The 56,912-nt window shown below is 50.7% G+C and carries 57 protein-coding genes (2 of these 57 cut by a window edge); 31 read left to right on the top strand and 26 right to left on the bottom strand.

Annotated elements, in window-relative coordinates; all coding sequences use genetic code 11:
* Positions 1-886, bottom strand: partial view of a TRC40/GET3/ArsA family transport-energizing ATPase gene (locus tag QFX39_RS02950; protein WP_300477364.1) — the 5' portion only. It extends 89 nt beyond the left edge of the window; the window shows 886 of its 975 coding nt (coding positions 1-886); it begins with the start codon at positions 884-886; its stop codon lies beyond the left edge, outside the window.
* Positions 887-1,015: 129 nt separating this feature from the next.
* Here QFX39_RS02950 and QFX39_RS02945 point away from each other — a divergent pair, with 129 nt between their 5' ends.
* Genes QFX39_RS02945 through leuS form a run of 3 tightly spaced genes read left to right on the top strand, consistent with a single transcriptional unit; the run spans position 1,016 to position 4,948 of the window.
* Complete coding sequence (locus QFX39_RS02945) at positions 1,016-1,801, top strand: NAD+ synthase (protein WP_300477362.1); 786 nt, start codon at positions 1,016-1,018, stop codon at positions 1,799-1,801.
* Positions 1,801-2,118 (top strand): divalent-cation tolerance protein CutA, encoded by a 318-nt coding sequence (gene cutA, locus QFX39_RS02940; RefSeq protein WP_300477360.1) that lies wholly within the window; start codon positions 1,801-1,803, stop codon positions 2,116-2,118. Before QFX39_RS02945 ends, cutA begins: the two co-directional genes overlap by 1 nt.
* Entirely contained in the window at positions 2,099-4,948 is a 2,850-nt protein-coding gene (gene leuS, locus QFX39_RS02935; RefSeq protein ID WP_300477358.1) for a leucine--tRNA ligase, read from the top strand. Before cutA ends, leuS begins: the two co-directional genes overlap by 20 nt.
* 110 nt (positions 4,949-5,058) lie before the next feature.
* Here the strand turns inward: leuS and QFX39_RS02930 are convergent, their stop codons facing one another.
* Positions 5,059-5,832: a fumarylacetoacetate hydrolase family protein gene (locus QFX39_RS02930; RefSeq protein ID WP_300477357.1), complete on the bottom strand. Its 774-nt coding sequence runs from the start codon at positions 5,830-5,832 to the stop codon at positions 5,059-5,061.
* Between the two features lie 9 nt (positions 5,833-5,841).
* Complete coding sequence (gene hisG, locus QFX39_RS02925) at positions 5,842-6,705, bottom strand: ATP phosphoribosyltransferase (RefSeq protein ID WP_300477356.1); 864 nt, start codon at positions 6,703-6,705, stop codon at positions 5,842-5,844.
* Positions 6,706-6,863: 158 nt separating this feature from the next.
* Between hisG and QFX39_RS02920 the strand changes: the two genes are divergently transcribed.
* Together QFX39_RS02920 and QFX39_RS02915 are read left to right on the top strand one after the other, a co-directional pair.
* A complete protein-coding gene (locus QFX39_RS02920; RefSeq protein WP_300477354.1) occupies positions 6,864-8,153 on the top strand; it encodes an amidohydrolase family protein in 1,290 nt (429 codons plus the stop codon).
* Positions 8,154-8,162: 9 nt separating this feature from the next.
* A complete protein-coding gene (locus tag QFX39_RS02915) occupies positions 8,163-8,834 on the top strand; it encodes an HAD family hydrolase (RefSeq protein ID WP_300477352.1) in 672 nt (223 codons plus the stop codon).
* 8 nt (positions 8,835-8,842) lie between these two features.
* Here QFX39_RS02915 and tfrA read toward each other — a convergent pair whose 3' ends face one another.
* Entirely contained in the window at positions 8,843-10,486 is a 1,644-nt protein-coding gene (tfrA, locus tag QFX39_RS02910) for a fumarate reductase (CoM/CoB) subunit TfrA (RefSeq protein WP_300477351.1), read from the bottom strand.
* Positions 10,487-10,712: 226 nt separating this feature from the next.
* On the opposite strand from tfrA, the gene sepS reads away from it, so the two are divergent.
* From sepS to QFX39_RS02890, 4 genes are read left to right on the top strand one after another with little or no spacing between them, the layout of a single operon-like run.
* Positions 10,713-12,308, top strand: a complete 1,596-nt coding sequence (gene sepS, locus QFX39_RS02905) for an O-phosphoserine--tRNA ligase (RefSeq protein WP_300477350.1) — start codon at positions 10,713-10,715, stop codon at positions 12,306-12,308.
* A 2-nt stretch (positions 12,309-12,310) separates the two neighbouring features.
* On the top strand, positions 12,311-12,700 hold the full coding sequence (locus QFX39_RS02900; protein ID WP_300477348.1) for a CTP-dependent riboflavin kinase: 390 nt from the start codon (positions 12,311-12,313) through the stop codon (positions 12,698-12,700).
* A gap of 28 nt (positions 12,701-12,728) precedes the next feature.
* Positions 12,729-13,403: a 3,4-dihydroxy-2-butanone-4-phosphate synthase gene (gene ribB / locus QFX39_RS02895; RefSeq protein ID WP_300477347.1), complete on the top strand. Its 675-nt coding sequence runs from the start codon at positions 12,729-12,731 to the stop codon at positions 13,401-13,403.
* An 11-nt stretch (positions 13,404-13,414) separates the two neighbouring features.
* Positions 13,415-14,143, top strand: a complete 729-nt coding sequence (locus QFX39_RS02890; RefSeq protein ID WP_013294922.1) for an ATPase domain-containing protein — start codon at positions 13,415-13,417, stop codon at positions 14,141-14,143.
* Positions 14,144-14,176: 33 nt separating this feature from the next.
* Here QFX39_RS02890 and QFX39_RS02885 read toward each other — a convergent pair whose 3' ends face one another.
* Together QFX39_RS02885 and gatA are read right to left on the bottom strand one after the other, a co-directional pair.
* Positions 14,177-15,646 carry an AAA family ATPase gene (locus tag QFX39_RS02885; RefSeq protein ID WP_300477345.1) on the bottom strand — a complete coding sequence of 490 codons (1,470 nt, stop codon included), beginning with the start codon at positions 15,644-15,646 and terminating at the stop codon, positions 14,177-14,179.
* A gap of 11 nt (positions 15,647-15,657) precedes the next feature.
* Positions 15,658-17,013, bottom strand: coding sequence for an Asp-tRNA(Asn)/Glu-tRNA(Gln) amidotransferase subunit GatA (gene gatA / locus QFX39_RS02880; RefSeq protein WP_300477343.1), 1,356 nt, complete (start codon positions 17,011-17,013; stop codon positions 15,658-15,660).
* A gap of 205 nt (positions 17,014-17,218) precedes the next feature.
* Between gatA and ala the strand changes: the two genes are divergently transcribed.
* From ala to QFX39_RS02850, 6 genes are all read left to right on the top strand, one after another.
* Positions 17,219-18,211, top strand: coding sequence for an alanine dehydrogenase (gene ala, locus QFX39_RS02875; protein WP_300477341.1), 993 nt, complete (start codon positions 17,219-17,221; stop codon positions 18,209-18,211).
* Between the two features lie 74 nt (positions 18,212-18,285).
* The gene (locus tag QFX39_RS02870; RefSeq protein WP_147671281.1) at positions 18,286-18,486 is read left to right on the top strand and encodes a hypothetical protein; all 201 of its coding nucleotides are present in this window, start codon (positions 18,286-18,288) and stop codon (positions 18,484-18,486) included.
* 13 nt (positions 18,487-18,499) lie between these two features.
* A complete protein-coding gene (locus tag QFX39_RS02865; protein WP_300477338.1) occupies positions 18,500-19,117 on the top strand; it encodes a LysE family transporter in 618 nt (205 codons plus the stop codon).
* Positions 19,118-19,167: 50 nt separating this feature from the next.
* Positions 19,168-19,959 carry an HAD family hydrolase gene (locus tag QFX39_RS02860; protein ID WP_300477336.1) on the top strand — a complete coding sequence of 264 codons (792 nt, stop codon included), beginning with the start codon at positions 19,168-19,170 and terminating at the stop codon, positions 19,957-19,959.
* A 17-nt stretch (positions 19,960-19,976) separates the two neighbouring features.
* Complete coding sequence (locus tag QFX39_RS02855) at positions 19,977-21,401, top strand: bifunctional metallophosphatase/5'-nucleotidase (RefSeq protein ID WP_300477334.1); 1,425 nt, start codon at positions 19,977-19,979, stop codon at positions 21,399-21,401.
* A 31-nt stretch (positions 21,402-21,432) separates the two neighbouring features.
* Positions 21,433-21,783, top strand: a complete 351-nt coding sequence (locus tag QFX39_RS02850; protein WP_300477333.1) for a DsrE family protein — start codon at positions 21,433-21,435, stop codon at positions 21,781-21,783.
* On the opposite strand, the gene QFX39_RS02845 is transcribed toward QFX39_RS02850, so the two are convergent.
* Genes QFX39_RS02845 through QFX39_RS02835 form a run of 3 tightly spaced genes read right to left on the bottom strand, consistent with a single transcriptional unit; the run spans position 21,743 to position 23,165 of the window.
* Positions 21,743-22,147, bottom strand: coding sequence for a hypothetical protein (locus tag QFX39_RS02845; RefSeq protein WP_300477332.1), 405 nt, complete (start codon positions 22,145-22,147; stop codon positions 21,743-21,745). The two genes, QFX39_RS02850 and QFX39_RS02845, sit on opposite strands and share 41 nt — an antisense overlap.
* A gap of 33 nt (positions 22,148-22,180) precedes the next feature.
* Complete coding sequence (locus QFX39_RS02840; RefSeq protein ID WP_300477330.1) at positions 22,181-22,381, bottom strand: TMEM175 family protein; 201 nt, start codon at positions 22,379-22,381, stop codon at positions 22,181-22,183.
* Between the two features lie 37 nt (positions 22,382-22,418).
* Entirely contained in the window at positions 22,419-23,165 is a 747-nt protein-coding gene (locus QFX39_RS02835) for a sugar phosphate isomerase/epimerase (RefSeq protein WP_300477328.1), read from the bottom strand.
* Positions 23,166-23,456: 291 nt separating this feature from the next.
* On the opposite strand from QFX39_RS02835, the gene QFX39_RS02830 reads away from it, so the two are divergent.
* From QFX39_RS02830 to QFX39_RS02810, 5 genes are read left to right on the top strand one after another with little or no spacing between them, the layout of a single operon-like run.
* The gene (locus QFX39_RS02830) at positions 23,457-23,879 is read left to right on the top strand and encodes a PadR family transcriptional regulator (protein ID WP_300477327.1); all 423 of its coding nucleotides are present in this window, start codon (positions 23,457-23,459) and stop codon (positions 23,877-23,879) included.
* Positions 23,876-24,925, top strand: coding sequence for an ATP-binding cassette domain-containing protein (locus tag QFX39_RS02825; RefSeq protein WP_300477326.1), 1,050 nt, complete (start codon positions 23,876-23,878; stop codon positions 24,923-24,925). The genes QFX39_RS02830 and QFX39_RS02825 overlap by 4 nt, the downstream gene beginning before the upstream one ends.
* Before the next feature lie 5 nt (positions 24,926-24,930).
* On the top strand, positions 24,931-26,088 hold the full coding sequence (locus QFX39_RS02820) for an ABC transporter permease (RefSeq protein WP_300477324.1): 1,158 nt from the start codon (positions 24,931-24,933) through the stop codon (positions 26,086-26,088).
* 28 nt (positions 26,089-26,116) lie between these two features.
* A complete protein-coding gene (locus QFX39_RS02815) occupies positions 26,117-27,325 on the top strand; it encodes a PQQ-binding-like beta-propeller repeat protein (RefSeq protein ID WP_300477322.1) in 1,209 nt (402 codons plus the stop codon).
* Between the two features lie 34 nt (positions 27,326-27,359).
* On the top strand, positions 27,360-28,304 hold the full coding sequence (locus QFX39_RS02810) for a pyridoxamine 5'-phosphate oxidase family protein (protein ID WP_300477320.1): 945 nt from the start codon (positions 27,360-27,362) through the stop codon (positions 28,302-28,304).
* A gap of 57 nt (positions 28,305-28,361) precedes the next feature.
* Here the strand turns inward: QFX39_RS02810 and QFX39_RS02805 are convergent, their stop codons facing one another.
* The 7 genes from QFX39_RS02805 to QFX39_RS02775 all read right to left on the bottom strand — a co-directional run bounded on the left by QFX39_RS02805 (position 28,362) and on the right by QFX39_RS02775 (position 36,332).
* A complete protein-coding gene (locus tag QFX39_RS02805; protein WP_300477318.1) occupies positions 28,362-30,248 on the bottom strand; it encodes a hypothetical protein in 1,887 nt (628 codons plus the stop codon).
* A 364-nt stretch (positions 30,249-30,612) separates the two neighbouring features.
* Entirely contained in the window at positions 30,613-30,888 is a 276-nt protein-coding gene (albA, locus tag QFX39_RS02800) for a DNA-binding protein Alba (RefSeq protein ID WP_013294904.1), read from the bottom strand.
* Between the two features lie 79 nt (positions 30,889-30,967).
* Positions 30,968-32,155: a nitrogenase component 1 gene (locus tag QFX39_RS02795; RefSeq protein ID WP_300477314.1), complete on the bottom strand. Its 1,188-nt coding sequence runs from the start codon at positions 32,153-32,155 to the stop codon at positions 30,968-30,970.
* Between the two features lie 8 nt (positions 32,156-32,163).
* Complete coding sequence (locus tag QFX39_RS02790) at positions 32,164-33,681, bottom strand: 2-isopropylmalate synthase (RefSeq protein WP_300477312.1); 1,518 nt, start codon at positions 33,679-33,681, stop codon at positions 32,164-32,166.
* Positions 33,682-33,829: 148 nt separating this feature from the next.
* Positions 33,830-34,621, bottom strand: a complete 792-nt coding sequence (locus QFX39_RS02785) for a DUF63 family protein (RefSeq protein WP_300477310.1) — start codon at positions 34,619-34,621, stop codon at positions 33,830-33,832.
* On the bottom strand, positions 34,611-35,273 hold the full coding sequence (locus QFX39_RS02780; RefSeq protein ID WP_300477309.1) for a PHP domain-containing protein: 663 nt from the start codon (positions 35,271-35,273) through the stop codon (positions 34,611-34,613). The genes QFX39_RS02785 and QFX39_RS02780 overlap by 11 nt, the downstream gene beginning before the upstream one ends.
* 39 nt (positions 35,274-35,312) lie before the next feature.
* Positions 35,313-36,332 (bottom strand): DUF1786 domain-containing protein, encoded by a 1,020-nt coding sequence (locus tag QFX39_RS02775; RefSeq protein ID WP_300477302.1) that lies wholly within the window; start codon positions 36,330-36,332, stop codon positions 35,313-35,315.
* A gap of 147 nt (positions 36,333-36,479) precedes the next feature.
* Between QFX39_RS02775 and QFX39_RS02770 the strand changes: the two genes are divergently transcribed.
* The 9 genes from QFX39_RS02770 (at position 36,480) to QFX39_RS02730 (ending at position 44,212) form a co-directional block, all read left to right on the top strand.
* A complete protein-coding gene (locus QFX39_RS02770; RefSeq protein WP_300477301.1) occupies positions 36,480-37,766 on the top strand; it encodes a TrpB-like pyridoxal phosphate-dependent enzyme in 1,287 nt (428 codons plus the stop codon).
* Between the two features lie 163 nt (positions 37,767-37,929).
* Positions 37,930-38,226, top strand: a complete 297-nt coding sequence (locus tag QFX39_RS02765) for a hypothetical protein (protein WP_300477300.1) — start codon at positions 37,930-37,932, stop codon at positions 38,224-38,226.
* A 12-nt stretch (positions 38,227-38,238) separates the two neighbouring features.
* Positions 38,239-39,459 carry a bifunctional 5,6,7,8-tetrahydromethanopterin hydro-lyase/3-hexulose-6-phosphate synthase gene (locus QFX39_RS02760; protein ID WP_300477299.1) on the top strand — a complete coding sequence of 407 codons (1,221 nt, stop codon included), beginning with the start codon at positions 38,239-38,241 and terminating at the stop codon, positions 39,457-39,459.
* 18 nt (positions 39,460-39,477) lie between these two features.
* Positions 39,478-40,062, top strand: a complete 585-nt coding sequence (locus QFX39_RS02755; RefSeq protein WP_300477298.1) for a flavodoxin family protein — start codon at positions 39,478-39,480, stop codon at positions 40,060-40,062.
* Between the two features lie 76 nt (positions 40,063-40,138).
* The gene (locus QFX39_RS02750) at positions 40,139-41,695 is read left to right on the top strand and encodes an oligosaccharide flippase family protein (protein ID WP_300477297.1); all 1,557 of its coding nucleotides are present in this window, start codon (positions 40,139-40,141) and stop codon (positions 41,693-41,695) included.
* A 40-nt stretch (positions 41,696-41,735) separates the two neighbouring features.
* Positions 41,736-42,407 (top strand): TOBE domain-containing protein, encoded by a 672-nt coding sequence (locus QFX39_RS02745; RefSeq protein WP_300477296.1) that lies wholly within the window; start codon positions 41,736-41,738, stop codon positions 42,405-42,407.
* An 18-nt stretch (positions 42,408-42,425) separates the two neighbouring features.
* Positions 42,426-42,656, top strand: coding sequence for a ferredoxin family protein (locus QFX39_RS02740; RefSeq protein ID WP_300477295.1), 231 nt, complete (start codon positions 42,426-42,428; stop codon positions 42,654-42,656).
* On the top strand, positions 42,622-43,197 hold the full coding sequence (gene hisB, locus QFX39_RS02735; RefSeq protein WP_300477293.1) for an imidazoleglycerol-phosphate dehydratase HisB: 576 nt from the start codon (positions 42,622-42,624) through the stop codon (positions 43,195-43,197). The genes QFX39_RS02740 and hisB overlap by 35 nt, the downstream gene beginning before the upstream one ends.
* Before the next feature lie 232 nt (positions 43,198-43,429).
* On the top strand, positions 43,430-44,212 hold the full coding sequence (locus QFX39_RS02730) for a class II glutamine amidotransferase (RefSeq protein WP_300477291.1): 783 nt from the start codon (positions 43,430-43,432) through the stop codon (positions 44,210-44,212).
* 169 nt (positions 44,213-44,381) lie between these two features.
* On the opposite strand, the gene QFX39_RS02725 is transcribed toward QFX39_RS02730, so the two are convergent.
* The 6 genes from QFX39_RS02725 to QFX39_RS02700 all read right to left on the bottom strand — a co-directional run bounded on the left by QFX39_RS02725 (position 44,382) and on the right by QFX39_RS02700 (position 49,932).
* Complete coding sequence (locus QFX39_RS02725; RefSeq protein WP_300477290.1) at positions 44,382-45,212, bottom strand: F420-dependent methylenetetrahydromethanopterin dehydrogenase; 831 nt, start codon at positions 45,210-45,212, stop codon at positions 44,382-44,384.
* 168 nt (positions 45,213-45,380) lie between these two features.
* The gene (locus QFX39_RS02720; protein ID WP_300477289.1) at positions 45,381-45,794 is read right to left on the bottom strand and encodes a cysteine peptidase family C39 domain-containing protein; all 414 of its coding nucleotides are present in this window, start codon (positions 45,792-45,794) and stop codon (positions 45,381-45,383) included.
* Between the two features lie 219 nt (positions 45,795-46,013).
* Positions 46,014-46,949 (bottom strand): hypothetical protein, encoded by a 936-nt coding sequence (locus tag QFX39_RS02715; protein ID WP_300477288.1) that lies wholly within the window; start codon positions 46,947-46,949, stop codon positions 46,014-46,016.
* Between the two features lie 82 nt (positions 46,950-47,031).
* Positions 47,032-48,114 (bottom strand): oligosaccharide repeat unit polymerase family protein, encoded by a 1,083-nt coding sequence (locus QFX39_RS02710; RefSeq protein WP_300477287.1) that lies wholly within the window; start codon positions 48,112-48,114, stop codon positions 47,032-47,034.
* On the bottom strand, positions 48,104-49,459 hold the full coding sequence (gene cfbB, locus QFX39_RS02705; RefSeq protein WP_300477285.1) for a Ni-sirohydrochlorin a,c-diamide synthase: 1,356 nt from the start codon (positions 49,457-49,459) through the stop codon (positions 48,104-48,106). The genes QFX39_RS02710 and cfbB overlap by 11 nt, the downstream gene beginning before the upstream one ends.
* A 92-nt stretch (positions 49,460-49,551) precedes the next feature.
* Positions 49,552-49,932 (bottom strand): hypothetical protein, encoded by a 381-nt coding sequence (locus QFX39_RS02700; protein ID WP_300477284.1) that lies wholly within the window; start codon positions 49,930-49,932, stop codon positions 49,552-49,554.
* A 645-nt stretch (positions 49,933-50,577) separates the two neighbouring features.
* On the opposite strand from QFX39_RS02700, the gene QFX39_RS02695 reads away from it, so the two are divergent.
* Positions 50,578-51,684: a radical SAM protein gene (locus tag QFX39_RS02695; protein ID WP_300477282.1), complete on the top strand. Its 1,107-nt coding sequence runs from the start codon at positions 50,578-50,580 to the stop codon at positions 51,682-51,684.
* A gap of 1 nt (position 51,685) precedes the next feature.
* On the opposite strand, the gene QFX39_RS02690 is transcribed toward QFX39_RS02695, so the two are convergent.
* The 4 genes from QFX39_RS02690 to QFX39_RS02675 all read right to left on the bottom strand — a co-directional run bounded on the left by QFX39_RS02690 (position 51,686) and on the right by QFX39_RS02675 (position 55,584).
* Positions 51,686-51,985 carry a hypothetical protein gene (locus tag QFX39_RS02690; RefSeq protein WP_300477281.1) on the bottom strand — a complete coding sequence of 100 codons (300 nt, stop codon included), beginning with the start codon at positions 51,983-51,985 and terminating at the stop codon, positions 51,686-51,688.
* Positions 51,986-51,989: 4 nt separating this feature from the next.
* The gene (locus QFX39_RS02685) at positions 51,990-52,757 is read right to left on the bottom strand and encodes a ParA family protein (RefSeq protein ID WP_300477279.1); all 768 of its coding nucleotides are present in this window, start codon (positions 52,755-52,757) and stop codon (positions 51,990-51,992) included.
* A gap of 106 nt (positions 52,758-52,863) precedes the next feature.
* Positions 52,864-54,681, bottom strand: coding sequence for a threonine--tRNA ligase (locus QFX39_RS02680; protein WP_300477277.1), 1,818 nt, complete (start codon positions 54,679-54,681; stop codon positions 52,864-52,866).
* 156 nt (positions 54,682-54,837) lie between these two features.
* Complete coding sequence (locus tag QFX39_RS02675; RefSeq protein ID WP_300477276.1) at positions 54,838-55,584, bottom strand: TrmB family transcriptional regulator; 747 nt, start codon at positions 55,582-55,584, stop codon at positions 54,838-54,840.
* 87 nt (positions 55,585-55,671) lie between these two features.
* On the opposite strand from QFX39_RS02675, the gene hcp reads away from it, so the two are divergent.
* On the top strand, positions 55,672-56,912 hold the 5' portion of the coding sequence (gene hcp, locus QFX39_RS02670) for a hydroxylamine reductase (RefSeq protein ID WP_300477275.1). 235 nt of this gene lie beyond the right edge of the window; the window shows 1,241 of its 1,476 coding nt (coding positions 1-1,241); it begins with the start codon at positions 55,672-55,674; the stop codon falls past the right edge of the window.

The following is a 56,912-nucleotide window of genomic DNA, read 5'->3' as shown; positions in this document are numbered from 1 at the left end:
CTGCAACCACCTGGTCACTGAACTTCTCACGTATCTGCTTCAGCCTCTCCTGCTGCAGTTTCCTCCTGGCATTGCAGAACTCGCAGTCACTGTCCTCTGGCAGCACCTGGTTGACGATGACACCATCTGCATGTATGCTGTACTTCTCAAGGGCCTTCATTGCCCTCTCGGATTCGTATATGGACATCTCCTCAGGGATCACAACCATCTTGAATGAGGTCCTCTCAGGGTCTGACATGACCTCCCTTGCAGCGTTTATCTGCTTCTTGGTGGCCTCCATGTCCTGGAGGGCCCTGTCCTCCTCTTCCTCGTCACCCATGAATGGGAGTATGTTCTTGAAGGCCTTTGCCATGCTGCCGATCTGCCTCCTTATCTTGATCATCTTCCCAACCCATGAGTCCATGAGTTCAGGGAATGAGAGCAGACGGAGCGTGTGGCCTGTGGGTGCAGTGTCAAATATCACAATATCGTACTCATCGGTTGTCATGTACCTGAGGAACTGGTCGAAGGCCGCGGCCTCATCGATACCCGGGGACATTGACGCCATGTCCATCTGGTCCTGGAGCATGTCAAGTCCCATTCCAGGGTTCATTGACGCCTGTTCCCGCAGCTTTGCCTGATACTCCTCCATTGCAACCTCAGGGTCTATCTCAACAGCGTAGAGGTTGTCTGTTATCATGGTTGGTGTGTGGCCTATCTCCCTTTCAAGGGAATCTGAAAGTGAGTGTGCAGGGTCGGTTGAGATAACCAGTGTCTTCTTACCTGATTTTGCCATCCAGAGTGCTGTTGCAGCTGATATGGTTGTTTTACCAACCCCTCCCTTTCCTCCTATGAACACGAATGTTGTTTTGCCCTTATTGAACTTGAAAAGATCCTTAAATGCCATTGTACTCCTCCTGTAAGAATCCGTGATGCTGGTGAACATCTTCACATGTTACCTTACATTGATTTATATGGTTATATAAGATATACCCTACTTACTTTTAACCATTGCTACTTTGGAGAGGATGGTTCCATGAGACATGTTCCAGGACTTGGTCCCCACGTGAGGGAGAGGATAGAGGAGTTCATAAAGACCATGGTGGCTGATAGCAGGACAGAGGGCGTTGTAATGGGTCTCAGTGGGGGTGTGGACTCTTCAACGGTGGCCCACCTTGCAGCGGACGCCCTTGGCCCGGATAGGGTCCTTGGCATAATCATGCCATCTGCCACAACACCCCCCGAGGACCTCAAACATGCAGAGCTGGTTGCAGAGGAAACCGGGATAGAATATGAGACCGTGGACATTGAACCCATTCTGGAGTCCTTCAGTGGTATATGCGGTCACCAGCCCAGCAGACTCGCTCTGGCGAACCTCAAGCCAAGGGCAAGGATGATGGTCCTCTACTACCATGCAAACTCCATGAACCGGCTTGTGGCAGGTACCGGTAACCGTACGGAGCTCCTTGTGGGTTACTTCACCAAATACGGTGATGGGGGAGTCGACATACTTCCAATTGGGGGCCTCTACAAGAAACAGGTTCGGATGCTTGCAGAGGAGCTTGGTGTTCCATCCGAGATAATATCCAAGGCCCCATCAGCCGGCCTCTGGCCAGGTCAGACCGATGAGGAGGAACTGGGGATAAGTTACGATGTCCTGGATGAGATCCTCTTTCTGCTGGTTGATAAAAAAATGGGGGTTTCTGATGTCGCATCTGAACTTGGAGTGCCTGCTGAAGAGGTTAAGAGGATAGAGGGGATGGTCCGTGCAGCAGGGCACAAACTCAGACCCCCTGAAATACCTGATCTTGAGGTGATCTGATGTTCACTCTGATATACATAACAACCTCAGGCCAGGAGGAATCAGCAAGGATCGGGCGTAGACTTGTTGAGGATAGACTCGCAGCATGTGTGAACATCATACCCTCCATAAAATCATTCTACCACTGGGAGGGCTCCCTTGAGGAGGATGAGGAGTCGGTCCTTATTGTTAAAACAACCAGTGAACTAACCCAGCAAATAATTAAAAGAGTTAGGGAACTACATAGTTATGATAATCCATGCATAATTTCAATTCCCATAACAGGGGGATCCCGTGATTACCTTGAATGGTTAAATGATGAAGTCAAAAAGCCATGATGGCGGTGATTCAGTGGATATTGAGAGTAAATGGCGCGATAGGTGGAGAGATGCAGGAATATTTCATGCTGACCCCGATGACAGAGAGAAGATCTTCCTGACAGTTGCCTATCCCTACCCCAGCGGTGCCATGCACATAGGACACGGCAGGACCTACACTGTCCCGGATGTCTATGCACGTTTCAAGAGGATGCAGGGATACAACGTCCTCTTTCCAATGGCCTGGCATGTCACAGGGGCCCCGGTAATAGGTATAGCCAGGAGGATACAGAGAAAGGACCCCTGGACCCTCAAGATCTACAGGGAGGTCCACAAGGTACCCGAAGATGAACTTGAACGCTTCAGTGACCCTGAATACATAGTTGAATACTTCAGCAGGGAGTACCGTTCTGTGATGGAGGATATGGGCTACTCCATAGACTGGAGGCGTGAATTCAAGACCACGGACCCCACCTACAGCAGTTTCATACAGTGGCAGATAGGGAAGCTCCGTGAGATGGGCCTTGTAAGGAAGGGTGCCCATCCAGTGAAGTACTGCCCTGACTGTGAAAACCCTGTGGGTGACCATGACCTCCTTGAGGGGGAGGGTGTGGCCATAAACCAGCTCACACTCCTCAAGTTCAGAATGGATGATTCATACCTTGTTGCGGCCACCTTCAGGCCTGAAACAATCTACGGTGCAACCAACCTCTGGTTGAACCCGGAGGAGGAGTACGTGAGGGTGCGGACAGGCGGTGAAGAGTGGATAGTAAGCCGCGCCTCCCTTGATAACCTCTCCCATCAGAAGCTTGACCTTGAGGTTGAGGGCGAGGTGGACCCTGAGGAACTCATTGGAAGGGAAGTTGAAAACCCTGTAACCAGAGAAAGGCACCCCATACTTCCAGCCTCATTCGTTGACCCTGAATATGCCACCGGAGTGGTATTCTCTGTGCCTGCACATGCCCCTGCAGACTTCATAGCCCTTGAGGACCTCAGGAAGAACTCTGAACTGCTTGAAAGGTATGGCCTCGGTGATGTGATTAAGGGCCTCGAACCCATCAATGTTATCACAGTTGAGGGTTACGGAATGTTCCCTGCCGCGGAGGCAATCCAGAAATTCGGGGTTGAGAGTCAGGAGGATGAACGCCTTGAGGACGCCACCGGGGAACTCTACAAGGTTGAACATGCCAAGGGTGTGATGAGCAGCCACATCCCTGTATATGCTGGAATGAAGGTTTCAGAGGCCCGTGAAGTCATAGCAGATGAACTGAAATCTGAGGGGCTGGCCGATGAGATGTACGAGTTTGCAGAGCGCCCTGTGATATGCCGTTGCGGTGGAAGGTGCGTTGTGAGGCTCATGGAGGACCAGTGGTTTATGAAGTACTCCGATGAGGACTGGAAGGAAATGGCCCACCGGTGCCTCTCCAAGATGAAGATAATACCAGAGGAGGTTAGGGCCAACTTCCAGTACTACATTGACTGGCTGAATGACTGGGCATGCTCCAGGAGGATTGGTCTCGGTACAAGGCTCCCCTGGGATGAGAGGTGGATAATAGAGCCCCTCACCGATTCAACCATCTACATGGCCTACTACACCATCGCCCATAAACTGAGGGAGATGGACCCTGAGAAACTGAATGATGAGTTCTTTGACAGTGTCTTCCTTGATGAATCTGAAGTGGGGGATGAACTCAGGGAGGAATTCAGCTACTGGTACCCCCTTGACTGGAGGTTATCTGCCAAGGACCTCATAGGCAACCACCTCACATTCCATATATTCCATCATTCCGCCATATTCCCTGAATCCCGCTGGCCCCGTGGTGTTGTTGTATTTGGAATGGGCCTCCTTGAGGGTAACAAGATGTCCTCATCCAAGGGTAACGTGATACTGCTGCGGGATGCAATAGAGAGGCACGGGGCGGATGTTGTGCGCCTGTTCCTCATGTCATCTGCAGAGCCCTGGCAGGACTTCGACTGGAGGGAGAAGGAGGTTATAGGGACCAGGAGGCGCATCGAGTGGTTCAGGGACTTTGGTGAAAGGGTCTCTGAGATCTGGGACGGCGAACTGGTCCTATCTGAGCTTCCTGAATTTGAGCCTGAAAGTTTCGCCGGTAAGTGGATGATCTGCCAGCTTAACCACAGGATAAAAGAGGCTACTGAGGCCCTTGAGTCATTCCAGACCCGTAAGGCAGTGCAGGAGGCACTATATCTCCTCAAAAAGGATGTGGACCACTACATGGCCCGTGTTGATGGACGTGCGGACATGGAGGTTAAAATGGTGCTCGCATATGTTCTGAGCGCCTGGATAAGGCTCATGGCACCATTCACTCCCTACACAGCCGAGGAGATGTGGGAGAGATACGGTGGTGAGGGTTTCGTAGCAGAGGCCCCATGGCCAGGGTTCAGGGAGGACGCAATAAGCAGGGAGGTCCAGGTTGCAGAGGAGATGGTCCAGAACACCGTCAGGGATATCCAGGAGATCATGAAGATACTGGACACCCGGCCTGAGAGGGTGCACCTCTACATATCACCGCCCTGGAAGTGGGATGTCCTGAGAATAGCATCTGAGGTTGGAAAACCGGATATGGGTGCCATAATGGGGAGGGTTTCAGCCTCAGGAGTCCACAGCAACATGAAGGAGGTCTCGGAATTCGTGAGGAGGATCCTCCGGGATGCAGGTAAATCTGAGGTTGTTGCTGTGGACGAGTACAGTGTACTGGTTGATGCCGGTGACTACATAAAATCAGAGGTGGGGGCCGATGTGGTGATCCACCGCGATGCGGACTACGACCCTGAAAACAAGGCCAAAAATGCTGTTCCCCTTAAACCCGCAATATACCTTGAGACATGAGGTTAAGGGGGACATTCATTTTTTTATTTATTCATTGCCTGACCCTTTTATTTAAAAAAATAATATGCTGGCTTGGGGATTAAATAAAGCTTATTTTCAGATGATGGTTTTCACTGGATGTTATCTGAAGATTCAACCCTGTTTTCAAGTGTTCCCACACCCTCAACTGTGGCCCTGACGGTGTCACCCGGTTTCATCTCTCCAACTCCTGGTGGTGTGCCGGTTGCAATGATATCGCCGGGCTCCAGTGTCATGACCTCTGATATGAACTCAACCAGTTCCTGGACGGTGAATATCATGTTGGATGTGCTGGATGACTGCCTGAGTACCCCATTGAGTTCAAGGGATATGTCAAGGTTGCTGGGTCTGATATCAGTTTCTATGAATGGCCCTATGGGGCAGAAGGTGTCAAAGCTCTTTGCACGGGTCCACTGGCCGTCGCGCCTCTGGAGGTCCCTTGCAGTTACATCATTGAGGACCGTGTAGCCTGCTATGAATTCATCCGCCTCCTCTGAATTAACGTGCCTTGCCCTTTCTGATATAACCGCTGCAAGTTCAACCTCATGGTCAACCTCTGAGGACATTGCAGGGTATACTATTGCATCACCATGACCTATGACCGCGGTTGGTGGCTTGAGGAATATGACGGGTTCATCGGGGATGTCCATTCCAAGTTCAGCTGCATGGTCCCTGTAGTTGAGACCCACACAGATAATCTTTGAGGGTGAAACCGGTGGGAGGATCCTCAAGTCCCCCATATCATGTTCCGAGATAACCTCAGGGTCTTCAAGGAGGTATTGATCACTTTCAACCTGAAATACCTTTTCTCCGTCTGTAAAGCCGCAGAGAACCCTTCCGCCATCTGAAAACCGGAGGAACTTCATTGATACACCTCAGGGGATTATCCTCTCAATTGGCACAACCAGTATGTCCCTTGCCCCCACGGCCTTGAGCCTGTTCACCAGGTTGAAGACATCCTTCTCATCCACAACCGCGTGGACAGCCACAACCCCATTATCTGAGAGCACCTCAGAGACCGTGGGTCCTGTCATGCCTGGCATGAGTGCCCTCACACGATCAAGGTTTTTTCTGTCTATGTTCAGCATTACGAGTCTGCGGCCCTCTGCATCTATAACTCCCCGTATACCCGTTCTGAGCTCCTCTATCAGCTGTCCCTTGCTTCTGTAACTTTCAGGGTTTGCTATGAGTTTCACTGAACTCTCAAGGAGTGTGTCAATGACCTTGAGGTGGTTCATCCTGAGTGTGGTGCCTGTGCTGCTGAGGTCGGTTATGAGGTCCGCCACCCCGATGAAGGGCGCTATCTCTGTGGAGCCTGTGAGTTCAACTATCTCGGCCCCTATGTTCCTTTTTCTGATGTAGTCCTCTGTTATCCTGGGAAACTCTGTTGCTATGACCGCACCGTCGGGTATGTCCCCTGGTTTATCAATGGGGGAGTCCTCAGGGGCTGCCAGGACAAGGCTGGCCCTCCCATAGTTGAGGTCCTCAAGGATTTCAACCTCACTCCCCCTCTCCACTATGAGGTCGTACCCTGTGATACCAAGGTCAGCCGCCCCATCTGCAACGAATTCGGGTATATCGGCTGCCCTGCTGAACATGACATCGATCTGGGGGTGCTGTGTCTTTGAAAATAGCTTCCTGTTAATTGTATCCTTCAGCCCCACACCTGCATTTTCAAGTAGCCTTATTGCAGGTTCGCTTATCCTTCCCTTTGAGGGAACCGCTATTCTTATCTTCATTCAATCCCTCGGTGACTCAAATATTTACTGTGAATGCCGTACATATGTATCTCATCTGCAGAATCACATCACTTATATCTCTTTTTAAGGAACCTATATAATAGCTTTAGATTCATCCCAGATTATAAGTTAAAACTTATAAGTTATAAGGTGATCCGATGGAGAATGAGAGCATACTGATACATGGCGCCCAGGTCCTTGACGCAGCAGGCCCCCGCAGGGGATCGGTTCTGATTGAGGGTAACACCATAGAGGAGGTTTCAGACACCCTGAGTCCAGGTGACGCTGACACCGTCATTGATGGCCACGGGAAACTCATCATCCCGGGTCTTGTGAATACACACACCCACCTCTCAATGACACTGTTCAGGGGGATGGCAGATGACCTCCCCCTTGACAGGTGGCTGAATGACCATATCTGGCCAGCCGAGGCCCACCTCAACGGGGAGTACTGCCATGCAGGGGCCCTCCTTGGATGTGTGGAGATGATAAGGTCAGGTACAACCACCTTCAATGACATGTACTTCTACATGGATGAAGTGGCCCGTGCAGTGGATGAGGCGGGGCTGAGATGCGTTCTGAGTCACGGGATGATAGACCTGGGGGATGATGATAAGAGGAGGGCTGAGATCAGGGAGAGCCTCCGGATAATCCGTGAATGCCACGGGATGGCAGATGGACGCATAAGGGTTGCCCTTGGACCCCACAGCCCCTACACCTGCTCAGAGGAACTCCTCCGAGAAACCGCTCGACTGGCGGCTGAACACGGTGTTGGTATCCACATCCACGTATCTGAAACAGAAAATGAGGTCAGGGAGGTCTCAGAGGCCCATGGAATGTCCCCTGTTGAGTACCTGGATTCTACAGGCGTCCTTGGACCGGGGACCGTGGCCGCCCACTGTGTCTGGCTGAGCGAAAATGAAATGGAGATCCTCTCAGAGAGGGGGGTGAAGGTCTCACACAACCCCTCAAGCAATATGAAACTGGCATCAGGCCCCTCACCTGTACCTGAACTCATGGAGAGGGGTGTTAACGTCTCCATCGGGACAGACGGGGCCGCCTCAAACAATAACCTGGATATGTTTGAGGAGATGAAGACCGCCTCACTGCTCCAGAAGGTCAGCCTCCATGACCCCACGGCACTCCCCGCCATGGATGTATTCCGGATGGCAACAGTGAATGGTGCCAAGGCCCTGGGAGTCAATTCTGGCCTCATAGAGGAGGGCATGCTGGCGGATCTTGTGGTCCTGAACACCCGCAGACCACACCTCACACCCTGGAGGAACCCGGCCTCACACCTCGTCTACTCTGCCAGTGGCGCGGATGTTGATACTGTGATATGTGACGGGAGGATTCTGCTACTGGAGGGTGAACTGAAGGTGCTGGACGAGGAACACGTCATGGAACTTGCAGAGGGTGCTGCAGAGGAGCTTGCATCAAAACAGTAGGTTCGGAAGATGATCGCACTATTCGACATAGACAAAACCCTCATACACCGCTCAGAGGTCCATGAGGAGGCATTCAGCCATGCTTTCAGGGAAGTCTACGGTGTTGACGCCACCGTTGACCTCATAGATTACCATGGAAAAACAGACCCTGCAATAGCCAGGGAGGTCCTCAGCCTCCTGGGCCTCAAATCAGAGGATATAGATGATGGTATGGATGACTTCCTCCATGAACTCGTAGTTTATGTGGGAAAAAACATCCAGTACGATGATATCAGACTCATAGATGGTGTTATGGAGTTTCTTGAGGCTCTAAGATCCTGCAGTGCCTGCATGGGGATTGTCACAGGTAACCTGAAGGAAATAGCCTTCATGAAGCTTGAGAGGGCTGGAATTGCAGGTTACTTCTCATTCGGGGGCTTTGGGAGTGACAGCCCCATAAGGGAGGAGCTCACAGAAATCGCGGTTAAAAGGGGACTTGAGATGGGGGCCTCGGGAAGAATCGTCCTCTTCGGTGACACACCCTACGATATGATGGCCGGGGCCCATGTGGGTGCCCTTAAGATTGGAATAGCAGCCGGGAGGTACGGGGAGGCAGATCTCACACGGGCCGGGGCTGATCATGTCTTCAGAGACTACCGCAGCCCTGAGATAATGGATATGGTGACCTCTGAGCAGTTTTAACTTACTGCTCATCTCTCTATGAACTGAGGATCTCCCTTCCTGTTTAGTAATATGCTCCTTTTCCATTCTGGGCGTGTTTCAGGGAAATCCTCCCGGTAGTGGGACCCCCTGCTCTCCTCCCGTATAAGGGCTGAGCGGGTCACCAGTGAGGCTGTTATGAGCATGTTCTCAAGTTCAAGGGCCTCCAGGAGGTTGCTGTTAAACCCTCCTGTCTCAGGGACATCAAGGTCCCCCAGTTTATCCATCAGCGTGGAAATCCTGGACATTGCAGATTCAAGTGACCTCCGGCTCCTCACAATTGCAACATCACTCCACATCGCCTCATGGAGTTCATCCCTTATCTCAGCCGGCCTTATGGATCCATCGCGGACCAGGCCCTTAATCCGCTGTTCTTCCTCCTCAATGAGTGGCCTGACCTGTCTCATGGATGAATCCATGGCGTTTTTTGCAGCCGATATGCCTGCCCTCCTCCCGAATACCTGGGTATCGGCCAGGGCATTTCCTCCGAGCCTGTTGGCCCCGTGGACACCGCCTGCCACCTCTCCCGCTGCGAAGAAGTTCCTGAGGTTGGTTCTGCCCCACTCATCTATCCTGACACCCCCCATGAAGTGGTGTGCTGTGGGTGCAACCTCCATTGGCTCGGACCTTATATCCACGCCCACATCCAGGAACTGGAGTAGCATGGTCTCAAGTTTCTCCTCTATAACCTCATCAGGGAGGTGGCTCACATCGAGGTAGACGCCGCCGTTCTCGGTCCCCCTGCCCTCCATTATCTCGGTGTATATGGCCCTTGCAACCACGTCCCTTGTTGCAAGTTCCCCTCGGGGGTCATAGCGGCCCATGAACCGTTCACCCTCACTGTTGAGGAGTATACCGCCCTCACCCCTCACGGCCTCCGTCACAAGGACCCCCCTCCGTGACTCAGGGTAGACCATGCCGGTGGGGTGGAACTGGACCTGTTCCATGTCTATGAGGTCAGCCCCCGCCTTCCAGGCAATTGCAAAGCCATCACCGCCCTTCTGCATGGTGTTGGAGGTCACAGGGTATATGTGGCCTGCCCCCCCTGATGCCAGTATGGTGGAGGAGGCCCTGAAGGCCACAGGCTCCGAATTCCTGATGGATACACCCATGGCGCCAAGGACGCTGCCATCCTCAACAAGGAGTGAGGTTATCATCACCTCATCGATGGTCTCTATGTCCCTCCTTATAACCTCCTCCTTGAGGGCCATGATCATCTCATGGCCTGTCCTGTCCCCATGGTAGCATGTCCTCCTGTAGGTCTGGCCTCCGAAGGGCCTCTGATCCAGGAGGCCTGACTCCTGGCGGTCAAAGAGTGCACCATATTCTTCAAGGTCCCTCAGCCTGTCAGGGGCCTCGTCCACCAGTATACGGACAAGTCTGGGGTCGTTGATGAATCCCCCGCCCCTCATTGTATCCTCAAAGTGGACATCGGGACTGTCCTCTGGATCAACGCATGCGAATGCGGCGTTGTATCCGCCCTCAGCCATTCCTGTGCATCCTGATTTGAATGATAAACCTTTTGAAACTATGATTGGTGTCAGTTTGTGTTCAGAAACCTCAATTGCTGCCCTGCAGCCGGCTCCGCCTGAGCCTATTATGAGAACATCACATTCGTAAAGCTCGCTTTCCATGGAGATTATTTTCAACATTCATTATTATAAGGTTTGGCAGTCAATATGTTAAGGTGATGAATATGGGAAGTGAAAGATCACCCTTCCTGTTGAAGGTGACGGTGGGAAAACTGAAGGCACCTTCAACTGGCTAATTTAACGGAAGCATCTCATGATGGGTGATAACCCGGCTCATCGCACTTGATGATCCCTATTACGTATACCATAAAGATCACGGGGGTTCCATTTGAAGAAGAAGGATATAGTTAAACTATCAAGGAGGGACTTTGAGAGGGCATGGCTTGAGAGCGGGAAGCTCCTTAAAAAGCCCCACCATGACATGCAGTATCCACGCCTGAGGTTTGGTGTGGGAAAATCCCACATCCTCTATGACACCATCTGGATGATAAGGGAGGCCTACCTCAGGCTGGGTTTCAGTGAGATGGTGAACCCGGTATTCATAGACGAGGAGCACATATACCGCCAGTTCGGCCCCGAGGCCCCGGCGGTCCTGGACCGCTGCTTCTACCTGGGGGGGCTTCCAAGGCCAGACATAGGCCTGGGCCTTGATAAGATCCGGATGATAGAGGATATGGGAGTTGAGGTGACAGAGGACAGAATCCAGAGCCTCAAGGAGGTCTTCAGGTCCTACAAGAAGGGTGACATCTCAGGGGACGACCTCGTCCTTGAGGTATCCGGGGCCCTTGAGGTTGAAAGCCATGACGCCCTCAGGATCATCGAGAGGGTGTTCCCTGAGATAAGGGACCTCAAGCCCGTGGCAGGTAGGACAACCCTTAGGTCCCATATGACCTCCGGATGGTTCATATCCCTGCAGAACATACATGACAGGTACCCCCTCCCCCTGAAACTCTTCTCAATTGACCGGTGCTTCAGGAGGGAGCAGAGGGAGGATTCAAGTCACCTCATGACCTATCACTCAGCCTCATGTGTCTTTGTGGACGATGAGGTCCCCCTCGACGTTGGGAAGGCAGTGGCCGAGGGCCTGCTTGAGCACTTCGGCTTCTCAAGGTTCAAGTTTCTGCCTGATGAGAAGAAATCCAAGTACTACATTCCCGGGACCCAGACAGAGGTCTACGCCTACCACCCTGGCCTCCGGGACTGGGTTGAAATTGCAACCTTCGGGTTATACTCCCCCATAGCACTCTCAATGTACGGTATAGACGAGGAGGTCATGAACCTCGGGGTGGGTGTTGAACGTGTGGCCATGATACTCAACCAGGTGGATGACGTCCGGGAGATGGTCTACCCCCAGATCCATGGCCCCTGGAGTCTCACCGACAGGGACATCGCCGGCATGCTCAGGATAAACCTCCACCCTGTAACCTCAGATGGCAGGATGCTGATGGAGAGGATAATTGAAACCTGGAGGGCCCATGCAGACGCAGAGTCACCCTGCAGCTTTGAGGTTTACAGTGGTGAATTCCTTGGGAGGAGGATCAGGGTGGAGGCAGTTGAGGATGAGGAGAACACACGGCTCCTTGGACCGGCGGTCTGGAACACCATCTACATCCACGATGGCAACATACTGGGTGTTCCACCCGGGACTGAACTGGACAACGAACTCATAGCCAGCGCCCGGCGGGATGGCCTCAACACAGGGATAACCTACATGGATGCACTTGCAGCCGAGGCAGCCTACAGGGTGGAGGAGATGGCTGTGAGCGGCGCCGATGAGGTTGAGGTGAGGAGCACGATAGCAAGGTCCCTCTCTGACCTGAACCTCATCCTGGATGATGTGGCCATGAGGTACATAACAGGCAGAAACCGTGAGATAGACCTGAGGGGCCCCCTCTTCTCAACGGTAAGGGGCAGGCTGGAGTGATCATGATGATCATAACCGGAAGGGTCAGGTCAGGTTTCGGTGAGGGCGCATACTTCATGACGCGGGACGTCTACCTTGAACAGTTCAGGGAGAAACTGGGTTTCGAACCATTCCCCGGCACCCTCAACATAGAAACCGGTACCCCTGAAATCGTCAGGAAACTGCGCCTTAAGGCTGATAAAATACATGGTGGTGGCGGTTTCGGGGATGTGCTCTATGTTAGGGCCGTGCTGAACGATGAGGTTGATGGAGCCATTCTGTTCCCTGTTAAAACCCATCACAGGGATGTGTGCCTTGAATTTGTTGCCCCTGTAAACCTCAGAAAAACCCTTAAATTAAGAGATGGAGATACTGTTAGCCTAAAGATAATGGATGATGAATCATCAGATTAATTGAGTGATACAACAGAGTCGTGATCATATGATTCAGGAAGCCCTTAAAGCACTCAGAAAGGGAGAAATGGTCCTTGTATTCGACGCGGACAACCGTGAACGGGAAACAGATATGATTGTTGCTGCTGAAAAAACAACCCCCGATCATATCAGGGTCATGAGGAACGATGCAGGTGGCCTCATATGTGTACCTGTATCATGGGAGAACTCAGAAAGTCTCGGCATACCCTACATGACCGATATAATGAATGAGGCCTCAGGCCGCTACCCGGTACTCAGCAGGCTATCACCCCACGATATACCCTACGATGAAAAGTCGGCGTTCTCCATAACAGTGAACCACCGGAGGACATTCACGGGAATAACCGACAATGACAGGGCTTTAACCATAAAGGAGCTTGCAGAGCTCTGTAAAAACAAAAAACACCATGAGTTCGGGGATCTTTTCAGGTCACCAGGCCATGTCACCCTCCTGAGGGCCGCTGATGGCCATGTGACCAGGAGGAGGGGCCACACCGAGATGAGCATAGCACTCATGGAGATGGCCGGGCTTGAGGGAGTTGCGGTCTGCTGTGAGATGATGGATGACAGGACCGGTAATGCGCTTTCAACAGATGACGCCATGAAATATGCAGAGGAACACGACCTCATATTCATGAGCGGAGCAGACCTCATTGAATCATACATGGAATTCAGATCTTAGAGGTGTTTCTTATGGATAGGCTGAAAATAGGAATCAGTGGACTTGATGACACAATAGGCGGCTTCCCCATGGGCAGATCCGTCCTCATAACCGGGGAACCCGGATGCGGGAAGACAATCTTTGGATTGCGTTTTGCAATAAGCAGCTGCATGGAGGGATACAACACGGTCTATATCACAGCCGAGGAGGACGCCAATGACCTCCACATCCAGGCAAACTCCTTTGGCTGGAACACCCAGGAACTTGAGGAGAGGGGACTCCTCAACTTCATTGAACTGACCGGTATAAGGGCCAGGATAACAGAGGCCGAGCTCAGCATGGACATGGACCCAATGAAGGGCAACTTCACCAAGATAATACACGACATCCCCCCTGAGGCTGAGGTGGTCGTTATAGACAGTCTTGGGGGCTACACAGCCAAGTTAACAGCATATGAGTTCAGGAACCAGTTTGACCTCCTGGTATATGAGCTCAAGCAGAGGGGGATAACCTCTGTCATCATACTTGACAGCGCAACCTCCAAAGAATTCAATGAACTTGCCCTCTTCTCGGTCTATGGTGCCATAAAGCTCGGCAGGAGGGAGAACCCCTACACGGGTCGAAGGGAGCGTATAATGGACATAGTTAAGATGAGAAGCACAAAGACACCCCTCCAGTTCCTCACCTATGAGATAGGGGGAGAGGAGGGTATAACAATAACAGAGGGGGAGGAGATCCCTGAGGAGGATCTTGAAATTTAACCCCCACTATTTCGTCTTACTTAAAAAAATAACCTAATTTTTCCTGAATCTTCTCATTATCTCCTCAAGGTCAGTGTATCCCCTGAATTCTGGTTCCGCTGCCTCAGATATTAGAAGATCCACGTCAAGGTTCTCCTCAACAGCCTCCATTGCCCTCATGCAGAAGTCCTCAAGTTTTATCTCAACCTCAGGGGTGCCGCCCCTCATGCTCATCCTAACCCTGGGCAGAGCAAGGTACCTCCCCCCTGAGGCCCTCTCGAATATATCCATGTCATAGACCCTGTTGAGGATGGCATGGGGGACCTCAACCCCAAGTTTCTCAAGGACACCTATATGGGCGTCCAGGTCAACGGCCGCGGACTCCACCCCGCCCCTGCTGCAGCCGGCCACCATTATAACCGGGATTCCGGCTGCAAGAGCGATTTCAGCCCCTGAGTAGGGTACGGTTTCATTGAGGAGCCCTGTTAATATGCTCATAACACCCTCGATCAGTATTATATCATACCTTCCCCTCACCGATTCCAGGGCATCCTCAAGGTCCATCCACCCCAGGTGCCCTATCCTTATGGAGGAGTGTTCCTCCATGGGCTCCTTTATGAGGTAGAGGGCCGGTACTATGTCCCTCACATCAGGGCCCACCTTCATGACCCCCACCCTGAGACCCCGCCTCCTGAGGGCCCCTGCAAGGCCGGTGACTATGAAGGTCTTCCCTGCATCCGAGCCTGTGGATGCTATCATGATGGCCTGAGGGGTCTTCCTGGTCTCCCTTACTCTTTCTTCAACGTTTATACCTGTTTCCACGCCTATCTCTGACCTGAGGGTTTTTCTGAGTTCCCTGTTCTTCTCCATTATCCTCTCCCTTGCATCCTCACCGGCACCCAGAAACTCCAGTATGTTCTCCACAAGGGCGGGGTTCTCATCCAGTGCCCCGTGGACCATGGTACCTGCGACGTTTCCATCATCACTGCAGACCCCGGAGGTTACCTCAAGCCTCCTGTCCCTGTAATCGGCCCTCCTTATTATGGAGCGCATTATCTCAGGCGCATCCCCCCTTATCTCACCGTAGGTGTGGCAGTGAAAACCGGTTACCCTCTCACCGGTTAAACCTGAGGTGAGAAACGATTCACCGGTGATAAGGGCCTCAACACGGTCGTTGCTTATCATCGGGTGAAATGATACATTCAGGAGCCCCAGACCCTCCCTGTATATGGGGCACGGCGATTTTCTCCCTATATCCGTCCTCTCTGCCAGTGCCTGGAACCCTGAGCAGATGCCCAGGACAAATTTCCCCTCAGCAGCCATCCTCCTTATCTCTGATGCAAGGTCCTCTGATAGACTTCCAGACTCAACTATGCTCCCACCGGGTATTATGATGCCATCAAGGACCCTGTGGGCCCTCTCACCATTCACGAGGCCATTCTCCTTAACCAGGTCGGTGGGTAGAAATCCAAAATCCTCAAAGGCCGGTACAGAGCCCCTCAGGTATGCGAGTCCAATCCTCATGTAAACTCACTCTAAAGGGAGGCTATACCCCTCATTGCAGAGAGTATCATTCCATCGTCGCCTGGCTTTGCCTGGAGCTGCAGACCCACAGGGACCCCATCAGCGTCACCTGCAGGCATGCTTGCAGCTGGTATACCTGCAAGGTTGGCTATGACTGTTAGAACATCATAGGCATACATCTCCATTGGTTCAAGTTCCTCTCCAAGCCTGTGGGGGAGTTTAGGGACTGTGGGGCCCAGTATTATGTCCACGTCCTTCAGGAGACCCTCTATCTCCCTCCTTATGAGTGACCTTGCCTGGAGGGCCCTCCTGTAGTATTTACCAGATAGTTCCTTCTGGCTGATGTAGGAGCCCATGTGTATCCTCCTGAGCACCTCAGGTCCGCATACATCCTCTATCCTGTGGCCATACTTCCTGCCATCGTACTTCCTTGTGGCTGAGAAGAATTCAACATAGTTTATGAGGTAATAGGTTGGGAGGCAGAGGTCAATATACCTGAAATCAAGTTCCACTATCTCAGCCCCCTCATCCCCTATCAGGTCAAGTTTCCCCTGGATGGCAGCATCTATCGATTCATCGGTGACCTCAAGGAACTCTTTCACGACCCCGAAGCGCATATCCTTCAGTTCACGATCCACGCCGAGTTCATGGTCCTCTGAAATGGTTGTTGGGTCGGTGGGGTCATGGCCTGATATCACCTCAAGGGTCAGCTGAAGGCCAGATACGTCAGCTGCAAGGGGTCCTATCTGGTCGAAGCTCATGGCAAGGTCAAGGAGCCCCTGCCTTGAAACCAGCCCATAGGTTGGCTTGAACCCCATGACCCCACAGTGGGAGGCCGGGTTCCTTATGGATCCCCCGGTATCCGATCCCAGTGCAATGTCGCACATCCCGGCTGCAACGGCAGCGGCGCTTCCCCCACTGGAACCACCGGGTATCCTTCCAGGTGCAGAGGGGTTGTCTGTGGGGCCAAAGAATGATGTCTCTGTTGAACTCCCTGCTGCGAATTCGTCCATATTGGTCATGCCGACTATTATCCCGTCCTCTTCCTTTATGCGCCTTATGACGGTTGCATCGTAGCTTCCAGTGTAGTTCTCAAGGGTCCTGGACGCTGCGGATACCGTGAATCCCTCCACGTTGATGTTGCTCTTAACACCTATAACCAGGCCCGCGAGTCTACCTGTCCTCTCGCCGGAGGCTATCCTTGAGTCTATCTCCTCAGCCCTCTGGAAGGCCTCCTCCTCCCTGACCTCTATAAATGCGTTTATGTCATCATTTTTTGCCCTTATTGTCCTGATGAACCTTTCAAGGTTCTCTGATGCGGTCATGCCATGATCCTTAATCATTTCAACCTTATCCATGATTTCCATTTCCAAACACCCGTATCCTATCATTGAGTAAACCGGTTATCCTGAAGACCTGCATGTGAGGGTCCCTGGCTTTCCATGATGGTTATCCTGAGGTATCTGCAGGTGCCTGGTCACCCTCCTATCTGGGTTTAATTTCATTTTCAACATTAATAAATGTGAAGATGACCAAGATCTAGGATATGGAATGGATGGAAAGGGTGAAGTGATGGAGAAAACCATTATACTCAAAAAAAGTGATGTTGAGGGTCTTCTGACCATGGATGACTGCCTGAAGGCCGTTGAGAACGCCTTTGTCCAGGATGCTCTTGGCCGTGTCCAGATGCCCCCCAAGATGTACCTATTCTTCAGGAAATACGATGGGGACCTCAGGGTGATGCCCTCCTACCTTGAGGAACTTGAAATGGCGGGTGTTAAGTGCGTGAATGTCCACCCCTCAAATCCCCGTGAACATTCCCTCCCGACGGTCATGGCTGTCATAGAGCTTGTCGATCCAAGGACCGGGTTCCCCCTTGCACTCATGGATGGAACATATATAACCGATATGAGGACCGGGGCAGCCGGCGGGGTCTCCGTGAAGTACCTTGCAGATCGGGAGGCCTCAACACTGGGGATGGTGGGTGCCGGGAGACAGGCTTGGACACAGCTCATGGCCATCAGCAGGGTCGCAGACCTTGAGGAGGCCTATGTTTACTGCAGGACACCATCCCAGCGAGATAAATTCGCAGGGAAAGCCTCTGAGGTCTATGGGTTCAGGGTCAAACCTGCCCGGGATATCAGGGAGGCTGTGGAGGGGAGGGACATAGTTGTAACTGCCACCCCCTCAAGGAAGCCCCTGGTGAAGGCTGACTGGATAACACCAGGGACACACATATGTGCCATGGGGGCGGATGCCCCTGGAAAGCAGGAACTGGACCCCCTCATACTCAAAAGGGGGCGGGTATTCTATGACAACTGGGAACAGGCATCCCACAGTGGAGAGATAAACGTGCCCCTCAGTGAGGGCCTTATCACAGAGGAGGACCTCCAGGGGGCGATAGGGGATGTGATAACAGGTAAAATTGAGGGCAGAAGATCAGGTGAGGATATAACAGTATTTGATTCAACCGGACTTTCCCTGCAGGATGTTACAACAGCCTGGATGGTCTATGAGAGGGCTGCTGAGTCAGGTGAGGGCCTGGAGGTTGACCTGCAGGGCTGAGAAAAGGTGGTATAAAACCCTGATCACAAGGGTTTGGTCCCATTCACTGCCCCCAGGAAAAGATGCTATATAGGATGGTGAACACAGTTAGTTACCGGAGCTGTGATATCATGTACCCCACCAGGACATCAATGCATGAACTCCTCGTAAGGATGGACCATGTGTTCGAGAGGATAAGGATACTCGGAAGGACCCGGGCCCTCAGGAAGGATGAGATAGAGGAGATTGACCGTCACCTCACTGAGATCATGAAGATACTTAACAGGTACAATTAGGCTTGGGAGAAGAATGCTCAGTGTGATCCTATTTACCGTAACATCCTTCATCATAGGCCTCTCAGGGGCAATGGCCCCCGGCCCCCTTCTCACTGTCACGGTCTCGGACTCCATTCAGGGGGGTTTCAGGGCAGGGCCCCTCCTTGTCACCGGCCACATCCTGGGTGAGGCCATTCTGGTTGTTCTGATATTCATGGGTATGGGCTACCTCCTCTCATCAGAGTCCGCATCCTCCTTCATTGGGATTGCAGGTGGCTCAGTCCTCATCTGGACCGGTATCAGGGGTCTGAGGTCCAGGGACGAATCATCAGGGGATATTCCAGCAGGGGGATCTGTCCTAAGGGGAGCAGTGATAAGTTTTTCCAACCCCTACTTCTTTATATGGTGGGGTGCTGTTGGGGCCGCCCTCATGTACAGTGGAGTTGAACTTGCAGGTGCTGCTGGACTTGCAGGTTTCCTGGTGGGTCACTGGTCATCCGACCTTGCCTGGTACAGCCTGGTATCCTTTCTATCATCCAGAGGGGCATTCGATACGTCTGGGAATGTCTACAGGGCAATTATGGCAGTATGTAACGGGTTTCTGATTATAGTGGGAGCCTACTTCTTTGTGAATGCTTTAACTGGGATATAATACAATCACGCCTCAAATCATTAATACCATGAAATGCATAGTAGTAACTGATGAAGGCGGCTGTTTTTGATAACTCAGGGACACTCATAAGAAGGTACAGGGCCCTCAAGAACCTTAAAACAGGTAAGATATGTGACAGGATGAATTCACTTGATATTGTGGATTACAGGGACAGAAGGGCCCTTGTTGTGCTTCAGACCGACCCCGCAACCTGTATTGTAAATGCAAAACCCGACCAGACCATATATGAGTTCATAAAGAGAAACCGCATAGACTTCGATGTCAGCTACGCCAACACCGCGGTTACCTCTGATGAGATCATGGATATCCTCAGGGATGACCCTGCAACTGTCAGGGACATACAGGACACCATAGATGCCGTTTCCAGGAAGAACTACAACATACAGATATGCAGTGGATCCGGCTTCATAGTCAACATTGACAGAAACATGGTTGACTTCACAATAACTGCAGGTGGAAAGCTCTTCCCGGAGGTCCCGGATGTTGTGGAGGAACTCAGGAAGAGAAAAATCCACATGTACATTGCATCGGGGGACCGGCGGGGGTCACTGAGGGAACTTGCAAGGATCATCAGGATACCCCAGGAGAACGTCTTTGACACCGCCGACACCGAGAGGAAGGCAGAGATAATCCAGGAGCTGAAGAGAAGGTACAGCAGCGTCATGATGGTGGGTAACGGCCTCAACGATATCCTTGCATTGAGGGAAGCTGATGTGGGAGTTTTAACACTCCAGCAGAGGGAACCTGTGCCTCAGAGACTGATTGAGGCTGCCGACTACGTTGTTGATAACATAAGGGAGGTTCTGGATATAGAATTCTGAAATATGGGGGGCTGATATTGAGTGAACTGTGCATCGTGCAGGTGAATGACACCCACGGATACCTCAAATCCCACCCGGAACTCTTCTGGGAGGGCAGAGACGTAAGGTATGAGACCCTGGGGGGTTACCACCACATAGCGGGCCTTGTGGCTGGTATACGTGAAGAGGGACCAACACTACTATTTGACTGTGGTGACACCATCCACGGCACATACCATGCCGTGAAGAGTGAGGGCGCTGCCCTTATCCCCATACTCAATGAAATGCGCTTTGATGCAATGACAGCCCACTGGGAGTTCGCCTATGGACCCAGAAGATTCATGGAAGTGGCGGGAAAACTGAATCATCCTGTTCTTGCAATAAACTGCTACCATGAGGGTACAGAACGCCTTGCTTTTAGACCATATGAGATAGTGGAGAGGGGTGACCTCCAGGTGGGGGTTGTGGGGATAGCATCCAATATAGTGGATAAGGTGATGCCGCCACGGTTCAGTGAGGGCCTTGAGTTCACCCTTGGACGTGATGAACTCCCCTACTGGATAGAGGTGCTCCGTGATGAGGAGAGGGTGGACCTTGTGGTGGTCATATCACATCTGGGTTTCCCCCAGGAGTGCCAGCTGGCAGCGGATGTTGATGGTATAGACGTGCTTCTTAGCGCCCATACCCATAACAGGCTTGAGAGGCCCTTCATTGTCAATGACACCATCATAATACAGTCAGGGTGCCATGGCTCATTCATTGGGCGCCTTGACCTTGAGGTTGATGGTGGTGTCCGGAAATTCAAACACGAACTTGTAAGGGTCAGGGGGCCGTCAAATGATGATGTTGAGGAGCTGGTCATGAGGGCGTCTGATGTGGACAGGGACTACCTTGAGGCCACCGTGGGTTCAACAAGGACGCATCTCAACAGGTACACCATACTTGAGTCAACCATGGACAACCTTCTACTCAAGGCGATAATGGGTGTTGGTGAATCTGAACTTGCATTCTCCAATGGATGGCGCTACGGTGCCCCGGTACCCCCTGGGGATATCAGGGTTGAGGACCTCTGGAACATGATCCCTGTTAATCCCCCGGTATCCCGTGTTGAACTTCTGGGGAGGGAAATCCTGGAGATGATGGAGGAGAACATTGAGCTCACATTCTCCAGGGACCCCTACAGGCAGATGGGGGGCTACCTCAAGAGGTGCATGGGCCTCGAGATCTACTTCAAGATAGAGAACCCGCCCGGTAGCCGGATACAGAAGGTATTCGTGAACGGGAAGCCCCTTGATCCAGATAGAACCTACACTGCAGTCTATGTAACCAGTCAGGGTGTGCCATCACGTTACGGTGAGAACCATGAGGAGATGGACATCAGGGCCGTTGACGCCCTCAGGGAGTACATTGAGAAGAACAGCCCGGTTAATGCCGAACTCGATGGGAGGATAACACCAGTATGATTGTCTTCCAGCAAAAGCTCTGGTGATCATGATGGATGATGAGAGAGTTTACCGTGCAGTATTCCACCTTGATGAGGATGACGATGAGAGGGTTTTGCTGCTTTTTGCCAATGTGAGGAACCTGATGGCCGACATTCAGAATGTTGAGATTGAGGTTGTGGCGTACTCAAAGGGTGTCAGTGCCCTCATGAGGGACTCGGAGTACTCAGATATGATCGATGAGCTCATTGATGATGGTGTCAGATTCGCTGCCTGTTCCAACACCCTGAAGGCATTGGGTATAACCTCAGGGAAACTTGTTGATGGTGTTGATACCGTATCCTCGGGTGTAGGTGAGATTGTCAGAAAACAGTGCGATGGATGGGCCTATATAAGGCCCTGATATTCTGGAGGAACTCAAATATCGCCGTGGCGCACGTCACTGATTTCATGCCTATGTAAGGCCTGATATCTATGAACCTCTTGAGGAACATGATTGCATAGGCAATGGAGCTGTACTCGGGGGTGAATGGTGTTAGCAGGAGTGCCACGATTGCTGCAAATGGCATCAGAAGGTTCCTCTTAAGTGCCCTCAGGTACTGTTCCCTTTCAAGATCCATGAGCCCATTTTTATAGTCGTAGAACCAGCTTGCAGATAGCAGGAGGCCTATCATCAGCATGTTAACATGGAACATGAACCTGGATGTCACAAGTCCTCCATAGTCTCCTGTGAGTTCAGTTGAGAATGGCACCATGGCCACGAACATCAGCCAGAATACGTTTATCCACAGAAACCCGTGTCAACCTCCTTCAGGTTTTTCAAATTGCATGTGGTTAACCCACCAGAAAATCCCGAGGAGGATGAAGCTGAGGCAGTAGATGTAGATCCTGGGGGCGAGGAGTGTGAGGTATGAAGCCATTGAGGACTCTGTTATGATTCCCTCTGGCACTTCAATGCCGAGAACAAGGAGTGTCATTGCAATGGCGAATATTCCATCCACGAGGCCCTCAATTCTGTTCTTCTTCGTGTTTCACGCCTCAATAAAAGGATTCCAGGAGTCTTCTGCTCTTTATGACTCCCTCATAGTTATTCAGTTCTATCACCCCACGGTCTATCCCCCTGAGGAGTTCAAGGTCAACAGTTCCCTCCCCCAGGGGGAGGTGCTGGTCCCTTTCACCGTTGTTGTCGCTCAGGTGGTGGTGGGCTATTCTCTCCATTCTGAGGAAATCCTCAAGGAAACCCGTGGTGTTCGCATGGCCCACATCCACAGTCACATATGATCCGCATTCCTCTGAGAATTCTGCAAGCTCGCGGGGGCTGTTGCAGAGGTATGAGAACCGACCGGGCATGTTCTCAACTGAGAACTTTACCGATGAATCCTCTGCATGGGCCACGCAGTTTTTAAGTGTTTCGGATGCGAATTTAAGGGCCGCGTTCCTTATCCTCTCCTCCCTCCTGTGCACAAGACCGGGGTGGGTTGTTACGGTTGTTGCCCCTATCCTTGATGCGAGTTCCACCGTCTCCATCATCTGTCTTTCTGTCTCCTCCCTTACGCCCTGGTTCATGCTGCCGGGGTTCAGGTCTATGGTGGGGGCGTGGAGGAGTATTTCAAGGTCAAAGGATTCAAATACCTCCAGTGCCGCCCCATCTTCAAGGAGCCTTCGGGGCCAGTAGGGTCCCTCGCAGAGTATTTCAAGAAGCTGAAAGCCGTCCTCCTCTGCTTTCTCCAGGATATTCTCCATTGGTTCCATGAAAAGTGCCAGGGTTGAAAATCCGAGCCTCATATAGATCCCGGTTGGTTTTCTATTCAGCCAGCCTTATGAGTGTTTCCATTCCCTCTGAAAATGAAAGATACTTATAGGTGCCTGGATCTGCATGGTACCTCCGGTTTTAAGACGTCTACAGTGACCCCGACCATGGGCTGGATGTGAAGGGCGTTCCTCTTCACCGGACAATGTGTGGTGATAAGAACTGTTTTAGGTGTTACCCTACATTACCTTCATCGTACCACCAAAAAGTATATATAAAACAGGATATATCAGAAAATTGATATATCACTTTCTGGAGATGTCCTGATGTGTGCAGAAAATGGCCCCCATGGAGAGGGGGGGCAGTTCGATGAGAAGATAATAAAGAGTTTCATGAGGGGATTCGGAAAAACAATGATCCTCTGGATGATAAGCAGGGAAAGGATCCATGGATACGAGATAATGCGACGACTTGAGAGGTTCTACTCAATCAAGGGGATGCACTGCCAAGAGATCAAACCACCCGGTCCAAGCGTCATCTACCCAGTACTCCACGACCTGGAGAAGAAGGGACTCATAAGGGGTTCATGGGATATGCACGGGGAGAAGAGGGTCAAGTACTACGAGATAACCCCACTGGGCAGTGAAACAATAGAGAGGATCCGTGATATAATGAAAAACCACATCTCAAGGATATGGGAGGACTTCTGGAACGACATGTTCCCATGTGAGAGGGAGGAGGAAGAATGAAATACGCCATAGAGACCTACGACCTCACAAAGGTCTACGGGGACTTCAAAGCAGTGGACAGCCTCAACATGAAGATAGAGAAGAACTCTATCTTCGGGTTCCTGGGGCCCAATGGGGCAGGTAAGACCACAACCATAAAGATGCTCACCTGCCTCATACCTCCAAGTTCAGGCACGGCCCGTGTCGCCGGATATGATATACTGGAGAACCCCGACGAGGTGAGACAGCAGATAGGTATGGTCCCCCAGAAGGTCAGCCTCTACGAGGACCTCACAGCAAGGGAAAACGTGGAGATGTGCGCAGACTTCTATGGAATGCCAGAGGACCTCAAGGAAACAAGGATCGATGAACTCATGGAACTGGTTGACATAAAGTACGCGGCAGATAAACCCGTTGGACAGATGTCAGGGGGACAGCAGCAGAAGGTTTCCCTGGTTGCAAGTCTGATACACCAGCCAGACATACTCTTCCTCGACGAGCCAACCATAGGGCTGGACCCGACAACAAAGAGGGTGCTGTGGGACCTCATCGAGGAACTGAACAGCAGCGGCCACACCATCATACTCTGCTCCCATGACATGTACGAGGTTGAACTCCTCTGCGACTATGTGGGTATAATAAATCAGGGGCTGCTTGCAGCCTTTGACACGCCCCAGGGCCTCAAGGACACCGTTATAAGGGAGGAGGAATCCCTCAGGGCACGGGAGATTGGCACCATACTTGACAGGATACAGGAGGAGACCCCTGAATCCGAAAAAAGGATCATTGAGGAAATGAAAAAATCCGGGGCCTGCGCCGGTAAGGAGCTCAGCATGCTGATCACCGACCTCAGTGATGAACTCATAGCTGAACTCGAATCCCTCCCGGTTACACTGGAGGTTAAAAGGCACCACACCGGCAGGATAATACTTGAACTGGATGAGGGCTGTGACACTGCCATAAATGATGTCCTCGGGGCAGTTATAAGGAACAATGCCAGGATAAGCTCAATTTCAACCAGGGACCCCTCACTTGAGGATGTCTTTATGAAGGTTACAGGGAGGTAACCGTTATGGAAATGAAGAAGGTAATGTGGATGCTCAAGAAGGACCTCATAGTCCTCTGGAGGCACAAACCCCGCCTCATATCAATCATACTGTTCCCCATACTCATGATAACCCTCTTCGGTTACGGTATGGGCGGTACACTGGAGAACATACCGGTGGTTATAGTTGAGCAGAGCAGCGGCCCCCTCACAGACCAGACCGTCGCTGCAATGAGGAACATGAGCCTCTATGATATTAAGGATATCATGAAGGACCCTGAAACCGCAAGGGACATGGTGGATGCAGGGGAGGTCAAGGCGGCAATAATACTGCCCCCAAACTATGATGACCTCACAGACGAGCCAACAGTGGTCATGTACCTTGACTCCTCTGACCAGCTGGCAAGTCAGGCCCTCGTACCTGAAACCCAGGCGCTTTTCAGCAGGCTTTCAGGTGAAATTGCGGTTCAGAAGATGCAGAGCCCCTCTGTGAACATTCAGAAACAGAATTCAACCCCCGGGGAGACGGGCTTTCAGAGCATCGTGAGCACAATAAACTTCCAGGTTGACAGAATCTACGGCGACGTCAAGTACATGGATTTCCTGGTGCCCGCGGTACTTGCAATGACCATAATGTTCTCCTGCATGTTCGGTATGGGACAGTCAATTGCAGGGGAAAGGGAGAGGGGAGAACTCGCACGTCTCTTCATGACCCCAACAAGCGTATCAACAGTTGTTGGGGGTAAAATAATATCAAAACTGATTATAGAAAGTGGAAGAGCATTCCTCCTGCTCTGTGTCGCCATACTGCTCTTCGGAATAAAGATCAACGGCAGCATGCTCCTTACGGTCCTTCTACTTGTACTCACAGCACTGTGCTTTGTGGGATTCGGAATAATGATATCGGCGAGGGTGGGGACCCAGGAGGACTACATGCAGATGGTTATGCCCTTTGCAATGCCCATGATGTTCGTATCAGGGGTCTTCTACCCCATCGAGACCATGCCATGGGTGTTCCAGAAGCTGGCCTACGTGGTGCCCCTCACCTATGCCAACGACGCTCTTAGGTCAGTGATGCTGAAGGGTGCGGGTGTCGGGGACATCTGGCTTGACCTGGCCGTGCTTCTTGGATTCACACTCCTGTTCTTTTCAATGGGGGTTACCAGGTTTAACAGGGACATTTAGGTGGTAAGGCTAAATTTCAGGTGGTAATATGATAAGGAAAGGTTTGATTGCAGTGATTATAATCATTGGGATGGTTTTAAGCCCTGTATCAGCTGCAGACTGGCCCCTCTTCCATGGGGGCCAGCAGCGCACAGGTTTCTCTGGGGAGCCAAGTGACTTCTCAGCAAGGACATGGTATCTCTCCATCGGCGGGATAAAGTCATCACCTGCAATATTCAACAAGGTGGCCTACATCGGCTCAGTCGATGGGAAGGTTTATGCGGTGAACCTCGAGACCGGTTCAGTTGTCTGGAGCTACCGGACAGGCGGTGCGGTTGTATCATCCCCTGCGGTGGTCAACGGCACCCTTTATGTGGGTTCAGGAGACGGATACCTCTACGCCATAGACACAGACACCGGTGACCTCCAATGGAAATTTAAAACAGGAAACAGGATAGAGTCATCCCCTGCAGTTAGCGGAGGCACCGTATATGTGGGGTCAGATGACTGCAGGCTCTACGCAGTTGACGCAGATGACGGGTCAAAGAAGTGGGAGTTCTATGCCGGGGAGGCTGTTAAATCATCACCACTTGTGGTGAACGGAACCGTCTACTTTGGATCATGCAATGGTAATGTCTATGCCCTATCAGAGTCCGACGGGAAGGAGAAGTGGAGCTACACAACCGGTGACCAGGTCATCTCATCACCTGCCTTCTGGAACGGGACCATCTACGTGGGGTCAGATGACGGGAACATGTATGCCCTATCAGAGTCCGATGGAAGCGCGGTCTGGAGGTACAGCCTCGGTGACAGGGTCAGGTCAACACCAGCCATTGACACAGAGGAGAACAGCCTCTTTGCTGGATGCGATGATGGCAACGTGACCTCACTTGACACAAGGACAGGTAACCTGAAATGGTCATTCAAAACAGGTGGGGCCGTGAGATCAGCGCCAGCCCTCTTCGAGAACATGGTGGCTGTGGGCTCAGATGACGGGACACTCCACATCCTCAACAAGTACACAGGGAAGGAGGAGTGGAGCTACTCACCGGGTTACTACCTTTTCAGCTCACCGGCAAGTTCATCGCCCGTAGTCTACGGCAAGACCGTCTACTTTGCAACCGAAAACGGCTACATCTACGCCCTTGACTCCAAGAAGAAGGAGGGTCCCACCTCACCATTCGCATACTATGTGGCGGTGATAATAATAGCCATCATAGGGGCTGGTGCTGTGATAAGAAGGGTTGTGAGGAAATAAACCCTTATTTTATTTAAAAAGCTGAAGGTGAAGTATGTTCAGGACACTCATAATCTATGAGAGCACCTACGGCTCCACAGAGGAGGCTGCATCAGCCATCGGGAGAATACTCGGGCCCTCAAGGTGCTGCACCACAGGCGAGTTTCCGGAAGACGGCAGGGAATTTGACTTCTTCGTTATCGGTTCAGGGGTTTACAGGGGCCGTTTACACGACAGGATAACCGATTTTATAAAGAAAAATCCCTGGCTTCGTGATAAACCCTTTGCGATCTTCTCGGTTTCCCTGAGTCCGGATGATGGTAGAAGGGCTCTCAGTGAGGCTGAAAAACTTCTTGGGGGCGCTGTCCATTCAGCCACACTTGGTGGCCGCATGATCCTTGAAAGACTCTCTGATGGGGATCTTGAGGATCTCAGGAGGTTCTCAGAGGTTGCTGGAATTGAAATTAAGGATTATGACCTCTTTGATATCTCAGAGGTGATTGAGGTTGCCCTTGAACTTAAAGAGATCAGGGACTCGCTTATGACTGACATTGATGAGAATGAACTCCGTGAATCCATTGATGAGTTTCTGAGGTCCCATAACACATGTGTCCTTGCAACCTGCCATGACAGCCGCCCAAGGGCAACACCCCTTGAATACGTGTATGACGGGGAGTCCATATACGTGATCAGTGAGGGTGGGGAGAAATTCGCCGGTATCCTTGAGAACAGTAACGCCTCTGTTGCAGTTTACGAGGACTACACATCCATGAGCAACCTGGCTGGGATGCAGATAACCGGTGTCGTGGAGATACTGGATGAAGAGGAATCAGAAAGGATCTATAATCTAAGGGGCCTAGATACTGAGGCCATGAGGAATCTCCCCGTGGATATGAACGTCATAAGGATCTCAATCCATAAGGTGGAGTTCCTTAACAGCAGGTTCAGGGAGGTCTCAGCAGCCGCAAAACATGTACTCTGGTTTAAAGAGAAGGTCTAAAAATTTTTATGAAATCCTAGAATTATGCTAAACTCTAAAAAAAGTTTTATGGAATGCCTAGAGCATTCCATTGTTGTATTTATCCAGCATACTCATCCACTGAAGGACCTTCTGCTGATCCTTTTTGCTGAGGCTGCTCCAGCTGGACGCATCATGGGTTGCTAGGAAAGCATCTGCCTGGGCAATCACGCTGAGAACCTGTGGGGAAGCATAGGCTCCGTTGAGTATATTCAGTTTTGCTGCAAGTAGCTGTGCATATAGCTTGTTTATTCCATTGGATGCTGAGCCATTGAAGCTTAGGATTCTCACAGCCTGTTCAGCGGTGGTGGCAAGTACACTCCTATCTCCACCAGCAGTTCCAAGCCATAAACCCGTGCCAAGGAGTGGTGTTACAGCATCCTGGTTGTTTCCATTGAAACCGGCGTGTGTCTTCCAGTAGCCTATTGTCAGTGTACCGTAAGGGCTCCTCACATATACATCAACCAGCCATGAGTCTGATCCCCCGGTGCTGGTATCACATGTTACAAATGATGCCTCATTAACCTCTGTGTAAAGTCCAGGTGCATTGTAGGGTCCATAGACCACAGAATAGTTGAATGTGTAGGTTTCTCCGGGCATTATGTCACTGCCCACATTGATGACTCCCAGGTAGCCCCATCTGTCGTCGGATACAGTTACAGATTCATCAACAAGTTCTGAAGGTTCACCGAATTCCACATCAGCCATTGCGGTGTACTCTGTAGATCCAGCCATATCTGAACTGTCCAGGTAGTGGTCATGGTTCTGCTGAACCACCGTTGCAGTGTTAGCCCTTGAAGAACCATCAGGCAGACTTCCCATGTAGTTGAGGACAAGTGTACCGCCTGGTTCAAGTACACATGGGAACGTTGCGCCGGTTAAATTCATCAGAACTCCTGGTGATACGGTATCAGAGACGGAGCTTATTACAGCGGCAATGGGTGCAGGGTTGAACACTGTGATGGTGCCTCCCACCATCCAGTCACTGTCTGTTCCTGTATCAACTGAAATGTTCACCGTGTAGTTCACCGTTACCGTGTCCCCCATGTTCACTGTAACCTCTGTTAAGTCGGCCTCCTTGCTGATGTTCCAGGTGTAGGTCCTAGTGTAGGACGTTGTGGCATTCTTGGAGACCATCAGCTCATACACGTTAACGCGGACAGATGCACTGGCACTCTGACCGGTTTCCCTTATTGTGGCCGTGTTGTTGTATGTTCCTTCCCCGGTAAACCGCCTGGTGTATGTAACTGATCCTGAGTCGTTAAAGAGCCATGACTCTCCACTTGTGTCATCAACATGTATGCACTCATTCAGCGTCACCGGTGATGCAGGGAGTGTTGCCGTTGCTGATGGTGCCGGTCCAAAGGGTGTTCCGAGGCGCCCGGAATGGTTTGTAATTGTAACATTCGCAGTCACCTTGTAGTTACCCCCTGGGTGTACCTGTTCAGGGGTGAGGTAAATCCTGTATGGGTATGTCCCCGTTTCTCCTGGATCAAGAACAGGATTCGATGATATATCCAGTGGATAAACCCCTATAAGGTCATTTGGTGGTGGTATACCATCCCTCAGCTCCAGTATAACTGAGAGATTCTCTGTAGAAACACCTCCACCATTGTGTACAGTCACGTTGCCCTCAATCCATGCACTATCTGTAGGATCTTCCCTCTCAACACCTACTGTGTACTCTGAAGTGGCTGAGTCTCCCTTAAAGATGTCCCAGCTGTCGGGTGTGACATTCTTGTGGATCTGCCATGTGTATTCACTCACATAGCTTGTGTTTGCCGTGACACTGGCTGTGAGTGTTGTCCCGGCCTGACCTCCACTTTCAGCAGAGGATGTGCCTGTTAGGACTAACACTAAAAGAAGTGCCACCAGCCCAAGACCTACCGGTCCAGTTGACCGGGAGGCCCTGAATTTCCTATTCATTCATCCCCCCTCCTTTTTCAGGAAAATAATTTTTCAGTGCCCTCAATTATAAATTCTTGAGGAGTGATTCTTTGTATGTACACGCTACCATAAATAGTTTGATAGAATACTGAAAAAATTTGAAAAAATAATCATGATCTCCAGAATATGTGAATAAACTATTACAATTCTATGAAAGTGAGATATTAAACTGAATTGTTGAGTAAAATAGTATTAAAACTTTCTTAATTTCTGATAAAGTATGGGGGGTTAAGTGAGAAGGCAATGACTGTTCTGAATAACTGATAAAGAGCAGATGTCCTGAAAATTCAGTGCATATAAAATATAAAAGAATGGAAACCTGTGGCTTCCATCTTTTATATCCCTAATCCTTTCTGAGCTGGATTTCTATCGCTGAAACATTGGTAGCGGTTCCCTCGTTACCAATGATCTCCTCTGTACATATGTCGATGTTCTCTATCTGTATGTCTGGTATGAAACGGTTCCTGACAATCTCTGCAACGTCAACAGCCCGGCTTATAGCTCTTCCACGGGCTTTAAGGATCACTTCACTGGTTCCACCGTTCATCTGAGTCACTACGGCCAGAACATAGTTCATTACAGGCTTGTTTCCGATGTATACTACATTCTCCTCTGACATCACTTAACCTCCAAGAGTGTCTGTAATAAAGATAGAACCCCCTGATTATATAAAGTTTGTGATATGCTAATTAAAAAATTTAATAACACATCCTGGACTTAACAGCTTCGAGTATCCTCCCACCGGTTACACATGCGCCCCTGAACCCTGCAGTGAGGGCAGAGCCATGCATAACATCGATGAGGGGCGCCCCCAGTGATTCTGAGAACCCTGTCTCTGCAACTCCACCGAGTATGACCTCAGGTTCATTCCTGATAAGCGTATCCTCCAGCTCAGAGAGGTCAGCCCCCACCAGGACCTCCGACCTCACGCCAGTTCCAGAGAGGTTTTCAAGTGTGTACTCACCGATCATGTCCATTGCCACAACAGCGGGTTTCATTCCAAGTTCGCTTACAAATCCGGCCAGTGCCACGGCCCTTGTGGGCCCTGAAACTATACCGACCCTCACACCCTCCAGTTCCGATCTCAGGCGATCACTTTCCTCAGCGTATTCACCGATTTCATCCTGGAGGGGGTAATCAATGCTGAGGTGGTCAAGTATCTCCTCATAGAACCTCAGTGTGTTTGAGAATCCCAGGGGAATGGGGTGGTGGATGAAGGGCATCCCAAATTTCTCCTCGAGAAACCTGCAGGGCCCTATTCCTGATACATCACAGAAGGAATAGTTCAGATGGGCGGACGCAATCCCCTCAATATCACCGACTGTGCTCCCGGATGTGAGAACACAGTTCACAGAAACACCCATCCTGCCAAGGGTATCCACAATATGTTTGAGGTCGGGGCCGCCCCTGAACTCACCTATGATGTTGATTGATGGCTCATCTGATGGTTTCGCATCACCTGCAATGGACTCAAGGAGTGCCATCATAACCTCGAGGTATCCTTCGCCCTGGTTTGACTCAAAACCCCCTGCACTGATGGTTATGATTTTAGAATCAAGTTCCCCCTTAACCTCCTCTGCAGCCCTCCCTATATCCTCCCCTATTATGCTTGTTGCACAGGAGCTCATAACAGCTATGAGTTCCGGTTTAAGGGTTCTGTCAGCGTCAATTATGACCTTTTTGAGTTTATCGGTGGCCCCGAATACCACGTCTGATTCAGTGAGTTCTGTTGATAGAACCCTTATCCTTTTACCTCCCCTTGCCTTCAGAAGGTATCCAATGTGGTATGCGCAGCCCCTGGGACCGTGGATGAGCGGTATGGCATTGCGGATGCCTGAAACAGCCCTTACAGCCCCGAAGAGTTTACATGTTGATACTGGCTCCATCAGCACACCTATTTGAGGCTCAGGATCTTGTTGATGGCATCGAGGACCGCCTCCACACTCGCCATCACTATATCCTCCCTGGTGGATCTTCCCGTTGCCTTGTTGCCGTCGGCGTCGCTCATGACAACGAAGACCTCTGCAAGGGCGTTTGTACCACCTGTTATTGCCTCTATGTTGTACTCATCAAGTTCTATATCTGCTGTTTCACTTACAAGACTCTGTATGGCATTTATGGCCGCATCAACAGGCCCCACACCGGTCATTGATGTTGTCTTGATTTCATCTCCAATCCTCAGCTTCACGGTGGCCGTTGGCATCACACTCTCACCTGTCATCACCGCTATGCCCTCAAGCTTCACAATCTCCCTTGTTGCCTTTCCAAGGATCGTGACTGCCATTGCCCGAAGATCTGCGTCAGTGATCCTTTTACCCTTATCCCCTAGTCTTTTGACCTGTTCATAGAGGGTGCAGAACTGGTCCTCATTCATATCTATGCCGTATTCCTGAAGCTTTGATCTGAGGGCGTTGGCCCCCGTGTGTTTACCGAGGACTATCCTCCTCTTGTGGCCAACCATCTCAGGTGTTATGGGCTCATAGGTCTCTGCCTTCTCAAGAACCCCGTGGACGTGTATGCCAGCCTCGTGTGCAAAGGCGTTTTCGCCCACGATTGCCTTGTTGGGGGGCATCCTTACCCCTGTTATCTTTGATACGAATTCCGAGATGTTCACAAGTTCCGTTGTCTTTATGGTGAGGGGGAGGTCATAGCGGGTTATGAGGGCCATCACAACCTCCTCAAGGGCTGCATTTCCTGCCCTTTCACCGAGCCCGTTGATGGTTGCATGTACCTGTGATGCGCCTGCCTCAACCGCTGCAAGGGAGTTTGCAGCGGCCAGTCCAAAGTCATTGTGGCAGTGGACGCTGATGGGCGTCCTGACCTCATCCCTGAGGCCCCTTATGAGGTGGTTCATGGCCCGGGGTATCATCACCCCAACGGTGTCCGGGACATTTATCATGTCAGCCCCTGCATCCTCTGCGGCCCTGTATACCTCCACAAGGTAATCAAATTCTGTCCTAGTGGCGTCCTCGGCAGAGAATTCCACCCTGAGCCCATGTTCAACCGCATATTCCACCCCGAATACCGCCCTGTCTATTATCTCCTCAGGGGACATTTTGAGCTTGTACTTCCTGTGGAGGGGTGAGGTCCCTATGAAGGTGTGTATGTAATCAGCGCCGCAGTCAATAACAGCGTCTATGTCCTCCCTGAGCACCCTTGCCAAACCACAGGTATTCGCATCAAGGCCCAGTTCAACTATCCTCCTTACCGAGTCCATCTCCCCTGGGGAGGCTGCAGGGAACCCTGCCTCTATTGTGTCAACTCCAAGGGAGTCCAGTTTCCTTGCTATGCATATCTTCTCATCCACCGTGAGCGCCACTCCAGGTGTCTGCTCACCGTCCCTGAGTGTTGTGTCAAATATTCTAACCGTCTCAGGTAGCTTCATTTCCGGTTTAACCTCTTCTATGTACATTTAAATTCCCCGTGGTCTGGCCTTTTATCATGATCTATATGCCGCCACAATTAAAAGCTTTTACACATCAGACTTATAAGTTATAAGTTATAACTTAAAAGTCAGAAGAGGGGTTCTGATGCCAAGAGACGAGGGGTCATGGATATATTTAAACCGCCATGCTGAGACTCAGAAAGTTCCTGAGGCCAGGTGCAAGGCCAAGTATGAATATCACAAGTTTAAGTAGATCTGAATCCCCGGAGTCCTCAACGTACCTGTCAATGGCATAGAGCGCCATCAATATGACCGCTATCTTGAGGGGAAACATCACGAGGGCCGTGCCAGTCAGGGCAGTGAATGCCGATGGCAGGACATGCTGCTCAGCATAGCCATAGAGGTCAACGGCAACGTAGGTTGAGGATGCATCAAAAAGGTGCGCGTATACCACGTAGAGGTTCATCCTGTCCCTTAGAAGTTCCCATTTAATACCTATTATATAGAGAAGGACTGCAGATGCCAGGAATACCCCCAGTACAGAGAAAAAGGGTACTGGATTAATCTTCTGCATGCTTATGATGTTTGGTATGGAAAGAACCGCCCCTGTAACAAATACAAGCTTTCTGTAATCCCATCCATAAAGTTTCTCAAGTTTAACCGAGATGAGAAGCGTTGTTATTGCCGTGAGTCCCACAAGGATGTATATGCCTGGGGTCACAAGGAGATGGGTGAGTGGATAGATCCCATTATCAACAAGGGCCCTTGCACCTGACCCCAGAAATATGAAGGGAAGCAGTGGCACCAGAAGTTCCCTGGGGTCCTTTTTAAGCCACCTGAACATTCTGAGTATGATGAGAACAGCAACTCCGAGTACAAGGCCAAAAACAACCGTGTTGAGGGGTGTGTAGCCAGGGTGGAGGTAGAAGAAGTTGCTCTCCAGGAACTTCTGAAGCTCAGATATCATTTCTAATCCTGCCTATGAGCTTTTTGTTGATTACTTCCCTCAAAATCAGGGGGAGGGGTGTCCTTCTTCCCTCTGGCCTGGTTCTACCCCTTCTTATACCCCCAATTATATCGTCAGCTGTATTTTCAGACTCCACGACCGTGAGTGAGCTTCCAACGGCCTCCACAAAGTGTGCGTCGCTTGCACCTATCTCAGGGATGCCCCTCTTTCTTGCGAATTTCCTTGCCCTCCAGTTGGAGTAACCAACTATGTAGCGGGAGTTGAGGGTTTCAACTGCATCAACACGGAGGTTTCTCTCGTTCACAAAGAGTCCCTGTCTGTACCTGACAAATGGGTGTGGTATTATGGCAAGTGCGTCCTGTGAGTGTATTTCATCCAGGGTCTCTGCAGGGGTGAGGCCCCTCTGTATTTCCTCCTGCACACCCAGTGCCACTATGTGCCCTGCGGATGTGCTGAGTTCCACTGCAGGGACCACCGTGACCCCAAACTCTGCTGATTCCCCCATTGCAATCCGGGAACCCTTCATTGTATTGTGGTCTGCAATCGCAACTGCATCAAGGCCCACAAGGGAGGCCCTCTTCAGCACATCCCGTGGCGTTCCCCTTGCATCCCCTGAATATACCGTGTGTATGTGGGGGTCAATCCTTATCATGAAATCACCTTAAAATTGCCCTCATGTTCCCTGAACCCATCAGTGCATCACCCTGTATTCTATGCTCCCTATGAGCCCCACGGGCCCTGTCATCATGACGTCCCCTGCAGGTGCAGCATGGTGGACACTGAGGGATGTTTCATCGAGAATAATCCTCTGTGGACCAGTTGCAACAACCACCTCAGGCTCACCCACCCCTCCGAGGACATGGGCACCATGACCGCCGTCGCCATGGACCTCCCGGTGGGTTATCTCACCATGGGCGAGTTTAAGGAGGAGTTCCTCAAGTTTCTCAGGGGACAGCATTTTTGTGTGGTGCTCCATGACCCCATGTATCCTGCCATCCAGTATGCTGGCTGCCAGCGTGTGGCCGTTACCCACATCAACAGCGACCAGCGGCCCATCTGAGTCCACTGCGGGGTCAAGGAGTGCCCCTGCTATTGAGGCAAACTTGGAGTCCATCATAAGGAGAGGATAATCAAGTGCCTCCTCAATGGATTTCATCCTTGTGAAGTAATCGGGTACGTCGCCGAGGTATGAGAACTGCTGAGGTTTCAATGGTTCTCTGAGTTTCTCCCTGATCTTCATGAAACGGAAGTTCCTATCACCAATATCACCACCTGCACCATGGTCCTGAACAGCCACCCCCAGGAAGTCAATCTCCAGTTCAACATCAAAGTGTCCCAGGGCCCCTGCTATGGCCCCGAGATCCACATCCGCTAACTTCACCCTCCTCAGGCCAGGGTCCCTGTCTGATATCTCTACCCCCATTGCCCTGACCCTTTCAAGGTCGTCCCTGATGGTCCTTGCTGCCTCGGGGGTCATTACAACCCGGTAGCCCCTCTCAAGGTGTTCCATTATGGCCCTGCTCACGGGTCCCCCACCCATTGTCTGGCCATGAATGAAGATGTCCTCACTGATTCCCCTGATCCTTTCTGCGATTATCCTTGTGGGTGAGGGCATTACCATCTTTATGGAATTTTCAATTCTATCAACCGCAGTGTCATGGTACATTATATCCTGGGTCCCTGCACCCACATCAACTGCAAGTATCTTCATATGGGAATCATATCTTCCCCCCATTTATTAACCGTTTCCTAAATGTACAGATATGTACTGTAAAGTTTTAAATAGTTCTTTAAAGAGACATCATGCATGTAAATGCTGATGATAACACGACCTTATCATGAAATCTAAGGTGATACCATGAACAAGATTGTTCTTGACGAAAACGAAATACCAAAAAAATGGTACAACATCAACCCGGACCTGCCATCACCACTACCAGAACCCAGAAACCCTGAGGGCGGAGAGAACATAGAGAACCTTCCAAGGGTGTTCTCAAGGGGTGTCCTTGAGCAGGAGATGTCAATGGAGCGCTGGATAAAGATCCCCCGTGAGGTCAGAGATGTCTACAAGATGATCGGAAGGCCCACCCCACTTTTCAGGGCAAAGGGCCTTGAGGAGATGCTTGACACCCCCGCCAGGATATACTACAAGAGGGAGGATTACTCACCCACAGGAAGCCACAAATTGAATACTGCCATAGCACAGGCATACTATGCCCGTGAAGATGGCGCTGAAAGGCTCACAACAGAAACTGGTGCTGGCCAGTGGGGAACAGCCCTTTCCCTTGCATGTTCACTCATGGACCTCCAGTGCAAGGTTTACATGGTCAGGGTTTCCTTCAACCAGAAGCCCTTCAGGAAAACAATAATGCAGCTCTATGGTGGCGAGGTTGTCCCATCACCAAGTGACCATACCGAATTCGGAAGGAAAATACTCAGTGAGGACCCTGAACACCCGGGCTCCCTTGGTATAGCCATATCAGAGGCCATGGAGGAGGCCCTCCAGTATGAAAACGTTTACTACTCCCTGGGAAGTGTCCTCAACCATGTTCTCTTACACCAGACCGTGATAGGTCTTGAAACACAGAAGCAGCTGGAAATAGCGGGTGAAACACCTGACATCATGATAGGCTGTGTTGGAGGGGGGAGCAACTTTGGCGGGGCGGTTTTCCCATTCATAAAGGATAAAATTGATGGTAAACTCGACTGTGAATTCATAGCAGCTGAACCAAGATCCTGCCCGACCCTCACCCAGGGAGAATACCGTTACGACTTCGGTGACACTGCAGGTATGACACCACTCCTCAAGATGTACACACTCGGTCACGACTTTGTACCCCCCTCCGTGCACGCAGGTGGTCTGAGGTACCATGGAATGTCACCGCAGGTTGCACTCCTGGTGAAGGAGGGCATCGTCAAGGCCAGAGCCGTGGCGCAGCATGAGATATTTGAGAGCGGTGTTAAATTTGCAAAGGCCGAAGGGGTCGTCCCTGCACCGGAAACCTGCCACGCCATAAGTGTTGCCATGGAGGAGGCCAGAAAGTGCAGAGAGACCGGTGAGGAGAAAACAATAGTTGTAAGCTTCTCTGGCCACGGGCTCCTTGACCTCAAGGGTTACGGGGACTATCTTGAGGGCAAAATCTGAGAGTCCAGAATGAATTAATGGGGATTTCTGGCTGAAACTCCATGATACCTGGAACTCCACTGGATTTCAGCCATTAAAATCCCGTATCTTCTTCTTCAATACATATAAATACCATCATCACCTACACTAAATTAGTTTATATCAATCTCATCAAGGTGATCTGATGGACTACAGGAATATCGTTATCGGTGCCATGATCCTTATCATAGCACTGATGGTCGGTTTCAATGTTGCCCTGTACATGGGGGCCCATGAACAGAACGTGACCCAGCTGGACTGGGCTGACAACGCAACAACAGATATGAGTTTTGCAAATGAATCCCCTGCACCGGTCAGCACTGAAAACCCGAAAAAAACCGTGAATAAAACCAGAACAAACATCACACCCATCACGCCCGGTGAAGGAAACACCACGACACCTGAAGAACCCGAACCACCGGCTCAAAATCAAACCACATAAGGAGGATCAAGATTGTACAGAATAGGTGAAGCACTAATAGGAAGCGGCAATGAAGTCGCCCATATAGATCTCATCATAGGTGATAAGGAGGGAAACGCGGGGGCCGCCTTTGCAAATGGCCTCACCAGCCTTTCCCTCGGTCATACACCACTTCTATCGGTTATAAGGCCTAACCTCATGACAAAACCCGCCACCCTCATAGTACCCAAGGTCACGGTGAGCTGCCTTGAGGACGCCGATAAGGTCTTCGGGCCAGCCCAGACAGCAGTTGCCCGTGCAGTTGCCGATGCAGTTGAGGAGGGAATAATCCCCGAGGAAAAGGTTGAGGACCTCGTGGTAATTGTAAGTGTATTCATACACCCAGAGGCAGAGGACTACCGCAAGATATACCAGTACAACTACGGGGCAACCAAACTGGCCCTCAGAAGGGCCATGGAGAACTACCCCTCAGCAAGGAAGGTCCTCAGTGAAAAGGACCGGGGAAGCCACCCCATCATGGGCTTCAGAGCAGTCAGACTCTGGAATCCCCCCTACCTGCAGGTTGCCCTTGACCTGGACAGCATGGAGGAGATGGAGAGGATCATTGACGCCCTCCCCAACAGGGAAAGGATACTCCTCGAGGCCGGAACACCCCTTGTCAAGAAGTTCGGTGTTGGTGTTGTAAGCAGGATAAGGGAGCTTCGAAGGGACGCATTCATAATAGCCGACCTCAAAACCCTTGACGTTGGCAGGATAGAGGTTAAGATGGCCGCAGATGAGACCGCTGATGCAGTGGCCATATCAGGTCTTGGAACCGTTGAGTCCATTGAGAAGGCCATCCACGAGGCCCAGAAACAGGGCATATACTCCATACTGGACATGATGAATGTTGAAAACTTCGTTGATAAACTCAGGGGCCTCAGATACAAACCGGACATCGTCCTCCTCCACAGGAATGTGGACCTTGAAACCCTCAGGGCAGAGCGTGGAGAGGAAATTGGTGAAATGAGCGAATGGGGCAACATAAGGGAAATAAAGGATATACTTGGCCCCAGGGGTCTTGTGGCCGTTGCAGGCGGTATAACGCCCTCCAAGATGCAGGAGGCCCTTGATAGCGGCGCCGACATAATAGTGGTTGGAAGGTACATAATCGGCTCAAGGGATGTTAGGAGGGCCGCCGAGGACTTCCTGGAGCACATGCCCCAGGACCCAGACACCATGAGACTGCCCCTTGACGAGGACGAGTCAATCTAGCCGATAAGGGGATTGCATATGATAGTGGGTATATGTGGAAGCCCCAGGAAACAGGCCACCCATTACGTGCTTGAAAGGGCCCTTGAAAAACTGGCGGATGAGGGACTTGAAACGGAGTTCTTCACCGTTAGGGGTAAGAGCATCTCACCCTGCAGGCACTGTGACTACTGCCTCAGAAATAAGGAGTGTGTGCTGAAGGACGACATGTACCCACTCTACGACCTCCTTAGGGGGGCCCGGGGAATCATAATTGCAACCCCTGTCTACAATGGTGGTGTCAGCGCCCAGGTGAAGGCCATAATGGACCGCTGCCGGGCGCTTGGCGCAGAGGACTACGACTCCCTGAGGGGTAAGTTGGGCATGGGCATAGCTGTTGGTGGCGACAGGTGCGGGGGGCAGGAACCTGCCCTCATGCAGATACACACCTTCTACATCCTCAACGGAGTAATACCAGTAAGCGGGGGGTCCTTCGGAGCAAACCTGGGGGCGTGTCTCTGGTCAAGGGACACCGTCGAGGGCGTTAAGGAGGACTCCTACGGGTTTAAAACCCTTGATAAAACCCTCAAAATGTTTAAGAGATTTCTGAATTCCCAGACCCCATAAGCTATTTTTTTATCATTGCAACTTCGACCAAAAGGCTTATTTAAGGCGCTATCAGATTTATTTTTCCGGTGATTCAATGGCATCTTCAGGTACCTCCAAACTCTTAAAGGGCAGCTTCTTTATAATAATCGGCAACCTCCTCTTCAGGGTGGGTGGATATATATACCGGGTTCTCATGACACGTCTCCTTGGACCCGAGGGCTACGGACTCCTGGGACTGACACTCCCATTCCAGGGGATATTCCAGATACTGGCCGCTGGGGGTCTGCCGCCGGCAATAGCCAAGTATGTGGCCCAGCACCGGGCCCTCAAGGAGGATGAGATGGCCAGGCAGGTTGTTGTAACCTCGCTGAAGGTCATGATATTTCTTGGTCTGACTTTCTCCCTCGTAATGTTCTTCACAGCACCCTGGCTTGCAAACCAGTTCTTCCATAAACCGGCCGCCCAGTACCCCCTGCAGGCTGTTGCACTCATAACACCCTTCAGTGTTATAGTTGGGGCCTTCAGGGGCGCATTTCAGGGCATATACCGGATGGAGTACGTCGTGATTACAAGGGCGGTTGAGCAGGTTTTCATGATAATTCTCGCCGTTGTCCTTGTGATGGCCGGTTTCTATGCAGCAGGGGCGGTTATGGGTACCGCCATGGGTTTTCTTGCATCGGCCATATCAGCTATCCTGATATTCAAAAGGCTGATGAACAGCTACTTCCCACCTGCTCCCCCAGAAAAGAGGCTGACCATCAGGGAGGAGCTGGGGCTTGTGAAAGTGCTTCTCTCATTCTCCATCCCCGTTATAATCACCGCCCTCTCTGAGATGGCGATATACGATATAAGTGTATTTGTGATAGGTGTGTTCATGGCAACAACCTCTGTGGGATACTACACCGCGGCTGATCCCATCGCAAGGCTTCCCCTTGTAGTATCCCTCTCTGTGGCAACCGCTGTTCTTCCTGCGGCATCAGAGGCCTTCGCACTGAAGGACAGGAGGCTCCTTGAAACCTACATTGTACAGTCATACAGGGTCGTGACTCTCCTTGTGCTTCCCATGTGTGTTGGCATAGCAGTCTTCTCAGAGCCCCTCCTTGAACTACTCTTTGGGAGCAACTTCATCTTCGGTGCTGGTGCCCTGAGCATACTGGTTGTTGGGATGAGCTTCTACACCCTCTTCATGATATCATCAAGTATCGCCCAGGGGATAGGTTACCCCCGTCTTCCAATGTACGTTCTGGTTGCCGGGACTGTCATAAACCTTGCACTGAACGTTGCCCTCGTACCATTACTTGGAATCGAGGGGGGAGCCCTTGCAACAACAATCGCAGCCCTTATCATAATGATCATCATCCTCTGGAAGACCTCAGAGATAACCGGTGTGAAGCCACCGGGCCTCTCACTTCTCAGGATAGGATTCGCATCAGGGGTTATGGGGGTCTTCATGCTGCTCCTTCCCCGGACCATCATGGGGCTCCTTCTGGCAATAATCTTCAGTCCCCTGGTTTACGGTGCAGGCCTGCTCCTTATAGGGGGTGTTGAGAAGCGGGACGTGAGGCTTCTGAGGAAGTCCGCATCAAGGATGGGCCCCCTCTCAGGAGCCATGAACAGGGTGGCTGACCTCATGGACCGCTGGGCAAGGTGATGGCATAAGAATATAAAGAACAAGATCCATAGGTTCTACAATGAGCTTCAGCTGCAGAATCAGCATTGACGGAACCGAAGTCCCCATGGATGGGAGAAGGTTCAGACTTCTCAGGCTGATCCAGAGCAGGGGTTCCATAAGCAAAGCAGCAGAGGAGGCGGGTATCCCCTACCGCAGCGCCCTTGCCTATATAAAGAACATTGAGGAACTCCTCGGTGAAGAGGTCGTGGAAACCAGAAGGGGTGGAAAGGGGGGTGGTGGAGGTAGCAGACTCACAGAAACAGGCGTCAGGGTTATCCTTGAGTATCTTAAATTAAAGAGGGCCCTCGAAAGGCAGATTTCCAGTAACGAAATCAGGGGAACCGTTGAGGAAATCTCAGGGTATGGTTCAAGAATAAGGGTGGGAAACTCCCTCCTGGAGGCGCCAGTGGTTGAGGGGTTATCCCCTGGAGATGAGGTCATACTCCTCGTTGACCCTGAGGACATTGTGGTCATGGGTGAGAGGTACGATACCAGCATGAGGAACACCATTCCAGGAACTGTTACAGGCCTTGAACTGGAAGGGGACATTGTGACCGTCAGGATCAATGCAGGGGACATTAAACTCAAGACCCGTATAACACGTGAATCTCAACGTAAAATGAAACTGAACCCTGGATCCAATGTATATGCTGGTTTTAAGGCTGTTGCTGTTACTGTTCTTAAGATATGACTGATGGTGGTGATTTAATTGAAGATAATTGTGGATCCAGATAAATGCACCGGATGCGGTGAGTGCCGTGAGGCGTGTCCCAAGGGGGGCAGGATATGGACCATAGACAGGAGAAAACCTGCCAGAGCCTCAAATCTTGAATTCTGCCACCAGTGCATGATATGTGCAAGTAAATGTCCTGAAGGCGCCATAAGGATCATAAGGGATGATAACTATGAGAAGAAGTCTGAAGACCCGGGAAACCCTTGAAACCCATGTGAAGGTTGATCTGAACCTTGATGGCAGTGGAAGGTCAAATGTGAATACAGGTCTTGGATTCCTTGACCACATGCTTGGATCGCTGGCCCGTCACGGGCTCATGGACCTTGAGGTGGAGGCAAGGGGAGATCTGGAGGTGGACGACCACCACACGGTTGAGGATGTTGCACTGACACTGGGCGAGGCCCTCAGGGAGGCCCTTGGTGATGGAAAGGGTATAAGGAGGATGGCCCATGCGATGGTCCCGATGGATGAGTCCCTGGCCACAGTTGCACTGGACCTGGGTGGAAGACCCTACACGGTACTTGAACTTGATTTCGGTGTTAATAAGATCGGGGATGTCTCATCAGATAACATAGGGCATTTCTTTGAGTCATTTGCGGCTTCTGCTGCCATTAACATCCATGCATCTGTCAGGGGAAGTAACGACCACCATAAGGCCGAGGCACTCTTCAAGGCACTTGCAATGGCACTCAGGGACGCTGTACGGGTTGAACACGATATGATTCCAAGCACCAAGGGCAGATTGTAGAGAATCTGTGGATGGCAACGTGCGCCTTAAAGTCATTTCATCACAGTATTTTCGCATATAGGAGTCCAGAACACCATATCATTCAGATATGCGTTTTTACGTAATTGATGCAATTTATTAAGAGGTTCTCGCTTAAATCAATCATGGATCTGCCGTTTAAGACTGAACTGACCTCGGTATGCCTCACAATCCATCACTGGAAGAATCTGATTACAAAATGGGGGTGATTGGTTTGTGTGAACTTCTGGGGTTCTGTTTTAACCGGGAAGTGAAACCATCCTTTTCCCTGAGGGGTTTCAGGATGAGGTCAGAGGATAATCCAGATGGCTGGGGGCTGGCCTTCTATCCAGATGAATCGGTACAGGTTTACAAAGAGCCCTGCCCATCAAAGGAGAGTCCGCTGTCACAGTTCCTGGAGAACTATGAACCTATAGGTTCCTGGATCATAATATCCCATATACGTAAGATAAGCAGCGGGGATAAGTCCCACAGGAACACCCACCCCTTCCAGAGGGAATGGGACGGACGGGACCATGTGTTCGCCCACAACGGCACCCTCAACATTGATAACCCTGAGGGTGGAAGGTATAAGCCCGTTGGGACAACTGACTCCGAGATCGCATTCTGCCACATCATGAACCGCATCAGTGAGGAGGGCGTTAAATTCAGGGATGACGAGGATTACGAGTGGCTCTGGAGCGTCCTGAATGAAATAAACAGGCATGGAATATTTAACTGCCTCCTATCCGACGGTAAACACCTCTTCTCCTATCATGACATGGAGGGGTACAAAGGTCTCTACCAGTTGCATCGAAGAGCGCCCTACGGTCCCGTTGAACTCCTTGATGACGATTACCAGATAGACCTCGCCCATGAGAAGAAACCTGATCAGGAGGGTTACATAATCGCAAGTAAACCTCTGACCAGTGAAAAATGGGAGACCTTCCTTCGAGGAGAATTGAGGGTCTACAGAGATGGGAAGTTAATCTTCAGATTCAGTGCGGAGAGCATCTGACGACCGGTAAACGACAGCCCATTCAACAGGCCCCATGCCATCTATTTATATGGGCCGCTGGACCGATGAAATTAAGCATCCGGGAATATAAACCATGCTGGAACGTTGCAAAGGCAAGAATTAAATCCATTGAAAGCTCATGTATCAGAAAAAATAAGTGGTTGAAGATCTATTCTGGCTTGGCCAGAAGATCCTTCTTGCTCAGTGTTTCACCTTCCTTACCGTGTGGTGTTCTCAGCACGGTGTCGTTGGCCTTCTCGATTTCCCTTGCTTCAACTGCAAGTCTGGCAGCTGCAGAAATCATTTCGTGTGCTGAGGCAACGATTGGTATGTACTGGTCAGGGTCCTGTACCATGAAGCAGCCCCTGACGTCTATGTCAGCCACCTTGGTTGCTATCTCATATGCAGCCATTGCCTTGGCCTTTGCATATGGGTTGGTGTAGCCTGCTGCCTCAACCGCCTTATCTGTGTCTATTACCACCTGTGGAAGTTCAGGTGCCTTTCCGGCTTCAACATCTGCAATCATTGCATCGATTGTGTTCTGCACAACCCTGTATGCTCCTGTGAATGCAAGGACCTTTATAACGTCGGAGTTGAAGGATGCCATCTCTGTTGGGTCCAGGAACTCCCTTCTTGCCCCTATCATGGGGTCGGCCTTTACTATTATGTATCCAAGTCCCTGCTCCTCGATTTCATCCTTGACCCTGAGGCCTGGTGCGTCACCTATGATCATGGCTGGAACATCAGCCTCTGATAGAATCTCCCTTGCCTTTGCAGGGCCAGGTGCGCCAGGGTTTGGGCTTATGAATATAACAAAGTCCCTCTCCATTTCAAGCATGGTTGGTACTGCCCTCTCGATTTCATCGGGGTTCATCTTTGCACCTGAACCCACGACACAGACATCTATGTTTGGCCTGTCTGCCCTCTCATCAAGTAACAGGTCCAGCACAGGTGAGGTCCCGATGTTACCACATTTTATTATACCAATTTTTACAACCATTAGATCACCAGAATCTTATTATTTTGCGCCTTATTAAGTATTTTATGATTTAAAGATTATGATTAAGCTTTTATAGTAGTAGTATACTTTTTACCTTTTCTGGGGTCATTATGATTAAAATTTAAATTATAGATAATATCTTAATCATTTAATTTAATATCAGGTTTATTAATCCTCCTCCCTTTCAACAACAAGAACATTGCCTGTGAATATTTTTGAGAAGATCTCCCTCCTTATCCTGATCCTACCCATGGCAGGGTCAGCCAGTGTGATGTTTCTATCATCAACCGAGAGAACAACGGTGTAGTGTGCCGTGTCACCGTACCTTACAAATGCGATGTGATTCCTTCTCAGACCCGATATTTCCATCCTGACCCCTCTTGCACTCAAGCCCTTCGAGGTTGCTGCGAGTATCAGTCCATACATGGTGGTCCCTGATTCGTCTGTACCTGCAAGCTCCGCCAGTTCTGCCTCACTGCAGTGAACTCCAAGGTTTCTGAGAACCGTGGCAAGTGCCGCCGGGCCGCAGCTGTATCCGCTGCTCTGCCTCACTATAACCTCATCACCCAGAGACGATTTCATATCAAAACCCTCCATTTTAATACCAGTATTCATAATAAATTATTAATTATTATTAATAAATGTATATGATTGAGGTGGAACAGAAACCCATGAGCTCATATAACGCACGTTGGTCTTGCTTCAAATGAAAAAAGGTTGAACGAACAGCGAGCAAATGCCCTAATCATCACCAGGAATAGTGGTTACCCAAAGAATTAATGACGTGAAGGTATCCATCAGCTACCTGAAACCTTTTCGGGCATCCCAGATGCGCTTCATAGACCTCAATCCGCCCCTGGGACCCGCAGTTTCATGGAAATCATCAATGAGCCCTATCAACTTTCTGACGGCCATCTCAGCATCCCCTACAATTCCTGAGGACTCGGGTGGTTTCACATCATCCGCCACCTCACCTAGGCTGGCAGAGTCAACCACAGGTATCCCCACCTCAACTGCAAGGTCCACGCTCGCGTGTCTCTCATGGAAACCCCGGAGCTTAATTGCCGGAACACCCAGCACGGCGGCCTCAATGGTGAGGCCCATTCCTGCCCCGTATATGACAAGATCAGAGTAGGCCATGAGGGATGGAAGATCAACAAATCCCTCAAGGACCTCGGTATTCTCTGAACCTACTAAGCTCCTCACATAATGTGGACTGAAGCGGAAGGGTACCACTATAATGCGTCTTCTGAGGGCTTCAGCTCTCGATATAAGGTCAGGTATATCCCCCCTTCGCAGGTCGCCTCCAAGGACCAGGAGAGTGTAATTCCCGATACCTGGATCCTCAGTCTGGAGGCGGCTCACATAGAGGGCCTGGGGGTAGCCACCTATGACCTCAACATTCTCAAGGAGGTACTCATCCTCAAGGTAATCCCTGTAGCGGGTGGACGGTGCCGTTACAATGTCTGCAAAGGCTATCATTTCAATGGGATTGTAAATGTCCTGTTCAATATGAAGGACACCCTTTCCCCTGAGATATGATGCTGCGATGGCCTTCCTCACATCCCCTGCATTCCCGCATGTGAGCACAAGATCCGGGTTTATTTTTCCAAGGTGGCGCCAGGTAACTGCAATATCCCTCAGGACGAGGTATGCGATTTCCATCTTACCCCCGGATCTGCTCCTGCTGGTTCCCATGGAGTAGTACTCCTGGCAGAGGTCTCCCAGGACATCCATCACCCCCCCACCATGACACAGGCAGTGGTATTCATGTCCAGATTCCTGCATCAGGGGATGGAAGGTCTTTGCAGGTGCAAGTTCAGCTGCAACTGCCAGTTTCAGGATAACACCTCCAGAGGACGTATATAATTGATATGACAGCGACCATGTAGAACAACCAGACCACAAGGTCTGTTGGGCCTGTTTCAACCCAGATTATGGTATGGGCCAGAATTACCGAATAAATACCTGTAAAGATCCCGTTCAGTGATATCTGAATCCTGTGCATGAATCCAAGGATCATTCCCAGTAGGAACATCTGGATAACCATTGCAGGAAGCCCGAAGTCCAGGATGGGGGGTCCAAATATGAGTGATGTTGTTGAGTGCCTGTAGCCAAGCACGGCCTCACCAACGATTGACCTTGGATCCGTTGAGTGCAGATATCCTGTAAGGGTGTAATAGAGGAGTTTACCGGCAGTTGCCCCCTGCTGGTCCAGGAGCCTGTCAAATACCATGAGGGTGTAGCCTGCCCTGTAGAGAAGGAGTTCCAGTGGATTCAGGGTCCAGGTCTGCCATTCAATTGATTTAACAGCAATATAGCCGACGGCTATTGCCACAATGGCAAGAGCTGATAGCAGGAGGCCTATCTGGCGGGGGGATGGCCTTGCAGAGTAGTAGATGGTTATGATACCGCTCAGCAGTATAACCACAACGGTTGTCCTGTAGCCTGTGAGGGCAAAGAGTGTGGCTCCAATGATAAGTGGAATACAGTACCTCCTCCTGGGATAAGCTGCAAGAAGCATGTTAATTGATGGGAGGAATATGAGGTATGAAAGAAGCCATATCTTCGTAACCGCCCTTGCCTTGAGATAACCGCTGAGGAGCGGAATTCCCCCCAGCATATAAAGGTTCAGTGCCTGTAGAATGATTCCAGACGTGACAAGAAGGACCAGAAGTTTTTCCCGTGGATTTCCTGGACTGGCAGGTTTCTCTGTTCGTATCCTTCCAGACATATATGCTCCAAGGATGAATATGGTGGCACCAAGAACTATATAGAGAATTGAAAGCCCTGATGGAAGTCTCAGACCCCTGATACCCATCAGTGTCCCTGAAATGGCAAGCACAAGGTATATGAGCAGCGCTATGATGACAGAATAGGGGGAGAATATATCAAACCTCATCCTGGAGCTCCCATGCATTCCTTGTGAAGTTTGCGGCAAAGTTGGGGCATGATGCTGCATGTATGTGCACGTAACTTGCAAGGGCCGATCCAGAGGTTATTCCATCCATGGAGTCCATTATGCCCCTTCCCCTGAGCACCCTGAAGGCAAATTGCGCATCTCCGGTGACTGAGACCCTTGAGTAGTGGAATTCATGTCCCCTGAACACATCCCCCTCCCCTGTTATCAGGTTGTCAGAGACCGCCTCAGAGATCACGTAGCTCAGTCCCTGGACCTTTTTTGTCATCTCAGCATCGTAGGGGAACACACCACACATCTCGCGCCCATCAATGGACCTCATCAGGTACATCAGGCCGCCACATTCCCCGAAGATGGGTCTGCCGTCTGCGTGAAACCTCCTCACCGACATCCTCATGGATCTGTTGGATTCAAGTTCCCCTGCAAATACCTCAGGGTAGCCACCCCCTATGTATACCGCGTCAACATCAGGCAGCTCCTCATCATGGAGGGGGCTGAAGTAGACAACTGAAGCCCCGTTATCCTCAAGGGCCTCTATGTTCTCCCTGTAATAAAAGTTAAAGGCCTCGTCAAATGCCACGCCTATTTTAACCTTACTTTTATTTCCTCTCTGCCACAGGGGTTCCCTTTCTCCATCAATTTTTCCTGCAGACGCCATTATATCCTCAAGGGCCTCAAGGTCCAGGTACTCCTCCATCGCACTGCCCCATCTCTCAATGTAGGATGCTATCTGCTCCCTTTCAACGGCGGGTACAAGTCCAAGGTGCCTCTGCTCAACCTCCAGTTCTGCGCTCCTTGGTATTCCCCCCACCACCTCGGTGCCTGTGAGTTCCTCAACAGCCTCCTTTGTCTTGAGGTAGTGTCTCCTGTTCTTAACCTGGTTCAGGATAACCCCCCTGATTTCAACCTCCGGGTCAAGGGATCTGAAACCCAGTACCATGGCCGCCGCGCTTTTAACAAGGCTTCTTGAATTTATTATGAGAACCACCGGGGCTTTAAGGGCCTTTGCAACTGAAGCTGTGCTTCCAGTGTCCCCGGTTGCACTTATACCCTCATACAGTCCCCTTACGCCCTCTATTATACCCATTCTGGCCCCTGATATTTTCATTGCCCTTGTGAAGGCCTCCCTTATCTGGGCATCTGTCATGAAGAAGGAGTCGAGGTTCCTTGAGATGTTTCCTGTGGCCATGGTGTGATATGATGGGTCTATGTAGTCCGGACCCACCTTGAAGGGCTGGATGCCCCTATCGGAGAGTGCCCTCATTATCCCGGTCGCTATGGTGGTCTTGCCAACTGCGCTCCCTGTCCCTGCAAGTACAAGTCTCATATATGAAACTCGATGCTACATTTATTTAAGTTTTGGGAGAATAGCACCTTTCCTCTGTTTCCCAGAATAAAAAAAAAGGATTTGTCAGAAATTCATCTGAGAAGGTATCTTGCCCTTGATGTGTGTGACTTGCCATGGACAAGGCAGAAGTCTGCATCGCATCTGCTGCAGAACCACATCCCCTCTGGACATGTGGAGCCCTCTTCATATCTCAGTGTTCCGTGCCTGCCACAGAATGGGCAGTAATTCCTGAATCGTGACTGATGCTCCTTGTAGTCCACATGAAGTGAACATGAACACCTTCCACTGGCCTCAACGTAATCCGCGGTTACAGTGTGGGATGATGCCCCCACATCCCTTGATGTGTGTCTGTAGGCCCTCACATGTTTCCTTTTGAGGACCCTCTTTTTATAGTACGCCTTTGTATGGATTCTTTTTTTGCTGTACTTCTTATGATACTTCTTGGCATCCACCTTCAGGGGCTTTGCACTGATTTCAGTTCCTCTATCCTCCGCTTCAGAAGCGGTTATGCCCGCTGCAGCTATGGAGAATAGAAATAAAGATGCAATAAAAAGTCGCTTAATTTTACCGCCTCCAATCCAGAAAGATATTTAATGTTCCCTCTGGATGTTGGGAATATAACTTTGACCTCATATATAAATATTTTGCCTCAGAATTGAAAAATAAGACGTTTTATAACTCTTTTTTTCAATCAGAGCCTTCTAATTACTTTTTAAAAATTGAAGTAATGGGTGTGATGTTTTAATTTCTTCTTTAAATCACTTTGACACTAACGTTTCCTTTTTTCAAAAAATAAGCCATATTAAATCGTTTTTTAAATTGAATGATCTGATGGTTTATTTAAGGGGGTGCAGAGGCACCATACTGAGAGGATCCAGAACCTTAAAAAGGACCTGTGTTTATATCAGAGCATTATATGGATGCTTTGAAATTTTAAACTTTTCTGGTGATCTAAAATCTAATTTAAATTCTTATGATGACTTAAAATCAATTATAATCCTTTCAAATCATTCATCTTATCTCCCCATCAGAATCACTGCGGATCCCGCGAGCCCCCTGATATAATTAGTTATAGAATCATGGACATATTATTCACCATGAGTCTTGCTGAAAGGGTCCAGGTGCTGAGTGACAGCGCCCAGTTTGACCTCTGCGACTACAGTGCAGACCCCTCCCAGCGGAACCCTTCGCTGCCGGGTATCTACTACACAAGTTACAGGGGCTGCAGGGTCCCCCTCTTCAAGGTTCTGCTCACCAACAGGTGCTGCAACGACTGCAGGTACTGTATAAACAGCGCAGAGAAAGAGCCCGTTGAGCTGAAGCCGGAGGAAGTTGCAGGGATATTCCTTGACTACTATGAGAGGCGCTACGTTGATGGACTCTTCCTCAGCTCCGGGGTGAGCAGGGACCCTGATGAAACCATGGAAAAGCTCCTGGAGACACTCAGAATCCTGAGACTTGAGGGTTATGGCGGTTACATACACCTCAAGATCATACCGGGCTCATCCATGGACACCGTAAGAAGGGCCATGGAACTTGCAAGTCGTGTGAGCATCAACCTTGAGACCGCAACCAGGGATGGTCTTGATGAACTTTCATCCACCAAGGACTACAGTGTTGACATTCTGCGGAGAATGAGGTGGATCAGCAGGTTCAAGAGGAGACACCCTGAACTTGCACCCTCAGGTCAGAGCACCCAGCTGATGGTTGGGGCTGTTGATGAAACAGATGAGGATATAGTTAAACGTGTTAAGTGGATCTACGATAAATATTCCCTCAGGAGGGTGTACTTCAGTGGTTTTCAGCCCATTGAAGGGACTGCACTTGAGAAAAGGGCCGAAGCAGACCCCGGGCGTGTCTTCAGACTCTATCAGGCTGACTCCCTCCTGAAGTCCTATGGTTTCGGTGTTGACGAGTTGAGGTTCAGTGGGGGCTACCTGGACACCTCTGTGGATCCAAAGTACGCCGCAGCCATGGAGATGGATATCTTCCCGGTGGACCTCAAGACCGCCCCCTATCATGAAATCATCAGGGTCCCTGGAATAGGACCAAGGTCGGCCAGAAAAATAATTGAACTGAGGGGTAAGGTTAACCTCACCCCGGATATCCTGAAGGGAATGGGGGTGAGGCTGGGCAGGGCTGAACCCTTCATATACCTCGATGGATCCCAGACAACCCTCAGCAGCTGGAATAAGAGCGATTGAATTACTGGAGTTCAGAGAACATCTCCCATATTTCAGGGTACTTCTCCTTAACGGCCCTTTCTATGAGGTCCGATGCCTCCCTGCTTATGCTGAACTCTGGCTGTGTCTTTTTCAGGTACCTGAGTACCGCTGCAGACCTTGCAGACCAGAGGGTTATGCGGGGGTTGCGTTTAACCTCCCTTATAACAGCCTCAACCTGCACATCTCCGGCCACTGAGTCAGAGGTCTCCTTCACTTCCTTCCTTGTCCTTGACTGGATGAGTGCATCGAGTCCCATTCCAAGGCCCTTCTTCTGTGTCATCATATCACTCCATGTCCAGTATTTCAGCTGCGAGTTTCATGTAGGCCCCCGTACCTGTGCTTTCAGGGTCATAGGTGATGCATGGTTTTCCATGACTTGGGGCCTCTGCAAGGCGTACGTTTCTCGGTATCCTTGTTCTGAAGATGTTCTCCCTTTCACCAAAGAACTTCTCAACCTCCCCCTGCACGTCCCTTGCAAGGCGTGTCCTCGAGTCATAGAGGGTTATGAGTATCCCCTTTATGGGGCAGGGGCTCTGGAGACGTTCCTCAACAAGGTTCATTGTTCTGAGGAGGTCGGCCATTCCCTCGAGGGCATAGTACTCCGCCTGTATTGGTATTATGACACTGTCAGATGCCACGAGGGCGTTGAGTGTGAGTATCCCCAGTGACGGCGGGGCGTCTATGAATATGTAGTCGAATTCATCCCTCACGTCCCCCAGAGCCTCCTTGAGGATGGCGTGGTAGCCTATCTCGCTGCTGAGTTCGATCTCTGCACCGCTCAGGGATATGTTGCTGGGTGCAAGGTACAGGTCCTCGAGTTCGGCTGGCAGTATCACATCCCTGAGGGATGCCTTTCTGCTGAGTACTGTGTAGATGGTTGAGTCCAGTTCAGATTTATTCACACCGAACCCTGTCGTTGCGTTACCCTGGGGGTCCATGTCAACCACCAGCACCCTCCTCTCAAGTAGTGAAAGGGCTGCTGAGAGGTTCACTGCGGTTGTTGTCTTGCCACAGCCCCCCTTCTGGTTTATGATTGAAATTATCTCTCCCATTGAATCACCATCAACTGATAGGATAATCACTTGGAACTTAGAATTTAGAACTTATAAATTATATCTTATAAGTTATAACTTATAAGAAGAGGGGCCAAAAAATTTTTTAGAAGTTGATTCTCTCTGAAAGTCTGACAGGGAGGGGTAGCCTTCTGAATGGCATTCCCTGGGTCTCTGATCTGACGAGTTCGATGAGCTCATGGAGATCCATCTGAACCTTTTCACCTGTGCTCCTGATGTTAACTGTGAGTTTGCCCTCCAGTTCGCTGTCACCCACAACCACAACGTAGGGTACCCAGTCCTGGGCAGCGTTCCTTATCTTCTTACCAAGGGTCTCCGCCCTGTCGTCAAGGTCCGCCCTCACATCATTTGCAGTCATCTCTGATACAAGGGACTCTGCAAATTCAAGGTGGCGCTCGGCAATTGGAAGCACCCTTACCTGTGTCGGTGAAAGCCAGACAGGTAGCATTGGTGGTTTCTCATCCATCTCAATGGCCGTCTTTTCAAGTAAACTGCAGATAACCCTCTCTATGCTCCCTGTTGGGCTGCAGTGGAGGATTATAGGGTTGACCTCCTCCTCATCACTGTTAACATAGGTTATGCCGAATCTTTCCCCGCTCTCAACATCTATCTGAACTGTTGGGTTCTCTATTGGCCTTCCAAGGTAATCTATGGCTGCAAAGTCCATCTTGGCAATCCAGTAGTGCTTTCTTGAGGGTAGAAGTTCAAGGAGTATAGGTTTTCCTATCTTATCCGCCACTGAGTGCACCCAGTCAGAGTACTCCTCATAGAAATCCCTGGTGGCCCTGAATATCACCTCATAGTTCACCTGGAGGTCCTCACCTGTCTTCATGCACATCCCGACCTGCCCTGCAAACTCGGTGAGGGCCTGTTCAAGGTCGGCGCATACCGTGTGAAGGTCGGGCATTGTAAAGCCCCTGAGCCTTTTGAGGCCAACCACCTCACCCTTCTTCTCAAGCCTGAAGCTGTAGGTGGAGAGTTCATATATTGAGGCAGGGAGATTCTTCCATGTGAGGAAGGAATCTGAGAGTATCCTGAATGCCCCGAAGCAGCATGCATATCGCAGCATGAGTTCCTTCTTGTTCTTCATCCTGTACTGCCTTTCACCGAACTTCTCTGCATGGACCCTGATGGCCTCGTCCTCAAGGTCATACATTATGGGGGTCTCAACCGGCATGGCCCCCTCACTGGTTACGAGCATGTAAACGTAGTCTGCAAGAAGATCCCTTATGAGCCTTCCCCTGGGGTACCATCTGAGGTGTCCCACATCTGCTGATGGCTCATAATCCGCCAGGCCCTTCTCCCTCATGAGTCTAACGTGTGGTGGCTCCTCGCCGGATGATTCGAGCACACCCAGTTCATACTTCACAAGGTTTTCAAGGTCCCTGCTTGTGAATTCAAATTCTTCCGGTCTGATTTTCTGGCCCTTGTAGAGTATGAACCACTCTGATTCCTCTGATTCCTCCTCCTCTTTGATGGGCTCCGGCCTTATGGTCCTTGAGAGTTCCGATAGTGGGTGGCCCTTGCAGGATATTCTGAATGCCTTGTACCAGCCGAAGGGGACCCTTGAGACCTCAATTCCCCTCTCCCTCAGCGCCTCCTCCATTCCCTCAAGAACCCTGCGGGCTGTCTTCGGGGAGCTCAGTGAGGAGCTGAGGTGCGCATATGGATATATAACCACATTATCAGCCTTAACGTCACCAAAAACCCTCACTATTTCATTTACCGCATTTTCAATGACTGAATCAGGGTTCTCCTCATCCTCAGCCTCCACCGCTGTGAAGACCACCAGGGACTCGGTGAAGTGTCCCTTCATTTTATCTTCGGGTATTTCCTCCGCTATCCCTGTTTTGTTCTTTGTCTCGTATTCCAGGTAATCAGAGTGAATTAACAGTATCCTCATGCCATCACCTTGTAAGAATAATATAATGTTATTGTTTTAAGGGCGAAGGTTTTTAAATATTGCCTATGTGAAGGGGAATGATAAAAGACTCCAGAAAACTGCATATCCATGGATTAAGTGCTGAAGACCCGGCAGATTACTGCATAAATGGTGTGGCTAGATACCTCCTCCCTCTCCATAGGATTTCCCATGCCATATGCCGTCAAATATCCTCGAGTAGTTCTCTGCTATCTCAGGGTACTGGTTCCATATACCCATTGCAGACTCAGGTACCGGTGATCCCTCAGGTGTGAACCTGGAGAATATCCACATCATCTCCACTGAGTCCCTCACAAACATCCGAACAGGCGGCATGCTCACGACCCTCACCTCACAGGGCAGATCAAGATCCTCAGGTGCCATTATCCTTACATCAGCACCCCTATCCATTATCCTCTCAATTGCAGGGCGCAGCTCTCTCAGCTCGCCCCTGAATATGAAACCCATCCTCATTTTGAGTTCGGACCTTGTCCTCGATATGATCTCGAGTTCCTTCTTCATTATCTTCTCCTGTCCGTGTATGAGCCATACCGGGGCCGGTACCCTTGAAACCTGGTCCTCATAGGTTCGCCTGAGCTGGTGCATGGCATCATCCAGTTCCTTCATTATTCTCTTCTTTTCCCTCCTGAAAACCTCTGCAGGGGGGACCACATGGTACCTGAGAGGTTTGCCGCGCTCCACCTCCACGAATCCCCTTTCTGAAAGCTGCCTCAGTACCTCATAGATCCTTGACCTTGGGATTCCTGATGCCTCGGCCGCCTCGGATGCCCCTGCAGATACCAGTGACACCATTGCAGTGTATGCGGCCGCCTGATAATCTGTAAGTCCCAGGAGTCTAAGCGCATTCCTCACCTTCCTCTCCAAACAGACACCTCTAGTGTTACATTTTATACTCAAATAGTGACAAAATCTATATATAATTTGCTGTCAGTTTTTAATATGGTGATTGAAATGAAGTACCGCTGCAAGGTATGTGACTACATATACGACCCTGACGTGGGTGACCCCACATCAGGTATAAAACCTGGAACCCCCTTCCAGGAACTTCCAGAGGACTGGGTCTGCCCGGTATGCAATGTGGGTAAGGACCAGTTCGAGCCCCTGAAGGGTGAGGTGAGGCGCGTGAGGCCAGAGGACATAGACATGTTCTGCTACCAGTGCTCCCAGACCGTCCGTGGAAGGGCCTGCACAGTAAAGGGGGTCTGTGGAAAGGAAGCAACCGTTGCAAGACTCCAGGACAACCTTCTATTTGCAATTAAGGGGATCTCTGCCTACCTCTACCATGCCCGTGAACTCGGATACACAGATGAAGTTGTGGATGCCTTCCTTGAGAGGGGATTCTACTCAACACTCACCAACGTGAACTTCGATGCAGAGGAATTCGTAACCCTCGCCCTTGAGGCTGGTGAGATGAACCTGAGGACCATGAAGCTCCTCAAAAAGGCCCACATTGACACCTACGGGGAACCTGAACCCACAGAGGTGAGGGTTGGGGCCCTTGATGGCCCCGCCATAATAGCAACAGGTCACAGCCTGAAGGCGCTTGAAGAGCTGCTCAAGCAGACCGAGGATACTGGTGTGAATGTGTACACACACTCGGAGCTGCTCCCAGCCCATGGTTACCCTGGCCTCAGGAAGTACCCGCACCTTGCCGGGCAGCTCGGAGGGCCCTGGTTCGACCAGAGGGAGACCTTCTCACGCTACAGCGCCGCGGTGCTTGGAACATCAAACTGTGTTCTGCTACCCCATGACAGCTACAGGGATAGAATGTTCACCTGTGGTGTTGCCCGGCTCCCGGGGGTTGAACATGTGGATGGCTACGACTTCAGTCCAGTGATAGAGAAGGCACTGGAACTTCCACCCCTTAAAGAGGAGGAGGCAGCGACACTAACAACAGGTTTCGGACTCTCAACAATCCTCTCACTTGCAGATAAAATAAAGGAGCTGGTGGAGGAGGGTAAAATCAGGAGATTCTTCCTTGTTGGTGGGTGTGATTCTCCGCTACCCAGGGCAGAGTACTACACCGAATTTGTGAGGAAGCTCCCCCAGGATACCGTGGTCCTCACACTGGCCTGCGGCAAGTACCGTTTCAACTCAATGGATCTGGGTGACATTGAGGGGATTCCCAGGCTAATAGACCTTGGCCAGTGCAACGACTCCATAGTGGCAGTGGAACTTGTGGAGGCACTGAG

Origin of the sequence: Methanothermobacter sp., assembly GCF_030055425.1 — an archaeon.
Classification (GTDB): domain Archaea; phylum Methanobacteriota; class Methanobacteria; order Methanobacteriales; family Methanothermobacteraceae; genus Methanothermobacter.
The sequence above is the reverse complement of the archived record's forward strand: the minus strand, read 5'-3'. Positions and strand labels throughout refer to the sequence as shown.

What these genes read in the sequence shown, in the direction of transcription:
- QFX39_RS02850 (WP_300477333.1), top strand. Translation starts at nt 21,433, where the DNA reads ATGGATGATGAGAGAGTTTACCGTGCAGTATTCCACCTTGATGAGGAT.
- leuS (WP_300477358.1), top strand. Translation starts at nt 2,099, where the DNA reads ATGAAGTCAAAAAGCCATGATGGCGGTGATTCAGTGGATATTGAGAGT.
- QFX39_RS02865 (WP_300477338.1), top strand. Translation starts at nt 18,500, where the DNA reads ATGCTCAGTGTGATCCTATTTACCGTAACATCCTTCATCATAGGCCTC.
- QFX39_RS02680 (WP_300477277.1), bottom strand. Translation starts at nt 54,681, where the DNA reads ATGAGGATACTGTTAATTCACTCTGATTACCTGGAATACGAGACAAAG.
- QFX39_RS02720 (WP_300477289.1), bottom strand. Translation starts at nt 45,794, where the DNA reads ATGAAATCGTCTCTGGGTGATGAGGTTATAGTGAGGCAGAGCAGCGGA.
- QFX39_RS02830 (WP_300477327.1), top strand. Translation starts at nt 23,457, where the DNA reads ATGTGTGCAGAAAATGGCCCCCATGGAGAGGGGGGGCAGTTCGATGAG.
- QFX39_RS02920 (WP_300477354.1), top strand. Translation starts at nt 6,864, where the DNA reads ATGGAGAATGAGAGCATACTGATACATGGCGCCCAGGTCCTTGACGCA.
- QFX39_RS02795 (WP_300477314.1), bottom strand. Translation starts at nt 32,155, where the DNA reads ATGGAGCCAGTATCAACATGTAAACTCTTCGGGGCTGTAAGGGCTGTT.
- QFX39_RS02745 (WP_300477296.1), top strand. Translation starts at nt 41,736, where the DNA reads ATGAGCTTCAGCTGCAGAATCAGCATTGACGGAACCGAAGTCCCCATG.
- QFX39_RS02860 (WP_300477336.1), top strand. Translation starts at nt 19,168, where the DNA reads ATGAAGGCGGCTGTTTTTGATAACTCAGGGACACTCATAAGAAGGTAC.
- QFX39_RS02765 (WP_300477300.1), top strand. Translation starts at nt 37,930, where the DNA reads ATGGACTACAGGAATATCGTTATCGGTGCCATGATCCTTATCATAGCA.
- QFX39_RS02725 (WP_300477290.1), bottom strand. Translation starts at nt 45,212, where the DNA reads ATGGTTGTAAAAATTGGTATAATAAAATGTGGTAACATCGGGACCTCA.
- QFX39_RS02835 (WP_300477328.1), bottom strand. Translation starts at nt 23,165, where the DNA reads ATGAGGCTCGGATTTTCAACCCTGGCACTTTTCATGGAACCAATGGAG.
- QFX39_RS02780 (WP_300477309.1), bottom strand. Translation starts at nt 35,273, where the DNA reads ATGATAAGGATTGACCCCCACATACACACGGTATATTCAGGGGATGCA.
- QFX39_RS02785 (WP_300477310.1), bottom strand. Translation starts at nt 34,621, where the DNA reads ATGATATCTGAGCTTCAGAAGTTCCTGGAGAGCAACTTCTTCTACCTC.
- QFX39_RS02755 (WP_300477298.1), top strand. Translation starts at nt 39,478, where the DNA reads ATGATAGTGGGTATATGTGGAAGCCCCAGGAAACAGGCCACCCATTAC.
- QFX39_RS02770 (WP_300477301.1), top strand. Translation starts at nt 36,480, where the DNA reads ATGAACAAGATTGTTCTTGACGAAAACGAAATACCAAAAAAATGGTAC.
- QFX39_RS02715 (WP_300477288.1), bottom strand. Translation starts at nt 46,949, where the DNA reads ATGGATGTCCTGGGAGACCTCTGCCAGGAGTACTACTCCATGGGAACC.
- hisB (WP_300477293.1), top strand. Translation starts at nt 42,622, where the DNA reads ATGAGAAGAAGTCTGAAGACCCGGGAAACCCTTGAAACCCATGTGAAG.
- ala (WP_300477341.1), top strand. Translation starts at nt 17,219, where the DNA reads ATGGAGAAAACCATTATACTCAAAAAAAGTGATGTTGAGGGTCTTCTG.
- QFX39_RS02690 (WP_300477281.1), bottom strand. Translation starts at nt 51,985, where the DNA reads ATGACACAGAAGAAGGGCCTTGGAATGGGACTCGATGCACTCATCCAG.
- QFX39_RS02885 (WP_300477345.1), bottom strand. Translation starts at nt 15,646, where the DNA reads ATGAGGATTGGACTCGCATACCTGAGGGGCTCTGTACCGGCCTTTGAG.
- ribB (WP_300477347.1), top strand. Translation starts at nt 12,729, where the DNA reads ATGATTCAGGAAGCCCTTAAAGCACTCAGAAAGGGAGAAATGGTCCTT.
- QFX39_RS02805 (WP_300477318.1), bottom strand. Translation starts at nt 30,248, where the DNA reads ATGAATAGGAAATTCAGGGCCTCCCGGTCAACTGGACCGGTAGGTCTT.
- QFX39_RS02820 (WP_300477324.1), top strand. Translation starts at nt 24,931, where the DNA reads ATGGAAATGAAGAAGGTAATGTGGATGCTCAAGAAGGACCTCATAGTC.
- QFX39_RS02685 (WP_300477279.1), bottom strand. Translation starts at nt 52,757, where the DNA reads ATGGGAGAGATAATTTCAATCATAAACCAGAAGGGGGGCTGTGGCAAG.
- cutA (WP_300477360.1), top strand. Translation starts at nt 1,801, where the DNA reads ATGTTCACTCTGATATACATAACAACCTCAGGCCAGGAGGAATCAGCA.
- QFX39_RS02775 (WP_300477302.1), bottom strand. Translation starts at nt 36,332, where the DNA reads ATGAAGATACTTGCAGTTGATGTGGGTGCAGGGACCCAGGATATAATG.
- QFX39_RS02930 (WP_300477357.1), bottom strand. Translation starts at nt 5,832, where the DNA reads ATGAAGTTCCTCCGGTTTTCAGATGGCGGAAGGGTTCTCTGCGGCTTT.
- QFX39_RS02870 (WP_147671281.1), top strand. Translation starts at nt 18,286, where the DNA reads ATGGTGAACACAGTTAGTTACCGGAGCTGTGATATCATGTACCCCACC.
- tfrA (WP_300477351.1), bottom strand. Translation starts at nt 10,486, where the DNA reads ATGGAAAGCGAGCTTTACGAATGTGATGTTCTCATAATAGGCTCAGGC.
- QFX39_RS02810 (WP_300477320.1), top strand. Translation starts at nt 27,360, where the DNA reads ATGTTCAGGACACTCATAATCTATGAGAGCACCTACGGCTCCACAGAG.
- QFX39_RS02845 (WP_300477332.1), bottom strand. Translation starts at nt 22,147, where the DNA reads ATGTTCGTGGCCATGGTGCCATTCTCAACTGAACTCACAGGAGACTAT.
- albA (WP_013294904.1), bottom strand. Translation starts at nt 30,888, where the DNA reads ATGTCAGAGGAGAATGTAGTATACATCGGAAACAAGCCTGTAATGAAC.
- QFX39_RS02750 (WP_300477297.1), top strand. Translation starts at nt 40,139, where the DNA reads ATGGCATCTTCAGGTACCTCCAAACTCTTAAAGGGCAGCTTCTTTATA.
- QFX39_RS02945 (WP_300477362.1), top strand. Translation starts at nt 1,016, where the DNA reads ATGAGACATGTTCCAGGACTTGGTCCCCACGTGAGGGAGAGGATAGAG.
- gatA (WP_300477343.1), bottom strand. Translation starts at nt 17,013, where the DNA reads ATGGAAATCATGGATAAGGTTGAAATGATTAAGGATCATGGCATGACC.
- QFX39_RS02815 (WP_300477322.1), top strand. Translation starts at nt 26,117, where the DNA reads ATGATAAGGAAAGGTTTGATTGCAGTGATTATAATCATTGGGATGGTT.
- QFX39_RS02890 (WP_013294922.1), top strand. Translation starts at nt 13,415, where the DNA reads ATGGATAGGCTGAAAATAGGAATCAGTGGACTTGATGACACAATAGGC.
- QFX39_RS02695 (WP_300477282.1), top strand. Translation starts at nt 50,578, where the DNA reads ATGAGTCTTGCTGAAAGGGTCCAGGTGCTGAGTGACAGCGCCCAGTTT.
- QFX39_RS02900 (WP_300477348.1), top strand. Translation starts at nt 12,311, where the DNA reads ATGATGATCATAACCGGAAGGGTCAGGTCAGGTTTCGGTGAGGGCGCA.
- QFX39_RS02825 (WP_300477326.1), top strand. Translation starts at nt 23,876, where the DNA reads ATGAAATACGCCATAGAGACCTACGACCTCACAAAGGTCTACGGGGAC.
- hisG (WP_300477356.1), bottom strand. Translation starts at nt 6,705, where the DNA reads ATGAAGATAAGAATAGCGGTTCCCTCAAAGGGAAGGATAAGCGAACCT.
- cfbB (WP_300477285.1), bottom strand. Translation starts at nt 49,459, where the DNA reads ATGAGACTTGTACTTGCAGGGACAGGGAGCGCAGTTGGCAAGACCACC.
- QFX39_RS02790 (WP_300477312.1), bottom strand. Translation starts at nt 33,681, where the DNA reads ATGTACATAGAAGAGGTTAAACCGGAAATGAAGCTACCTGAGACGGTT.
- QFX39_RS02915 (WP_300477352.1), top strand. Translation starts at nt 8,163, where the DNA reads ATGATCGCACTATTCGACATAGACAAAACCCTCATACACCGCTCAGAG.
- QFX39_RS02710 (WP_300477287.1), bottom strand. Translation starts at nt 48,114, where the DNA reads ATGAGGTTTGATATATTCTCCCCCTATTCTGTCATCATAGCGCTGCTC.